This window comes from Streptomyces sp. NBC_00354 (assembly GCF_036106915.1).
GTDB lineage: Bacteria > Actinomycetota > Actinomycetes > Streptomycetales > Streptomycetaceae > Streptomyces.
Genome location: NZ_CP107983.1, coordinates 3780001 through 3835901, shown reverse-complemented (window position 1 = coordinate 3835901; position 55901 = coordinate 3780001). Strand labels below are relative to the sequence as shown.

Sequence of the window (55901 nt, the reverse complement as noted above, 5' to 3'; positions counted from 1 at the left end):
CGGCTCGATGAGCCGGTTGACCATCTTCATCGTGGTGGTCTTGCCGCAGCCGGACGGGCCCACGAGGGTGACCAGCTCGCCCTCCGCCACCTCGAAGGACAGGTCCTCGACCGCCGTCGTCCCGTCGGGGTAGCGCTTGGTCACATGCTCGAATCGGATCACCCGCCCATCCTCCCCCACACCCTGCGCGTTGTTTGTGACGGGAGTATTACCCCGCTGCGAAGGATTCCGGCCATTGTCGGCCCCGGGGGTTAGGGTCGCTCCTGACCGCGCCTTTTCGGACGGGTGTACGCAGCAGCGGCAGGGGGTGAGGGCATGGCCGGGCAGAACTGCCTGGTGGCGAACGACTGGATCTGCTGGGAGTACGTCACCTCCCGCTCCCAGGAGCTCACCGACGCCACGGTCCAACATGTCTGGATCACGGGCGTGTCTGTGCTGATCGGCCTCGCCGTCTCCCTCCCGCTGGCCCTGCTGGCCCGCCGCGGCCGGCGCTGGGCCGCGCCCGTGCTGGGCCTGACCACCCTGCTCTACACGGTCCCCTCGCTCGCCATGTTCTCCCTGCTGTTGCCGCTGTTCGGGCTGTCGGCCTCGCTCGTGGTGACCGGTCTGGTGCTGTATTCGCTGACCATCCTGGTCCGCAATGCGATGGCCGGCCTGGAAGCCGTCCCCGAGGAGGTACGGGAGGCCGCGCGCGGGATGGGCTACGGGCCCGCGCGGCTGCTGTGGCAGGTCGAACTGCCGCTGGCGCTGCCCGCGCTGCTCGCCGGGGTGCGGATCGCCACGGTGTCCACGGTGGCGCTGACCACCGTCGGCTCCATCGTCGGCAAGGGCGGCCTCGGCAACCTGATCGCCCCCGCGGTCAACAGCTCCTTCAAGGCCCAGGTGCTCACCGCCTCCGTGCTGTGCGTGCTGCTCGCGCTGGTGGCGGACCTGCTGCTGCTCGGCGTACAGCGGCTGCTCACGCCGTGGACACGGGCGGCGCGCACGGCGCGGACGCCGCGGGCCGGGCGGGCCGCGCGCATGACGCAGACGGTCAAGGGGGCCTGAGGCGATGGGTGTGATGGGACAGGCCTGGGACTGGCTGGCGAACGGGGCCAACTGGTCCGGGGAGAACGGTGTGTGGCACCGGCTCGGCGAGCACGTCTACGTCAGCGGGATCTCCCTCGCCATCGCCTGCGCGGTGGCCCTCCCGGTCGGCCTGTGGCTCGGCCACATCGGCAAGGGCGGGGCGCTCGCCGTCAACGTGTCCAACGTCGGGCGGGCCGTCCCCGTCTTCGCGGTGCTGGCCCTGTTCATGGTCTCGCCGCTGCGCAGCGCGGGCTATCTGCCCACCATCGCCGCACTCGTGCTCTTCGCCCTGCCGCCGCTGCTGACGAATGCGTACGTCGGCATGCGGGAGGTGGACCGCTCGGTGGTGGAGGCCGCCCGGGGCATGGGCATGTCCGGCAGCCAGCTCTTCTGGCGGGTGGAACTGCCGCTGGCGCGCGAGCTGGTGATGACCGGGCTGCGCTCGGGCGCCGTCCAGGTCATCGCCACGGCCACGATCGCGGCCATGGTCGGCCAGGGCGGCCTCGGCCGGATCATCACCGCCGGCTTCAACACGTACAACACCCCACAGGTCGTCGCGGGGGCCCTGCTGGTGGCGGCGCTCGCCCTGCTGGTCGAGGGCGCCCTGGTGGCGGCGGACCGGCTGTTCCCGCGTCCGGCGGCGCGCTGACCCGTCCGGCCGGCCCGTGGGCCTTCCCTTTTGTCGTTTGTCGTTCCCATTCCCTTGGAGGAGCAAAGATGAGCAAGTCCACGCGCGTCCTCGGCGCCGTACTGGGGGCGGCGGCCCTGACCGCCTCGCTCACCGCGTGCGGCGGAGACAGCCTGGAGAAGAGCAAGGACGCCGGTGCAGCCGCGTCCGCGCCCTCGGACGCCGGTTCCGGTTCCGGCAAGGGCAAGGTCGTGATCGGTGCGGCCGGGTTCACCGAGTCCAACGTGCTGGCGGAGCTGTACGCACAGGTCCTCAAGGACGCCGGCTACAGCACCTCGATCACCACGGTGAACAACCGCGAGCTGTACGAGCCCTCGCTGGAAAAGGGCGAGATCGATGTCGTCCCGGAGTACGCGGCCACCCTCGCGGAGTTCCTCAACGCCAAGGTGAACGGGCCGAAGGCGCCGGAGGACAAGCCGGTCGCGTCGAGCGACGTGGCGGCGACGGTGGCGGGGCTGGAGAAGCTGGCGGGCCCCCTCGGCCTGAAGGTGCTGCCGGCGGGCCCGGCGGTCGACCAGAACGCGTTCGCGGTATCGAAGGAATTCGCCCAGAAGAACAACCTGAAGACTCTTTCCGATCTTGGTAAGTCGGGCCTGAAGGTGAAGATCGCGGCGGGCGACGAATGCGCCGTACGGCCCTTCTGCGCGCCCGGGTTGAAGAAGACGTACGGCATCGACGTTTCCGGGATCGACCCGAAGGGCGTCGGCACCCCACAGGGCAAGCAGGCGGTCAAGGACGGCGTGGACCAGCTGGCGCTCACCACGACCACCGACGCCACCCTCGACAGCTTCGGGCTCGTCCTGCTGGAGGACGACAAGAAGCTCCAGAACGCCGACAACGTCCTGCCGGTGGTCAACGCCAAGGACGCAGGATCCCCGGAGATCGCGGCTGCCCTCGACAAGCTGACCAAGGTCCTGACGACCGCCGACCTCGTCGAGCTGAACAAGCAGGTGGACGCGCAGCGCGAGAAGCCGGCGGATGCCGCGAAGGCCTATCTGAAGGCGAAGGGCCTGACGAAGTAGGAGTAGCTACGGGTTTGGTGGAGAAATGACGGGTAACTGCCCGGCCACAGATTGCCGGGCAGTTACCCCACTGGACCCCCACGCCCTGTAAATTTCAGGCCATGCCCCGTGGACGCCACCGCAATCCCGAACCCCTGCACCGGCTGCTCACGCCGACGACCGTGGCCGGAGTCTCCGTCGCCAGTGCGGCCGCGGCCTGGCTGATCGCGGAACCCTTGCCGCTACGCCTGCTCGTGGCCCTCGCGGCGGCCACGGGCGTGGCCGGCGCCGTCGTCATGCGCGCCTGGGACCGCTCGGCCGGGCGCCGCGTCGCGGAACTCGCGCGCGAACGGGTCAAGGACGAGTGGAAGACCGAGGAGCGGATAGCCGAGCTCGAGTCCGACCTCGAAGAGGCCCGCGTGCTGCGCGCCAAGCTCGACGCGAAGCTGCGCGCCAAGCGGGTCGAACTCGCGGGGCTGCGCGGCGAGCACGCGGCGCTGCTGCGGCGGTACGCGACCGCCGAGACCGAGCGGGCCAGCGCCCTGGAGGGCCGCCGGCTGCTCGCCATCGAGGCCTCCGCGGCCCCGGCGGCGGCGCCGAAGGAGCTCCCGCCGGTCTCCGAGGAGCGCGCGTCGAGCGGCGCGCCCACCAGCGTCGGCTACGCCCGGGCCCATGCGGCCATGAAGGCCCTCGCCCGCAAGGCGGAGGTGGACCCGGCCCAGCCGAAGATGCTGGAGGGCAGGGGCGCCGAGCCCAGGGCGCTGGAGGCCGGGTCGCCGGCCGGTGGACCGCATGCCCGTACAGGCGGCGCCGCAGGCACTCCGGCGGCGGCGGTCCCGGCGCGCCGGCCGGCCGCGGCGGTGGCCCCGTACTCGGCCGTACGCCGCTCGGCGTCCCGCGTCGAGGGCGGCTTCGACTTCTTCGGCACCAAGACCGCGGCCCAGGCCCGAGCGGTGATCGAATCGGTCCAGAACGAGGACCTGGCCGACGTGGTCGGCGCGGAGGCCCTCGCGGTCCACAAGGCGGAGTCGGCCCGGCCCGCCGCCGAGCCGCCGGTCAAGGAGCAGGGCTTCAAGCCGGCCACCCCCGAGCAGCGCGCGGTGGGCCAGGTCATCGACCTGACGGCCCACGACGAGACCGAGCCGATCGACGTCGTCCGGCTGCGCACGGCCATCTCCTAGGCCCTGTCGTCAAAGTGGCGCCTGGCCCGCGACGCCCGGCACCGCACCTCGCCGCGTTGTCGGGGCGCCCGAGTACGTCCAGTACGCGGGCGCCCCTCCGCCTTGCGATGCACGGCGCCGGACGCCACGGGCCTGACCGGCGCCACTTTGACGACAGGACCTAGCGGGGCTTCGTCCTGCACACCGCCGCGGACCCGGACACCCCCTAGGGGTAGGCCAGGACCATGAGCACGGCCAGGGCCTCCAGGGCCGACTGGGCCGTGAGGGCGCCCTTCTGGAACCGGCGGGGCGCTGCCTGCACCACGACGAAGGACGCCACGACCCCGGCGAGCAGCGCCAGGAAGACCTCCCCGGGGAACGGCCGGCAGCCGCCCGTCATCACGCAGCGGGTGCCGACCTCCGTGGACAGCAGGAAGACCTTCGCGGCCACCAGCGCGGGCAGGAACAGAAGAGCGGCGATCCCCGCGTTCCTGCGGATGCGCCGGGAGGCGGCGTCGGCCGGCGATTCGGGGGTGAGGAGGGCGAGTTCCGGGTTCCAGGACATGCCGCCATCCTGTCCGCGCCGCCGGTACGGGGGGATCCGCGCGGGTACTCAGATCGGCGGACCGGCGTACTCAGGCCGGGCCGCGCATTCAGAACAGCGGCAGCTGTCCCGGCAGTTCCGACAGGACGAAACCGTCCAAGGCCGGCGCCGACGCCCCGAGCACCACCCGCGCCCGGGATCCGGGGCAGGACACCAGGTCGCCGCGGCCCCGCCCGGCGGGAGGGTCGTGGCGGGCGATCCGGCCGGCGGTCACGGCGCAGTCGCGCCCGCATGCGGGGCAGGCCCGTCTGGGGGAGTGGGACATGCCCCAAGTCTGCACTCCCGCACCGACATCGGTACCTCCGCCAGCACCGACATCGGCACCGCCGTCAGCTCCCGGACCCCGCCGCCTCGGCGCCCGCGCCCGCCTCCGCCCGGTCGGCCAGCCACTTCTCGTGGGCCGCGCACACCCGGTCCCACAGCGTCGCCCGGTCCGCCGGCGTCAGATCGTCGAGCTGCCGCTCGAAGAGCCCGCCCACCACCGCCCAGAACTCCCCGGGCGTGTCCAGGACCCGCTCGCTCGTCCCCTTACCGGGATCGATCCGGCTCAGCACCCGCCCCCGCAGCGTGTCGACCCCGTGCGCGTCGCGCCGCAGCAGCGCGAGGGTCCGTACGAAGCCGGAGTCCGGCGCGGTCGACAGCCGTACGTGCGTGGCCTCGAAATCGGCCGTCGCCGCCGGTGCCGAGAGGATGTTGACCGCCGGGCAGGGGCTCGCCTCGTTGACGTACCTCCAGCCGGGCGCGTCCCCCTCCAGCGGGCCCAGCCCGTACGTGAAGTTCCCCTGCCGGTGCATGCCGGCGCGCAGCGGCAGCGGCTCGTACGGGCCGTCGCCGAGCCCGGCGTCGACGAAGTACTCCTCCCCGCCGACCCGGACGGTCAGCGCGAGGTGGTCGCCGCTGACGTCGCGGCGCTCGCGCTCCGACGACCCGAGGACACCCGCGAGGTGCCGGGTCACGTCGAAGCCGAGGGCCTCCAGGAGCAGCGCGAAGGCGCCGTTGAGGTGGAAGCAGTACCCGCCGCGCCCGGCCGCGAAGCGGCGTGCGGACAGCTCGGGGTCGATGCCGGGCGGCCGGCCGAGCTGGATGTCGAGGTTCTCGTACGGGATGCGCTCGAGGTGGGCGCGCTGGAGCGCGAAGAGCGCCTCCACAGTGGGCCCGGGCGGCCGCGGGAAGCCGAGCCGCCGCAGGTAGCCGTCGTATACGCCAGGGGTCATCCCCGCACCCTAAGCAGAAAACTCTCGCGCCATCGCGGGAGTTTCCCCGACTTGTCACTTGTCGATATCGCCCACGACGAAGAACAGCGAGCCCAGGATCGCCACCATGTCCGCGACCAGCTGGCCGGGCAGCAGCACCGCCAGGGCCTGGATGTTGTTGTACGAGGCGGAGCGCAGCTTCAGCCGGTACGGCGTCTTCTCGCCCTTGGAGACGAGGTAGTAGCCGTTGATGCCGAGGGGGTTCTCGGTCCAGGCGTACGTGGCCCCTTCGGGCGCCTTCAGCACCTTCGGGAGGCGCTGGTTGATCGGCCCGGGCGGCAGCTCGGCCATCCGGTCCAGGCAGGCGACCGCGAGGTCGAGCGCGTTGTGGGTCTGGTCCAGCAGGCACTCGAAGCGGGCCAGGCAGTCGCCCTCGGTGCGGGTGACCACCTTCAGGACGTCCTGCAGCTCCCCGTACGCCAGGTACGGCTCGTCGCGCCGCAGGTCGAAGTCGACGCCGGAGGCGCGGGCGATGGGCCCGGAAACGCCGTACGCGTGCACCGCCTCGGGGGACAGCACGCCCACCCCGCGCGTACGGCCGCGGAAGATCTCGTTGCCGTGGACGAGCTTGTCGTACACGTCCATGCGGGTGCGGACGTCGGCGATCGCCGCGCGTGCCCGGCCGAGCCAGCCGGCCGGGAGGTCCTCCTTGAGGCCGCCGACGCGGTTGAACATGTAGTGCATGCGGCCGCCGGAGATCTCCTCCATGACGGCCTGGAGCTCCTCGCGCTCGCGGAACGCGTGGAAGATCGGGGTGATTCCGCCGAGTTCGAGCGGGTACGACCCGAGGAACATCAGGTGGTTCAGCACCCGGTTCAGCTCGGCGAGCAGGGTCCGCATCCACACGGCCCGCTCGGGGACCTCCATGCCGAGCATCCGCTCGACCGCCATGACCACGCCGAGCTCGTTGGAGAACGCGGACAGCCAGTCGTGGCGGTTCGCGAGCATCACGATCTGCCGGTAGTCGCGCGCCTCGAAGAGCTTCTCGGCGCCGCGGTGCATATAGCCGACGACCGGCTCGGCGCTGACGATCCGCTCGCCGTCGAGGACGAGGCGCAGGCGCAGCACGCCGTGCGTGGAAGGGTGCTGGGGTCCGATGTTGAGCACCATGTCGGTGCTCTCCGCCGCGCCGCCGATGCCGACCGTGGTCTCCGTCATGGCAGCATTCTTGCAGCCGCAGGGGGTGGCGCGTCGGCCGCGCTGCGAGCCCTGCCTGGCCGCCGCGCCACCCCCCTACGCTGAACGCATGGAAACGGGGACCAGGGGTGGGACGAGCAGGCCCGAGTGGGTGGGGCTGCCGGGCGGGCTGCTCACGCTGCGGCGGCTGCTGCTGGTGATCTGGACGGTGCCGCTCGCGGCCGGTACGGCCCTGCTGCTGGGGCTGACGGCCGGCCCGCTCTGGGCGGCCGCGGGGGCGCTCTGGCTCGGGGGCCTGGCCTGGGGCTGGGTGCTGCTCGGCCGCAACTGGCGGTCCTGGCGGTACGCCGAGCGCGCCGACGACCTGCTGATCAGCCGAGGGGTGCTGTGGCGGGCGCAGACCGTGGTCCCGTACGGGCGGATGCAGCTGGTCGAGGTGACCTCGGGGCCGCTGGAGCGGCGCTTCGGGCTGGCCTCCGTACAGCTGCACACGGCGGCCGCGGCCACGGACGCCAAGATCCCGGGCCTGGTCCCGGCCGAGGCGGAACGGCTGCGGGACCGGCTGACGGAGCTCGGCGAGGCAAGGTCGGCGGGCCTGTGACCGCCGAATCCGCGGCCGAGTCCGGAGCCGAGTCCGGAGCCGGAGCCGAGTCCGGAGCCGGAGCCGCGGCCGAGTCCGCGGCCGAAGGCGCAGGCGCGCCCGCCGGGGAGCGGCGGCTGCACGTGCTCACGCCGCTGCGCCGGGCGTGGGTGCCGATCGCCGCGACCGCCGGCGTCGTCGTCCAGCAGGGCGAGCAGGTCGAGCGGTGGGTGCGCGGGCTGCCATCCGGCCTGCGGGCCCTGACCGTGGCCGGCCTGGTCGTGGTGTTCGGCCTGTACGGGTTCCTGAGCTGGTGGTTCACCCACTACGCGGTGACCGGCACCGAGCTGCGCATCCGCAGCGGGCTCTTGTTCCGGCGCACCGCGCACATCCGGCTCGACCGGATCCAGGCGGTGGACGTGACCCGGCCGCTGCTGGCCCGGGTCGCCGGGGTCGCCAAGCTGCGGCTCGACGTGATCGGCACCGAGGACAAGGACGAGCTGGCCTTCCTCGACGAGCGGGAGGCCGTGGCGCTGCGCGCCGAGCTGCTGGCCCGGGCCGCCGGCTTCGCCCCCGCGGAGGCCGTCGCGCTCGGCGAGGCCCCGCAGCGCGAGCTGTTGCGCGTCCGCCCCGCGGACCTGGCGGTGTCGCTGCTGCTCACCCTCTCGGCGTGGGCGGCGCTGGCCGCCGGGCTGATCGCCCCCGTCGCCGTGTGGTGGTTCAGCGGGAACCGCTGGGCGACGATCGCCACCCTGCTGCCCATGCTGGGCGGGCTCTGGTCGGGTACGGCCGGGCGCTTCCTCGCCGAGTTCGACTGGCGGGTCGCCGAGTCCCCGGACGGGCTGCGCCTCGACCACGGGCTGCTGGACCGGGCCCACGAGACCGTGCCGCCGGGGCGGGTGCAGACCGTACGGATCGTGGAGCCGCTGCTGTGGCGGCGCCGGGACTGGGTGCGGGTGGAGCTGGCGGTGGCCGGGTCGAAGAACGAGGTCCTGGTCCCGGTGGCCTCGCGGGCCGCCGCCCAGGCGGTCGTCGCCCGGGTGCTGCCGGGCGTGGACCTCGAGGCCCTCGCCTTCGGCCGGTCTCCCAGGACCGGGTCGCGGTGGGTGGTGCCGGTGTGGTGGAAGGGCTACGCCCTGGCCGTCTCGGCGGACGTGTTCGCTGCCCGCAAGGGGCTGCTGTGCCGCCGTACGGAGATCGTCCCGCATGCCAAGGTGCAGAGCGTCCGGCTCACGCAGGGCCCGTGGGAGCGCGCCCGGGGCGTGGCCGACGTGCATGTGGACACGGGCGCGGGCGGCACGGTCACGGCCCGCCTGCGGCCGGCCGCCGAGGCCGCCGACCTGCTGGACGCCCAGGCGGCGCGCTCCCGCACCTCCCGTGCGGACGCCCGCCCGGACCGCTGGATGACCTGACCGGCGGCCCGGGGGGACAAGCCGTTACGCGCCGCCGGCGCGGACCAGGCCCGTCTCGTACGCGAGCACCACGACCTGTACGCGGTCGCGCAGGCTCAGCTTGGTGAGGATGCGGCCCACGTGCGTCTTCACCGTGGCCTCGGAGAGGACCAGGCGGGCGGCGATCTCGCCGTTCGACAGGCCCTGGGCCACCAGCAGCATGACCTCGCGCTCGCGCTCCGTCAGCCGCTCGATCTCCTTGTTCTTCGGCTCCTGCGTGGTGGTCGGGAGCATCGGCGCGAAGCGGTCCAGCAGGCGCCGGGTCGTGGACGGGGCCACCACCGCGTCTCCACTGTGCACCGAGCGGATCGCTGCCAGCAGCTCCGCCGGCGGCACGTCCTTCAGCATGAACCCGCTCGCGCCCGCCTTGAGACCCGAGAAGGCGTACTCGTCCAGGTCGAATGTGGTCAGGATGATCACGTCGGGGTGCTCGTCGCGCTCGCAGATCCGGCGCGTGGCCTCGACCCCGTCGAGCTTCGGCATCCGGACGTCCATCAGCACCACGTCCACCTTCGTGGCCCGCAGCACCTCCAGCGCCTCCAGGCCGTCGCCGGCCTCGGCGACGACCTCCATGTCCGGCTGGGCGGCGAGCACCATCCGGAAGCCCGTGCGCAGCAGCACCTGGTCGTCGACCAGCATCACTCGGATGGACATCAGTTACCTCGACCTCGTCATCTCGTCTTGAGCGGGAGCAGTGCGCTGATCCGGAAGCCGCCACCGGGCCGCGGGCCCGCGTCCAGGGTGCCGCCGACCATGCCGATCCGCTCGCGCATGCCGATCAGCCCGTGCCCGGCGCCGTCGGCGCCGCCGTCCTCGTACAGCTCGTGGGCCGCCCCCCGGCCGTCGTCCTCGACCAGCAGGCCGAGCCCGTCGTCGAAGTAGACCAGCCGGACGCTCGCCTTGGCATCCGGGCCGCCGTGCTTGCGGGTGTTCGTCAGCGCCTCCTGCACGATCCGGTACGCGGTGAGCTCGACGCCGCTGGGCAGCCGGCGCGGTGCGCCCTCGACCTCGAAGTCCACCGTGAGCCCGGCCGCCCGTACCTGCTCCACCAGGACCTCGATCTGCTCGACGTCCGGCTGGGGCACGTAGTCCTCGGACTCCTGGGGCTCCCCGGTGCGCAGGACGCCGAGCAGGCGGCGCATCTCGGCCAGGGCCTGGCGGCCCGTGCCGGAGATCGTCTGCAGGGCCTCCTTGGCCTGATCGGGGGCCGCGTCCATGACGTACGCGGCGCCGTCCGCCTGGACCACCATCACCGAGACGTTGTGCGCGACGACGTCGTGCAGCTCACGGGCGATGCGGGCGCGCTCGGCGGCGACGGCCACCTTGGCCTGGGCCTCGCGCTCCTTCTCCAGCCGCTGGTTCCGCTCGACGAGCTGGGCGTAGTACGCCCGGCGGGTGCGCAGGGAGTCGCCGAGCACCCAGGCGAGGGCGAACGGGACGATGGCGAAGAGCGTGAAGAGGAAGTCGGCGCGGGCGTCGCCCTTGTCCACCTGGAAGCGCAGGGCGTAGAGGGGGGAGGCGAGGAATCCGATGGCGAGCGCGGTACGGGACATCCGGCGCGAGATCTCGGAGGAGGCCGCGACCGTGTACAGGATGATCAGCATCGCGAGGTCGGAGTTGATCACCTCGGTGTGGGTGACCAGCTTGTAGACGCCGGTGCCGACGGCGAGCCAGAACATCGGCTGCGTCCACCTGCGGCGCAGGGCCACGACGACGCCCATCGCGAGCACCGAGGGGACGGCGATCAGCCGCGCGGTGGTGCTGCTGAAGCTGTCTTCGGCGACTTGCAGCATCCCGAGCCCGACGAGGAGGACAGCCCAGAAGCTGTCGACGCCCGTCGGGTGTCTGCGGAGGAAGTCGTAGAGGCGCTGCACGTAACCCAGAGTAGGCAAAAGAGATAGGTGCTGGAGTCAACCACAGGTGCGATCCGTGCGACGGAGGTGTACTCCCCAAGGTGGAGGCCGAGCTTAACCTTTCGGGGATGAGCACTCAGGGAGAAGTCGCGGATCTCGTTCCGGTTCCGGTTCCGGTCCGGTGGCGGACGGCGATGGAGGCCGCGCTGTACGGGCCGGACGGGTTCTACGTGCGGCCGGGCGGGCCGGGCCCGGCCGGGCATTTTCGTACCTCCGTGCACGCCTCGCCGCTGTACGCGGGGGCGGTGGCCCGCCTGCTGCAGCGGGTGGACGCCGAGCTGGGGCATCCGCAGGGGCTGGACCTGGTCGACGTCGGGGCCGGGCGGGGGGAACTGCTGACCGGGGTGCTGGCCGCGCTCCCGGCGGAGGTCGCGGCGCGGGTGAGGCCGTACGCGGTGGAGCGGGCGGAGCGGCCGGGCGCGCTCGATCCGCGGATCCGGTGGGTGCCGGAGCCGCCGGAGGGGACACGGGGCCTGCTGTTCGCGAACGAGTGGCTGGACAACGTACCGCTGGAGATCGCGGAGGACGGGCACTACGTCCTGGTCGACCGGGACGGTACGGAGAGCCGCGGGCCGGCGGTGGACGGCGCGGACCTGGCGTGGCTGGAGCGGTGGTGGCCGGGGCCCGGCCGGGTGGAGATCGGGCGGGCGCGGGACGAGGCGTGGGCCGTTGCCGTTGCCACTCTTGACCGGGGGCTGGCGGTGGCGGTGGACTACGCGCACGTTCGGGAGGCCCGGCCTCCGTACGGCACCCTGACGGGCTTCCACGGGGGGCGGGAGGTCGCGCCGGTGCCGGACGGGAGCTGTGACGTGACGGCTCACGTGGCGCTGGACGCGTGCGCGGGGCCGGGGGCGGTGCTGGTTTCGCAGCGCGAGGCCCTGACCGCTCTCGGCGTCTCGGGGGCCCGGCCCCCGCTGGCCCTGGCCACTTCCGACCCGGCGGGTTACGTCCGGGCCCTGGCCTCGGCCGGTGAGGCGGCGGAGCTCACCGCCCGCGGCGGGCTCGGCGACTTCGGCTGGCTGGTCCAGCCGGTGGGCGTCGCCCCCTGGCCGGCCTGACCGGTTCCGCTGCGCGGAGCCGTCTCCCCGCCCCGCCCCTTCCCGAAACGGGGCTCCGGCCCCGGACCCCGTTCGAGGCGCGGGGTCCGGGCCGGAGCCCCGGAAGACCTACTCGGTGGCTTCGTGGTCGTGGCCCGGGCGGAGGCCGCCGCCCGTGCTGCCGCCGGTGGTCGGCGCCCCGGCGACCGGCCTCGACAGCGGGGCCAGGTCGAACGCGTAGTGGCCGACCGCGTTCGCGATCACGTCCACGTTGATGTCCAGCGCCTTCTGGTCGATGTTCGTGATGTCGTCGCCCTTGCCGTGGTAGTTCACGTCGTACGCGACACCCGCCTGCCCGCCGAACTTCGCCGCCTGTGCCGCCGTCTTGATCCCCTCGGCGCCGGTGTCCGTACCGCCGGACGGGATGCCCGCCTCGATGAACGGGCCGTAGTCCGAACGGCCCGTGAAGTCCGAGCCCTCGTGCGGGATCTTCTGCGCGTCGAGGAAGTCGGTGATGCCCTTCTCCAGCTGCGCCGAGCCCTCGGGCCCCGGGCCCGAGCCGACCTTGTCCGAGTCGTCGCCGTCGTAGACGAAGTACGCGGCGTTCGGCGAGGCGATCATGTCGAAGTTCAAGTACAGCCTGATCTGCTTCTTCTGCGCGTCCGTCAGACCGCCGACGTACGCCTCCGAGCCGAGCAGGCCGAACTCCTCCGCCGACCACCAGGCGAACTTGACCTTGTTCTTGATCTTGTTCTGGCTGCTCGCGAGGCGCTGCGCGACCTGAAGGATGCCCGCCGAGCCGGACCCGTTGTCGTTGATGCCGGGGCCCGCCGCGACCGAGTCGAGGTGCGCGCCCAGGAAGACGGTGTTGTTCTCGTCACCGCCCCGCGTCTCCGCGATGACGTTGTACGTCTTGCGGTTCTCCCGGAACTCGCGGATGTCGAGGGTGACCTCGACCGGCCCGGCCGCGGCCTCGGCGGCGAGCCGCTCGCCCTCGGCCTGGGTGACGCCGCCGGTCGGGACCTTGCCCGCGTCCGGCGCGCCCAGGGTGCCGTTGAGGGAGCCCGCGGTGTTGTTGTAGATGACCGTGCCGACCGCGCCGGCCGCCGCCGCGTTGGCCTGCTTGGCCGCGAAGGTGCAGCCGCCGCGCTTGACCAGCGCGATCTTGCCCGTGAAGGCGCCCGCGGCGAAGTCGCCCGGCTCGCAGCCGTTCGTACCGTCCGCGTCCACCGGGGCGACGGCGATCTGCGCCTTCACCCCGCCCTCCGGGCCGCTCGCCGTGTACGTCATCAGCTTGATCGGGACGTCGCGTCCGCCCGTGCCGTCGACCTTCAGCGTCTCGGCGATCGTCTCGACGTACACGAACTCGAACTCGTTCTTCGAGACCTTGTATCCGGCCGCCCGCATCACGGCCTCGACGTACTGGGCGGACTGCACGTGGCCCTTGGAACCGGCCACGCGGGTGCCCTTGTTGTAGTCGGCGATGGCCTGGAAGACCTTCAGGTGGTTGTTGGCGCCTTTGCCGGTCGAGTCCTTGACCAGCTTCCTGGCCAGTGCGTCGCCCCGTGCGGCGTCGCTCTGCGGGCTGCCGGTGGCACCGGCGGGCCCGGCGAGCACCAGCGGGGAGACGAGGGCCGCGGCGGCCAGGGCGGCGGTTGCTGCGGCTATACGGCGTGAGGGCATGAAGGTCCTTCCACGGCGAGTACGAGCAGACAGACGGAAGCGGTGCGCGGTACGTGGGGTGAGCGGTGGACGCACGGTATAGACCAGGTGGCCGATCTGGCCAGAGCTTTCGCTGTTTCCGGTTGATGAATTCCGCATATCGGTGAATCTGCGCCGTTGAAATCCGGCCACCGTCCGCCCTGTTGTGCCGCGGGAGGGCCGTCAGCGCAGGATGCCCTCGATGAACTCCGAGCCGATCCGGGCGACCTTGCCCAGATCCAACTGGTGCTGGACGTACCGTCCTTGGCGCCAGGTGTGCAGCAGGCCGGCCTTCTTCAGCGCCGACAGGTGCCGCGAAACCTCCGGCGCCGTGATCCCGTGCACGGTCGCCAGCTCGCTCGTCGTGTACGGGGCCCGGGCCAGACTCCGGCACAGCATCATCCGCATCGGATGGGCCAGCGCCTCCATCCGCCGCTGGAGCAGCTCCACCGAGCCCGGCTCGGGCAGTTCGGGGGAGCGGAGCGGATAGTGGACCACCGGCATCCAGCCGGGCGCATGCAGCACCAGCAGATGCGGCCAGCCGAAGTTCGTCGGCACGAAGACCAGGCCGGGGCCTATCTCCGGATCGGTCGCGGTCGCGGAGCCGTGGACCATCTTGTCCACGGTGACGGTCGTGGCGGCCTCGTCGACGCTCAGCGCCGGCGACACCTCGTGCAGCGTCGCCGCCAGACCCTTGCGGCGCAGGAGCTCCGTCTTGTGCCGGGCGTCGGCGCTCTGCTGCGGCTCGATCCGCCGCCAGGTCTCCGCGAAGAACGCCTCGTCGCATTCCTCCAGGAGCCGCCGCAGCCACACCCGTACGGACGCCGTGTCGTCCAGCAGCCGCAGCGAGAAGTCCAGCTGGCGCGGGCCGCGCGCGGCGGCCGTCTCCAGCGCCTTGGCCCGGGCCTGCGGGTTCTTCAGCGGGGAGGGCCCGCCGCCCTCGTTGTACAGCGCCAGCCAGCAGTGCTCCAGGGCGGCCATCACGAACCGCTCGTCGTCCATCCGGTCGAGTACGTCGAGCTCCTCGGCCAGGGTCGTCGCGGGCAGGCCGCTGCCGCCGGGGATGCCCGCGAAGGCCATGAAGATGTCGGAGAACGAGCTGCGCCACATGAAGTCGCCCTCCAGCAGCCGGTCCGCGAGGCAGGGCTCGAGCGCGGCCGAGGTGGCGGTGGTCCAGGAGGCGAGGCCGGGGTGGTGGGCGGGCTGCGAGAGCGCGTGCAGCGTCATGCAGAGCTCGGAGAGCGGTGAGGGTGCGAAACGGATGCGCTCCGCGGGGAGCCCGGCGATGTCGATGGTGACGCTCATCGGCCCATTCTGACCTGTCGGACCCCTGTGACCTGGACTGACACGGGTCGATTGACGAGGAGCGTCAATCGTCGTGCGGGGTGGCCCGAGCAGGTTCAGGGTGGAGGCATGACAGCGATCGAGCAGTACCTCATCGACACCTACCGTGCCTCCCAGCACGGGGCCCCGATGCCCCCGCCGCCGGGCCGCGACGACGTCGCCGTCCTGCGGGCGGCCCGGACGTACGCCCAGTTCCAGGCCGTCGTCGACGGACGGGCGGCCCGCCACCCCTGGTGGGCCGCTCTGCGCCGGCTGACCCACGTACACGGGCGCACGTGATGCGGCCCGGTCAGCGGTCCCGGCCCGGTCAGCGGTCCCCGGGATGGAAGTCGATCTCGTACGCGATCTCGGAGCGGCGGTCGGCGACCACGATGTCGGCGGTCTCCACCGCCCGGCCGTCCGTCGCGTAGTACGTCCGCTCGATCTCGGTGATCAGGTCGCCGACGCTGATGCCGAGCAGATTGGCCTGCCGCTGGTTCGCCCGCGCCGGGCGGGGGACCTCCAGCGAAGAGGCGACCAGCACGCCGATCGAGCGCATCCGCTCGATGACCCCGGCGCCCTTGAACGGGCCCGCCTCCGGCAGGACGACCGGAGTGCCGTTCGTGACCGCCATCGGCTCCCAGGACTCGCAGATCTCCACGGGCCGGCCTTCGGACAGGAACTCGTACGTGGTGAGCACGCACGGGTCGCCCGGCGGGACGGCGAGGCGCTCCGCGATCCGCTCCGGCGCCGGCGTACGGGCCGCGGAATGCGACTCCCAGGTCACGCCCGCGCCGCCGAGCCCGGCCAGCCGGCGCCGCCGGGAGCGGACTATGCGCAGCCGCTCGCGCGGCTCGCACCGGTACGTGCCCGAGCCGGCGCGGCCTTCCAGGAGCCCCTCGATGATCAGCAGCTCCAGCGCGCGCTGCGTGACGCTCTGCCCGACCGCGTACTCCACGGCGAACCGGGACCGCGACGGCAGCTTGGCGCCGACGGGCCACTCCTCGGCCCGGATCCGCGCGCGCAGCGCGTCGGCCACCTTCAAGTACGCCGTGTCCCGGGCCATTTGAGCCGTCCTGTGCCTGTCGACGAGTTGGGCCCAAGCTAATTCATCAGGTCCAACCCGAGTCTTCAGAACGGCGATGAGTGATAGGGAGCCGCGGCGCCACCCGCCGGGAAGGCCGGGCGGGCGGCGCGCAGCAGCCTCAGTCGAAGTTCGGCGCGTTGCGCTCGTAGACCAGGCGCAGCCCGATCAGCGTCAGCCACGGCTCGTGGTCGTCGATGACCGAGGACTCGCCGAGGACCATCGGCGCCAGGCCGCCCGTGGCGATCACGCGGACGTCGCTCGGGTCGCCGTGCGGGCCGGCCAGCTCCTTGGCCATCCGCGTGACGACCCCGTCGACCTGACCCGCGAAGCCGTAGACCACGCCCGACTGCATCGCCTCGACCGTGGACTTGCCGATGACGTTGCGCGGCCGCGCCAGCTCGATCTTGCGCAGCTGGGCGCCCCGTACGCCGAGGGCCTCCATCGAGATCTCGATGCCCGGGGAGATCACCCCGCCCACGTACTCGCCCTTCGCGGACACCGCGTCGAACGTGGTCGCCGTACCGAAGTCGACCACGATCGCCGGGCCGCCGTAGAGCTCGACGGCGGCGACCGCGTTGATGATGCGGTCCGCGCCGACCTCCTTGGGGTTGTCCATCAGGATCGGCACGCCCGTCTTGATGCCGGGCTCGACCAGCACCGCGGGGACGTCGCCGTAGTAGCGGCGGGTCACCTCGCGGAGCTCGTGCAGCACCGACGGGACGGTCGAGCAGATCGCGATGCCGTGGATGCCGTCGCCCAGCTCGCTGCCGAGCATCGGGTGCATGCCCATCAGGCCCTGCATCAGGACGGCCATCTCGTCGGCCGTGCGGCGCGGGTCGGTGGAGATGCGCCAGTGTTCGACGATCTCGTCGCCGTCGAACAGGCCGAGCACGGTGTGGGTGTTGCCGACGTCGATGGTCAGCAGCATTACCGCTCCTCGCGCAGGTCCAGGCCGATGTCCAGGATCGGGGACGAGTGCGTGAGCCCGCCGACCGCGAGGTAGTCGACGCCCGTCTCCGCGTACGTACGGGCGTTGGCCATGGTCAGGCGGCCCGAGGACTCCAGCACCGCGCGGCCGTGGACCAGCGCGACGGCCTCCTCGGTCTCGATCGGCGTGAAGTTGTCGAGCAGGATCAGGTCCGCGCCCGCGTCCAGGGCCTCGCGCACCTGCTGGAGGGTGTCCACCTCGACCTCGATCGGCAGGTCGGGGAACTGCTCGCGGACGGCCTTGAACGCCTCCGACACACCGCCCGCCGCGATCACGTGGTTGTCCTTGACCAGCGCCGCGTCCGACAGCGACATCCGGTGGTTGACGCCGCCGCCGCAGCGCACCGCGTACTTCTCCAGGGAGCGCAGGCCCGGCGTGGTCTTGCGGGTGTCGCGGACCTTCGCCTTGGTGCCCTCCAGCTCGTCGGCCCACTTGCGCGTCGCCGTCGCGATGCCCGACATCAGGCACAGCAGGTTCAGTGCGCTGCGCTCGCCGGTGAGCAGGTCCCGGGTGCGGGCCTTGACCGTCAGCAGCACCTGGCCGGGCTGCACGCTGTCGCCGTCCTCGACGTGCCGCTCGACCTCGAACTCGTCCTCGCAGACCACCGAGAGGACGGCCTCGGCGACGCGCAGGCCGGCGACCGTGCCCGCCTCGCGGGCGGTGAAGTCGGCGTGCGCGACGGCGTCCTCGGGGACGGTGGCCACGGTGGTCACGTCGACCCCGCCGTCCAGGTCCTCGGAGATCGCCATGTGGGCGATGTCCTCGACCTCGATCGGGTCCAGGCCGGCGTCGGCCAGCAGCTGGGCCAGCGCCGGGTCCAGGCCGCTCTCCTCGCCGTCGCCGCAGCCGCAGTCGTCGCCGCAGCCGCCCGCGGACTCGTCGAGGAGCGGCAGCTCCGCGTGCTCGTGCTCGTGGTCGTGCTGTTCGGGGGTGCTCACGATGACTGCTCCTGGCTCAAAGGGTGCTGTACGGACGGAAAGCCCGCGGAGTCGGTGGGGGTGACGACCAGCGCCCGCTTCTCGGCGGCGGACAGCCGGACGACGAGGTGGCGGCGCCAGGCGGCGTCGTCCCGGTCGGGGTGGTCCTCGCGCCAGTGGCAGCCGCGGGTCTCCTCGCGGCGCAGGGCGGCGGCGACCAGTACCCGGGCCACGCACAGCAGGTTCGTGGCCTCCCAGGTCTCGGTGCCGGGCACGGCGGTCTTGCCGTCGTGCTCCAGCGCCGTCAGGGCCGTCGCGTAGAGGTCCTCGAGGGCGGCGGCCGCCGTGCGCAGGGACTCGGCGGAGCGGAGCACGCCCGCGCCCTGCGTCATGATGCGCTGGACCTCGTACCGCGCCTCGGCGGGCTGCAGCGGGCCGGTCGCGGGGACCGGGATGCCCGGGCCGTTGCCGGCGGGCGCGCCCGCGACGATGTCGTCGGCGATGCGCTCGGCGAAGACCAGCCCCTCCAGCAGGGAGTTGGACGCGAGCCGGTTCGCGCCGTGCACGCCGGTGCACGCCACCTCGCCGCACGCGTACAGGCCGGGGACGGTGCTGCGGCCGTGCAGGTCGGTCCGTACGCCGCCGGAGGCGTAGTGCGCGGCGGGCGCGACCGGGATGGGCTCGGTCACCGGGTCGATGCCGTGCGCGCGGCAGGCGGCGAGGATGGTCGGGAAGCGCTGCTCCCACATCTGCGCGCCGAAGTGCCGGGCGTCCAGGTACATGTGCTGCGCGCCCTGCTCCTGCATGCGGCGCGTGATGCCCTTGGCGACGATGTCGCGCGGGGCCAGCTCGGCCAGCTCGTGCTGTCCGACCATGAAGCGGACGCCGTCCCCGTCGACCAGGTACGCGCCCTCGCCGCGGACCGCCTCCGACACCAGGGGCTGCTGGCCCTCGGCGTCCGGGCCCAGGAAGAGCACGGTCGGGTGGAACTGGACGAACTCCAGGTCGGAGACCTCGGCCCCGGCCCGCAGGGCGAGCGCCACCCCGTCGCCGGTGGACACCGACGGGTTGGTGGTGGCCGAGAAGACCTGGCCCATGCCGCCGGTCGCCAGGATCACGGCGGGCGCGTGGACGGCGCCGACGCCGTCGTGCTGGCCTTCGCCCATGACGTGCAGGGTGGCACCGGCCGTACGGCCCTGTGCGTCCTGCAGCAGGTCCAGTACGAGGGCGTTCTCGACGGTCTCGATGCCGGCCGCCTGGACGGCCTCGACCAGCGCCCGGGAGATCTCGGCGCCGGTGGCGTCGCCGCCCGCGTGCGCGATCCGGCGGCGATGGTGGCCGCCCTCGCGGGTCAGCTCTATCTCGCCGGTCTCCGCGGAGGTGTCGAAGACCGCGCCGGTGGCCATGAGCCGGCGCACGGCGTCCGGGCCCTCGGTGACGAGGAGCCGTACGGCGGCCTCGTCGCACAGCCCGGCGCCCGCGACCAGCGTGTCGTCCAGGTGCTGCTCGGGGGTGTCGCCGTCGCCGAGCGCCGCGGCGATCCCGCCCTGCGCCCAGCGGGTGGAGCCGTCGTCGAGCCGGGCCTTGGTGACCACGACCGTACGGCGGCCCCCGGCGGCGCAGCGCAGTGCGGCGGTCAGGCCGGCGACGCCGGAGCCGACGACCACGACGTCGGCGTCGACGGCCCAGCCGGGGGCGGGGGCGTGCAGCCGTATGCCGGTACCGGCGGTGCCTGTGCCTGGGGTGCTCACGTGTGTGCTCCGAACTCCAATGGGATGTTGTCGATCAGCCGGGTCGTCCCCACCTTCGCGGCGACGGCCAGCACGGCCTGCCCGGTGAAGTCGGGGCCGACATCGGTGAAGTCCTGCGGATCCACCAGTGCCAGATAGTCCAGCAGCAGCGGCGGGTCGTGCCGGCCCGCCTCCTCCAGGACGTGCCGGGCGGCGGCCCGTACGGCCCCCGGCAGGCCGGTGCCCGCGGCGGACGCCGCGGACACGGCGTGGGCGTCGGCGGAGGCCCGGATCTCGCCGAGCCGGGCCAGGGCGGTGGCCCGCTCGTCGCTGGCCGGGGAGGCCTCGGCGCGGGCGCGCAGCGCGGCCTGCGCGGCGAGCCGGTCCTGCCCGGCGAACAGGGCGCGGGACAGGGCCAGGGCGGTACGGCGCTCCTGGGCGGAGAGGTACCGGTTGCGGGACGACAGCGCGAGCCCGTCCCCCTCGCGGACGGTCGGTACGCCGACCACCTCGACGGGGAAGTTCAGGTCGGTGACCATCCGCCGGATCAGGGCGAGTTGCTGCGCGTCCTTCTGGCCGAAGAGGGCCAGGTCGGGGCGGGTGAGGTGGAGCAGCTTGGCGACGACGGTGAGCATGCCGTCGAAGTGGCCGGGCCGGGTGGCCCCTTCGAGGCACTCGCCCATCGGGCCGGCGCTGACCCGCACCTGGGGGTCGCCGCCGGGGTAGACCTCGTCGACGGCCGGGGCGAAGACCGCGTCGGCGCCGGCCTCCCGGGCGATCTCCAGGTCGGCGTCGAGGGTGCGGGGGTAGCGGTCGAGGTCCTCGTTCGCCCCGAACTGCAGCGGGTTCACGAAGACGGTGACCACGACCTGGCCCTGGGGCCCGGCCTGTTCGCGGGCGGTGCGGATCAGGGTGGCGTGGCCCTCGTGGAGGGCGCCCATGGTCATCACGACGGCGCGGCGACCTTCTGCGGTGCGCGGGAGCTTGTGCAGCTCCTCGGCGGTGTGCAGCAGCAGCTCGGTCACTGGTCCCCACCCTCGGGATCGGCGAGCACGCCGAGCAGGTCCTCGGCGAGTTCGGGCTTGAGGAGGCCGTGCGCGAGGGCCCGGTCGGCGGTGGTGCGGGCCATCGCCAGGTACCCGGCGACCGCGGCCGGGGCGTGCCTGCGCAGCTCCGAGACGTGCGCGGCGACCGTGCCGGCGTCGCCGCGGGCCACCGGGCCGGTCAGCGCCGCGTCACCCGAGCGCAGGGCGTTGTCGAGGGCCGCGCCGAGGAGCGGGCCGAGCATCCGGTCGGGGTGCTCGACCCCGGCCTTGTGCAGCAGCTCCATGGCCTGGGCGACCAGGGTGACCAGGTGGTTCGCGCCGAGGGCGAGGGCCGCGTGGTAGAGCGGACGGTTCTCCTCCGCGATCCACTCGGGCTCTCCGCCCATCTCGATCACCAGGGCCTCGGCCGCGAGCCGCAGCTCCTCGGGGGCCGTGACGCCGAACGAGCAGCCGGCGAGCCGCTGGACGTCGACCTCGGTGCCCGTGAAGGTCATCGCGGGGTGCAGGGCCAGCGGGAGCGCGCCCGCGCGGCGGGCCGGGTCCAGCACGGCGGTCCCGTACCGCCCGGAGGTGTGCACGAGGAGCTGGCCGGGCCGGACCGCGCCGGTCTCGGCGAGCCCCTCGACGAGCGACGGCAGCGCGTCGTCGGGCACGGTCAGCAGCACCAGGTCGGCGAGCTCCAGCACCTGCGCGGGCGGTACGAGCGGCACGTCGGGCAGCATCCGCTCGGCGCGGCGGCGGGAGGCGTCGGAGACGCCGGACACGGCGACCGGCCGGTGCCCGGCCTGCTGGAGCGCGCGGGCCAGCGCGGGGCCGACCCGGCCGGCGCCGACGACGCCGACGGTGAGCCGGGCGGGGCGCGGTTGCTGGGATGAGTTCACGCGGGGAGGGCCTTCCGTTCCAGTCCGCGGGGGGTACCGGACGATACGCCGCCATGCTAGCCCCTGGGCGTGTTGGCCGGTCGGCGATGATCGGGGGCATGACTGGTGACGATGATCTGACGAAGCGGCTGGTGGCGGCGGGACGCGGGGCCGAGCGGATGCTCTCCCGCAGCCTGCGCGAGGCGACGGTCGGTGAGCTGCTGTCCGGTCTGGCGGCGCCGGATCCCGACGAGCCGGCCGACCTGTACGGGGACGGCGTGGTGACCCGGCTCGAGCGGCGGGTCGCGGAGCTGCTGGGCACCGAGGACGCGGCGTTCTTCCCGTCGGGGACGATGGCCCAGCAGATCGCGCTGCGCTGCTGGGCGGGGCGGACCGGGAACCCGGTGGTCGCGCTGCACCCGATGAGCCATCCGGAGCTGTGGGAGGGCGGTGCGCTGTCGCTGGTCTCCGGCCTGCGGACGGTGCACCCGACGAAGGACCCGCGCCAGCCCACGGCCGAGGAGGTCGCGGAGCTGCCCGAGCCCTTCGGCACGCTGATGCTGGAGCTCCCGCTGCGCGACGCGGGCTTCCTGCTCCCCACCTGGGAGGAGCTGGAGGCGCTGGTCGACGCGGCCCGCGAGCGGGACGCGGTGGTGCACTTCGACGGGGCCCGGCTGTGGGAGTCGACGGTGCACTTCGGGCGGCCGCTGCCGGAGATCGCGGGGCTCGCGGACTCGGTGTACGTGTCCTTCTACAAGTCCCTGGGCGGCCTGAGCGGCGCGGCCCTGGCGGGCTCCTCCTCGCTGGTCGCGGAGGCGAAGGTCTGGCGCCACCGGTACGGGGGCCAGATCTTCCGCCAGTTCCCGCAGGCGCTGTCGGCGCTGGCCGGCCTGGACCGGGAGCTCCCGCGCCTCCCGTCGTACGTGACCCAGGCGCGCGTGGTGGCGGCGGCACTGGGGTCCGCGCTGGAGTCGTCCGGGGTCCCCTGGTTCCGGATCAACCCGCAGACCCCGCACACGCACCAGTTCCAGGTGTGGCTGCCGTACGAGGCGGACCGCCTGACGGAGGCGGGGATCCGCCTGGCGGAGGAGACGGGCACGGTCCTCTTCCGCAGGTGGTCTGCGACGGTGGTCCCGGGCGTCTCGGCGACGGAGCTGGAGATCACCTCCCCGGGCCTCACCTGGACCCCGCAGGACGTGACCGAGGCGGTCGAGGCCTTCACGGCCCGCCTGCACCCGTAACCGGCGCTGCCAAGGAGGTCCCCTGCGGGGCGGGGAGAGGGGACCCGGGGGTGGCCAATGCAACGACGATGTACCGAAATCCGCCGAACTCGTCGGTGCCGGGCCCCTTCGGAGTTACCGTCCCTCCACGGGAAGCAAGGAGCCGTCCCCCGGAGGAGACACACCATGACCGCTCACCCCGCCTGGCAGAAGTCCACGTACTGCGGCGAAGGAGACGCCTGCGTCTACGTCTCCGCGGCCCCCGGCCACCTCGTCCGCGTGGCCGACCGCGCCGACCCGGCGCATCTGATTCTGGCCACGACCCAGTCCGCCTGGGCCGACTTCCTTGACGCCGTCAAAGCGGACGGTTAGGCGTCGGCGCGCCCGGAATCGTGCCGCTCAGGGGATTTTGTCCGATTAGCGCGTATCTTCGGCCCATGCCCACGCCCTACGGATCCCGCGGCGGCATGGCGTTCAGCGCCGCCGAGCTGCACGTGCTCAGGCGAACGCTCGCCCACGCCCTCCAGTCCTCCACGGCCCCCCTGACGACCTCCGAGGTCCAGGACTGCCTGCGCCTCGCGCAGTCGGTGGACGACGCGGTCCAGGAGGCGGGGCGGCTCAGAGAGTTCCTCCTCGCCGACCTCGTCCGCTACCGCGGCGCCCTGCCCGGCAGCCTCTCCGGGTACCTGGAGCTGCTCCAGGACGCCCTGGCCGCGGGGTACGAGCCCGCACCGGACGACCTCGCAGCCCTGCGCGCCCTGCGGGCCAACCCGGTCGCGGCGGCGCTGCTGACCCGCTGCCAGGACGTCGCCGAGCGCTCCGTGCGGCGGCGGCTCTCGATCACGCCGGCGCCCCGGACCCGGCTGCTCGCCCTGGCCGGCGGCAAGGACGCCAAGGGCGCTGTCGCGGCCGAGGACGGCAAGGACGGCAAAGAGGGGCCCGCCCGGCCCGCACCGGCCCCCAAGGAGCCGCCGCGCCCCGAACGTCCGTCCGAACGGCCCATCCCGACCCCCGGCGAGGTGTTCCCGCCGCGCCGCAAGCCCACCCCGCCCCCGGCGGACGGGCTCGCCGTCGGGTAGCTACGCTGGGGGCATGGACTACGTTTCCGCGCTCGTGCCCCCCGTAGTGATGGCCGGCTTCTTCATCGCCCTCGTGGTGACGATCGTGAAGAGCCAGGGCGGCGCCAACAAGGCCAAGGAAGACGCGGCGGTCGACGCCGTGATCGCCCGCGCCGAGGCCGCCCGGCAGTCCCAGCCCGGGAAGTAGCGCCACGGCCGGCGAGGCGGCCGGACAGACTCAGGCAGACCGGCAGGGCGTACGGCTTCGAGAGCCGTACGCCCGATTTTGTTGAGCGTTGCGTTCCGAATGGCCGGGCAATTCCGCACATTCCGCACTATCGTGCTGTTGTGCCTCGCCCCCTGGGAGAACTCGAAGACGCGGTCATGACGCGGGTGTGGCAGTGGAACCGCCCGGTCACTGTTCGTGAAGTCCTGGAAGACCTCCAGCAGGAACGGTCCATCGCGTACACCACCGTCATGACGGTTATGGACAATCTCCATCAGAAGGGCTGGGTCCGCCGGGAAGCCGAAGGCCGCGCCTATCGATATACCGCGGTCTCCACCCGCGCCGCCTACTCGGCCGCACTGATGAACGAAGCCTGGTCGACGAGCGACAACCCCGCGGCCGCTCTCGTGGCCTTCTTCGGCATGATGTCCGCGGAACAGCGCGACGCCCTCCGGGACGCCTTCCGCATCGTGGGGTACGACGACGAGTCGGCCGCCGAACCGGCTGCGGAGCCGGCGGCCGGGGCGACCCCCGGGCCTGCGGCGGAGCCCCCCGCCGGAGCCCCTGCCGCGGCACCGCCCGAAGTCCCTCCCGCCGAAGGGGACTCCGCCGGGCGCGGGACCGAGTCGGGGCGATAGCGTCCGGGCATGGGTGAGTTTTCCGCTGCACAGGCAAAAACAGTGACGATCCGCCGTGCCCGCACCGGCGATGTTCCCGCGCTGCGGCGCCTGCTCGACCAGTACGTGCAGCAGCGGATCCTCCTCGACAAAGCCCCGGTCGTCCTTTACGAGGACATCCAGGAGTTCTGGGTCGCGGAACACGACTCCGACGGCCAGGTGGTGGGCTGCGGCGCTCTCCACGTCATGTGGGAAGACCTCGCCGAAGTACGCACTCTTGCGGTCGACCGCGAGTTGAAGGGGGCCGGAGTCGGCCATCAGCTGCTCGGGCAGTTGTTGGACACCGCCCGCGCGCTGGGCGTCCGGAAGGTTTTCTGCCTGACCTTCGAAGTGGACTTCTTCGCGAAGCACGGCTTCGTCGAGATCGGCGAGACCCCGGTCGAGACGGATGTCTACATGGAGCTCCTGCGTTCCTATGACGAGGGCGTCGCCGAGTTCCTCGGTCTCGAACGAGTGAAGCCGAACACCTTGGGCAACAGTCGGATGCTTCTGCACCTCTGAACGATCACGGCGGCTTTTCCCGTGCTCCGCGCACCTGTGGCCTATGTCCGAATCGCGCACGTTTCCCGCCGCGTTGCGGTCTCGAACCTCTCCCCGGGGGTTTGTGTTTTCCAGGGAAAAGCGGTTTCCTTTCCGCGTACTGCTTTTCGATGAAAGGAAATCCCGGTGGCACAGAAGGTTCAGGTCCTTCTTGTCGACGACCTCGACGGTGGCGAGGCGGACGAGACCGTGACGTTCGCTCTGGATGGCAAGACCTACGAGATCGACCTCACCACCGCCAACGCGGAGAAGCTGCGCTCCTCGCTTGCCGACTACGTCAAGGGCGCCCGCCGCACCGGTGGCCGCGCTTCCGGCGGCCGCGCCAAGGCGCGGACGGCCGCGACGTCCGGCAACCCGGACACCGCTGAGATCCGCGCGTGGGCCAAGGCCCAGGGCATGAGCGTCAACGACCGCGGGCGCGTCCCGCAGGAGATCCGCGAGGCCTACGAGAACCGGGCCTGACCCGTCAGGGTCTGACCCGGCCGGCCCGTGCAGGGTCCGGCCGCGGCGCTCCTCAGGGGCGTACGCCGCCACAGGTGCGCCCGGTGGCATTCCGTCGCCGCCGCGGCGACCAGGCGTACGAGATCGGGCCCGGCACCACCGTGCCGGGGACCGGCACCCTGCCCCGGACCGGGCAGGGACGGCAGCAATGCCTCACACCCCTGCTCGGGGGGTCGCAGCCACACGGCGGCCCCCCGGGGACTTCCCTCCGGACGTCCCGGGGGAACCGGAGCCGTGATCCGGCCGCCGGCACCCAGGGCGGTGAGATCGAGGGCGACCCCGCCCCACTCCAGCCAGTCGAGCAGACCCTCCAGCTCGTCCGCGCTCCCCGCGGCCACCAGGAACCGCATCCTGCGCCCTGTGAGCGCCACCGGACCCGTGGCGACCGGCCTGCGCAGCAGCTCCGCCCCCGCATCGGCCGGCAGCTCCAGCACATCGAACCGGGCCCCGGTGACCAGCTGGGCGGGCGGCCCGCCCGCGACGGGCCAGCCGAGCACCTCCTCGTACCAGGACGCGTACGCGTCCCCAAGCGAATCCGCGGGTGAATCCTCGGGCGCGACGCGGGGCGGCGGAACGGTGACGGCCATGCCCGGAGCAACTCCGAAGGTGCTCCGGAGTTACGCAGCGCGCCGGTATCAATGCGGAACGTAAACATCCGGCAGGGTGGAGTCCCACATTCGGGACGCAATCGTGTTCGCCCGTAGCGGAGGGAACCGGTGCCACCGGCATGGAGTGTCGGTCCTTACGGGTAAGACATTCCTAGTGGATCGGGGCGACACGCTGTTTCGGGCAGCTTCCGTTCGCCATCGGCGTACACGTGTGACGGGTATCTGCCTGGCCTGCGGGAACATCGTCTCGCACCATCGGGTTGGAGCAGTTGTCGGCAGTTGAAGCCGGTTTTCCCCACGGACGTGGGGGTGAGCCGCGGACGGATGTCGGCAGTTGGAATGAGCTGTCCCGCCCCGCGGGACTAGCATGCGGAAGGACAGGGCGGGGACCGACCCCGAACTGCCCGACCGCTCTGAGGAGCGATAAACGATGTTCGAGAGGTTCACCGACCGCGCGCGGCGGGTTGTCGTCCTGGCTCAGGAAGAAGCCCGGATGCTCAACCACAACTACATCGGCACCGAGCACATCCTCCTGGGCTTGATCCACGAGGGTGAGGGTGTCGCCGCTAAGGCCTTGGAGAGCCTCGGGATTTCGCTCGAGGCTGTTCGCCAGCAGGTTGAGGAGATCATCGGTCAGGGGCAGCAGGCCCCGTCCGGCCACATCCCCTTCACTCCGCGGGCGAAGAAGGTCCTGGAGCTTTCGCTCCGAGAGGCCCTCCAGCTCGGCCACAACTACATCGGCACCGAGCACATCCTGCTCGGCCTCATTCGCGAGGGCGAGGGCGTCGCCGCCCAGGTCCTGGTGAAGCTGGGCGCCGATCTCAACCGAGTCCGGCAGCAGGTCATCCAGCTGCTTTCCGGCTACTCCGGCGGAGGCAAGGAGTCGGCCACGGCCGGCGGCCCGGCCGAGGGCACCCCCTCGACCTCCCTCGTCCTGGACCAGTTCGGCCGCAATCTCACGCAGGCCGCCCGCGAATCCAAGCTCGACCCGGTCATCGGGCGCGAGAAGGAGATCGAGCGGGTCATGCAGGTCCTGTCCCGCCGTACCAAGAACAACCCGGTCCTCATCGGCGAGCCCGGCGTCGGCAAGACCGCCGTCGTCGAGGGCCTGGCCCAGGCGATCGTCAAGGGCGAGGTCCCCGAGACCCTCAAGGACAAGCACCTCTACACGCTTGACCTGGGTGCCCTGGTCGCCGGTTCCCGCTACCGCGGTGACTTCGAGGAGCGCCTGAAGAAGGTGCTCAAGGAGATCCGCACCCGCGGCGACATCATCCTGTTCATCGACGAGCTCCACACCCTCGTGGGTGCGGGTGCCGCCGAGGGCGCGATCGACGCCGCCAGCATCCTCAAGCCCATGCTGGCCCGTGGTGAGCTCCAGACCATCGGTGCCACGACGCTGGACGAGTACCGCAAGCACCTCGAGAAGGACGCGGCCCTCGAGCGCCGCTTCCAGCCGATCCAGGTGGCGGAGCCTTCCCTCCCCCACACGATCGAGATCCTCAAGGGCCTGCGCGACCGCTACGAGGCCCACCACCGCGTCTCCATCACGGACGAGGCTCTCGTCCAGGCGGCGACGCTGGCCGACCGGTACATCTCGGACCGCTTCCTGCCGGACAAGGCGATCGACCTGATCGACGAGGCCGGCTCCCGGATGCGCATCCGCCGGATGACCGCGCCGCCGGACCTCCGCGAGTTCGACGAGAAGATCGCGGGCGTGCGCCGCGACAAGGAGTCGGCCATCGACTCCCAGGACTTCGAGAAGGCGGCTTCTCTCCGTGACAAGGAGAAGCAGCTGCTGGCGGCGAAGTCCAAGCGCGAGAAGGAATGGAAGGCCGGCGACATGGACGTCGTCGCCGAGGTCGACGGCGAGCTCATCGCCGAGGTCCTCGCGACCGCGACCGGCATTCCCGTCTTCAAGCTCACCGAGGAGGAGTCCTCGCGACTGCTCCGCATGGAAGACGAGCTCCACCGTCGGGTCATCGGCCAGAAGGACGCCATCAAGGCGCTCTCCCAGGCGATCCGCCGTACCCGTGCGGGTCTGAAGGACCCGAAGCGCCCGGGTGGCTCGTTCATCTTCGCCGGCCCGTCCGGTGTCGGTAAGACCGAGCTCTCCAAGACGCTCGCCGAATTCCTCTTCGGCGACGAGGACGCGCTGATCTCCCTCGACATGTCGGAGTTCAGCGAGAAGCACACGGTTTCCCGCCTCTTCGGTTCGCCCCCCGGCTACGTGGGCTACGAAGAGGGCGGCCAGCTCACCGAGAAGGTGCGCCGCAAGCCGTTCTCCGTCGTCCTCTTCGACGAGGTCGAGAAGGCCCACCCGGATATCTTCAATTCCCTTCTCCAGATCCTGGAGGACGGTCGCCTGACCGACTCCCAGGGCCGGGTCGTGGACTTCAAGAACACGGTCATCATCATGACGACCAACCTGGGTACCCGGGACATCTCGAAGGGCTTCAACCTCGGCTTCGCCGCCGTGGGCGACACCAAGACCGGTTACGACCGTATGAAGGCGAAGGTCAACGAAGAGCTCAAGCAGCACTTCCGGCCCGAGTTCCTCAACCGCGTCGATGACACGGTCGTCTTCCACCAGCTCACCGAGGAAGACATCATCCAGATCGTCGACCTGATGATCGCCAAGGTGGACGAGCGCCTGAAGGACCGCGACATGGGCATCGAGCTGAGCGGCGACGCGAAGCTCCTGCTCGCCAAGCGCGGCTACGACCCGATCCTGGGTGCCCGGCCGCTGCGCCGGACCATCCAGCGCGAGATCGAGGACATCCTGTCGGAGAAGATCCTCTTCGGCGAGCTGCGTCCCGGTCACATCGTGGTCGTGGGCAAGGAGGGCGACGGCGAAGAAGCCAAGTTCACCTTCCGCGGCGAGGAGAAGTCGGCCCTGCCGGACCTCCCCCCGATCGAGGCCACGGGCTCCGGCCCGGACCTGAGCAAGGGCGCGTAACCGCCGCCCGCGGGTAGAGCGACAAAGGGGCGGCCCCGGAACCGTAGAGGTTCCGGGGCCGCCCCTTTGGCTTGCGTGCGCGGTGACAAGCCGCACAGGGCAAATCGGACCTACTAGGGCGACTCGTAGATCGAGTGTCCGTTTTGCCCCGTCTGGGTCATGCCCTCGGTCCAGCAGGGACGCGGTCAACCGGCTGCGTCACACCTCCAAGGCCTACGAGCCCCGGTAGTAATCGGGACGTTTGGGGATGCGGGGGGACACGGGTTACCAAGGATGGGCAAGCCCGGCATCCGCTTCCCAGCGTGCCGGGTGACTTCATGCCCGCACCGTCCTTGTCCCCGGCCCGGAGGTCTCCTTACATGTTCGCGAAGCGCGTCAGCACCCGTCGTACCCGTCTCGCCATCGGCACCACCGCTCTCGGTGCGGTCCTGGCTCTCGGGGCCGGGACGACCGCCGCCTTCGCCGACACGGCCCAGAAGACCGCCGCCAAGGCCTCCGTGGCTGCCGCGAAGACCGTCGCCTGGCAGAAGCCGGTCGCCAGCTACACGCTCTCCGCGACCTTCGGCAAGGGCGGCAGCATGTGGTCCCACAAGCACTCGGGCCAGGACTTCGCCTGCGCCGTCGGCACCCCGGTCAAGGCGGCCTCCGCCGGCGTCGTCGTCAAGGCCGGCCCGAACGGCGGCGGCGACGGCCCGGCGTACGGCAACGCCATCGTGATCAAGCACGCGAACAACACGTACTCGCAGTACGCGCACCTCTCGAAGATCCAGGTCCGCATCGGCCAGAAGGTCGCCAAGGGCACGCAGGTCGCGCTGTCCGGCAACACCGGCAACTCGAGCGGCCCGCACCTCCACTTCGAGATCCGGACCACCCCGAACTACGGCTCGGCCGTGAACCCGGTCGCGTTCCTGCGCAACGCCGGCGTCACCGTCTGAGCCTTCTGACCACGGTCAGTACAGGAGCCAGGAGCCCGTCGGCTTCGTCGCCGCGTCGACCCTGCCCGGCTTGAGGGTGTCGATCTGGGCGGGCGAGAGCACCACGTCGTAGGTCTGCACGGTCTCCATGGCCCCGCTCCACGGCGCGGTCCACTTGTCCTCGTGGCGCGAGCGCGCCAGCTGCAGCGGGCCCTGAGCCTGGAAGACGCCGGGGACGGGGGCCTCGCCGGTCTTCTTGCCGTTGACGTAGAGGGCGATCTGCTTGCGCTCGGCGTCGTAGGTCCCGGTCAGGGTGGAGAAGGTCTTCTCCATCTTGGGGCTCTCGCCGGTCACGGTCACCGCGGTCGCCTCGGCGCCCTGGTCGCCCGTCTGGACGCGGAAGACCCAGGTCGGCTTGCCGTTCACCTGGTCCAGCCCCAGCTCGAACGAGAAGGACTTCTCGTTGCCCTGGCTGACGGCGATCTGGCGGCCCTTCGGGGCGCGGTTCCAGACGTGCGCCGAGACGGTGAAGCTCTTGGACGTGTCCACGACGCCCTTCGCGGACTCGGCGTACGAGTTCTCGTTGCCCTTCGTCCGGATCTCGAAGCGCTTCTCGATCGGGAAGACCCCGGCGTCCGGGCCCATCTTCAGCGGGGCCTTTCCGCTGCGGTCCCGGATCTGCGTCGGGTCGTCCTTGACGGTCGGGGTGTTGTCGACCGGGGTCTTGCTCTTCGACCCGCTGGGGGAGGGCGTGGCCGGCGCGGTCGGGGACGGCGTGTCGTCCTTCGCCTCGTTCTTGCCCTTGTCGTCGCCGCCCAGCAGCAGGAACGTTCCACCGCCGGCGAGCAGCGCCAGTACGGTCACCGCGGCGCCGATCACCCACAGCCGCTTCTTGCGCTTCTCGGCCGCCGAGCGGTCGGCCATGGCCTCCCAGTCCGGCTGGTCCGGCTGCGGCGCGAACGGCCCGGGAAGCCCGGGGCCCGGAGCGCCGGGCGCAGCCGGCCCGGCCATGTTCGGAAGCCCCTGGGCCCACTGCTGGGGCGCGGCATCCGGGGCAGGGGCCTGCTGGTGCTGGTACGGGCCGGGCTGTGCGCCGGGCTGAGCACCCGCCTGCGGGTAGCCGTAGCCGCCGCCGTCCGCGGGCGCGCCCGGCGGCGGGCCGAAGCTGCCGCCGCCACCCGGCGCCGGGGTGCCGGGCGGGTAGCCGTAGCCGGCCGCGGAGGCCGGCGGGACCGGCGGGAACCCGTAGCCCCCGTTCCCGGGGGCGGGCTCGGGCTGCGGGTTGCTGGGGGGATTCGTACCGTCGGTCATGCCACGGATGCTAAAACACCGGTCCGCACAGCTGTACGGCCCGGTCCCGATCCGCGCGCGATCAGCTCTGCACCTTGATGATCGGGAAGCTTCCCGTCGCCGTCGGCGCGTGCTCCGGCAGCCACAGCACCGCCACCGCTCCGGCCGCCGCTCCCTCGCGGTCCACGCCGCCCGGTGCCGCCACGTTGCGGAACGTCAGCCGGGCGCCCAGCACCCGCGCCTGCCCCTCCGCGATGGTCAGCCCGAGGCCGTGCCCCACCCCGGCGCGGTCCGTCGACCCGGTCCGGAACCGGCTCGGCCCCTCGCGCAGCAGCGCCTCCGGGAAGCCCGGCCCGTGGTCCCGGACCCGGACGACCCGCCCCTCGATGTCCACCTGGACCGGTGCCTGCCCGTACCGCGCGGCATTGGCCAGCAGGTTCCCCAGGATCCGCTCCAGCCGCCGCGGGTCGGTGCTGACGATCTCGTCCGCGACCACCCGTACCGAAGCCTCCGGCATCAGCGCGGTCACCCGCCGGCTCACGAACTCGCCCAGCGCCACGTCCTGGAGCTCCGCCCGCTCGGACGCGCTGTCCAGCCGGGCCACCTCCAATACGTCCTCGACCAGCACCCGCATCGCCTGCGCCCGGTCCCGCACCAGCTCGGTCGGCCGCCCCGGGGGCAGCAGTTCCGCCGCCGTGAGCAGGCCCGTCACCGGGGTCCGCAGCTCGTGCGCGATGTCCGCGGTCACCCGCCGCTCGGCCTCCAGCCGCTGCTGGAGCGCGTCCGCCATGGCGTCCACGGCCCGCGCGAGGTCGTCGGTCTCGTCGCGTACGACGCCCCCGACCGCGTCCCGTACCCGTACGTCGGGATCCCCGTGCGCCACCCGCTGCGCGGCGGCCGCGGCCTTGCGGAGCCGGCGCGAGATCTGCCCGCCGATGAGCACACCGAGCGCGGCGCCCGCGACGACGACGGAGATCGACCCGACGACCAGGGCCCGGTCCAGGTCGCGCACCATGTTGGCGCTCTCCTTGAACTCGCTGTGCAGCGACAGCACCTGCCCGTTCCCGAGCGGGACCGCGGCCCACACCACCGGCACGCCCTTGCGCGACTCCTGGATGTACGTGCCGCGCCGCCCCGACTTCGCCTTCTCGCGCAGCGCGGCGGGCAGCTCGGGGTCGTTGACCTTGGCCCCCAAGGCCGGCTTGCGCCCGGCCTCGACGAAGCGGGCGATGACGTTCACGTTGGCCAGCTGTGCCTCGCGGGCGCTCTCCAGCATCGACACGCGGGCAGCACTGTGCACGACCAGGCTCAGTGCGACCGCGACGAGGGCGCCGACGGCGGCGATGGCGAGCGTGATCTTCCAGCGGATCCCCGTACGGAGGGTGAAGCGCCTCATCCTTTGAGCTTGTATCCGAATCCTCGGACCGTTTCGATGCGGTCCTGTCCGATCTTCGTGCGCAGCCGCTGTACGTGGACGTCCACGACGCGGGTGTCGCCGCCCCAGTCGTAGTCCCAGACCCTCTCCAGCAGGCGGTCGCGCGAGAGAACGGTGCCGGGCGCGGAGGAGAATTCCAGGAGCAGCCGCATCTCGGTCGGCGTCAGCGCCACCGGGGCGCCGGCCCTGCGGACCTCCATGCCCTCGGTGTCGACCTCCAGGTCGCCGAAGACCAGCACCCCGCGCTCCTCGGAGCCGTCCTCGCCGTTCGCCCCCGGCCGGCCGTTCTGCGGGCCGCCGGCGTGGCCGAAGCGGCGCAGCACGGCGCGGATCCGGGCGACGAGGACCGAGCCGTCGAAGGGCTTGGTGACGTAGTCGTCGGCGCCCGCCTCCAGGCCCAGGACGACGTCGATCGAGTCGGCGCGCGCCGACAGCATGATCACGGGGACGGTGGACTCGTCGCGGATCCGGCGGCACAGGCTCACGCCGTCCATGCCGGGCACCATCACGTCCAGCAGCGCGATGTCCGGCTGGTCGGCCCGGAAGGACTCCAGGCCGGACAGGCCGTCGGGCATGGCGGTGACCACGAACCCGTCGCGTTCCAGCGCCAGGGTCGTGGCCTCACGGATGACGTCGTCGTCCTCCACGAACAGGACATGGGTCTCGGCCATGCGGAAGCCTCGCCTCGGTTCTTCGCTACTTCGGTACGTCGGTTCTTCTGGACTTCGGGTCTTCGGGTCGTCAGTTCTTCTGGGTGACCGCGGGCGCCGGCTGGACCGCGCCGTCGATGTTGCTGTAGTCGGTGTGCACCCGGTCCTGCTCGGTGAACTTCTCCCCGTTCCAGCGGTAGGTGATCACGTCCTCGCCCGACGGATAGGCGAGGGCGTCGCTCTTCCCGTAGACGGGCTTGGTGACCACCAGGTCGCCCCGGTCGATCTCCGCGTAGACGGGCGGCTGCTCGTCCGAGAACACATTCTCGTACGTCCCGCCCTCCGCCCGGTACACGTACGAGCCCCGCCCCAATGCGTCGGCGCAGGACAGCACGTTGACGACGATGTCGACGGCGGAGCCCCCGGTGACCTTCCCGTAGCTCACGTCGATCGGGTAATCCTTGCCCGTGCAGGGCTTGAGGTCCCGCTTGACGGCGGCGCTGACCTTGGGGTCCGCCTGGAGCAGTGCGACGGGGTCGACCCGCTTGGCGGGCTTGCCCGAGGCCCCGGTCGTGGCCGGGACGTGGTCGGGCGGGGTGGCCGTCGGCGAGCCGCTCTTGGCCACGGCCTCGGTGTGGGCGGGGCCGCCGTCGCGCAGGCCGGTGCCGCCGGTGGCGCATCCGGCCGCGAACAGCACTGTGCCGACGAGGACGACCGTCCCCGCCGACATCAGCACCAGCGGACTTCTGCCGCTCAAGCTTTGGCCGTTCAGGCCGCGCACCGCTCACGCCCCTCGTACCGGATGGTGTGGTCACCGCGGTGGTCACCGCGCTCCAGCGCACGCATGTCCAGATCCCGGCTCTCCAACTCCTGCCGGAGCCGGGCCAGCGCGCGGTGCAGGGTGCTCTTCACAGTACCCGCCGACATTCCGAGCGCCGCGGCGGTCTCCTCGGTGCTCATCTGCTCCCAGTGTCGCAGCACGACCACGCTGCGCTGCTTGGGCGCGAGAACCTTGAGGATGTCCATCAGCAGGGCGCGGTCGGCGCGCTGGTCGGAGCCGTCCTCGACGGAGGCGTCCGGGAGCTGCTCGGTGGGGACCTCTTCCAGCTTGCGGGCGCGCCACCACTCGGTCCGGGTGTTGATCATGACGCGGCGCAGGTAGGCGTCGGCCAGGGACTTGTCGGCGATGCCGTCCCAGCGGCCGTACGTGCGCACCAGCGCGGTCTGCAGGAGGTCCTGCGCGTCCGTGGGGTCCGGGACCAGGCGTCGGGCACTGCGCAGGAGCGCGTCCTGCCGAGTGCGTACGTACTCCTCGAATCCGAGTACCTCGCCGTGCGCCATCTCAGACCGCCTCCGTCCCGTGCAACCGCTCATCCCCGTGTCCTACGCATTCGAAGGTACGGAGGGGTTGTCACGGGCCTGTGCGGGCCAGCCTTCGGTGGACGCACGGACACCCATAGGTTGTGTAACAGTGCCGTGAGCTGGGGTTTGGCCGGAAGAAGCGGAATCCCCCGCTCAGTTAGCTCAGCCCGTCGCGGGGCTCTGGGCCAGGTCCGTCGCGGGGCCCTGCGGCAGCCGGTACATCCCCCCGGCGAGCGGTTCGACCAGCCCGTCGGAGACCAGCCCGTCCAGCGCCCGGGCCCGCTGCACGGGCTCGTCCCAGACCGTGTCCAGCACCGCCTGCGGAACCGGCCCGACCGCATCCCGCAGCACCGCGAGGAGCTTGCCGCGCACCTGCCGGTCCGTCCCCGCGTACGTCTGCCCGCGCCGCGGCGGCCCCTCGTGGGCCGGCTTCCCGGCCAGCCGCCACGCGCACAGCCCGGCCACCGGGCAGCGCGTGCAGTCCGGGGACTTGGCCGTGCACACCAGGGCGCCGAGCTCCATCGAGGCCGCCGCCCAGCGGGCCGCGGTCTCCTCGTCCTCCGGCAGCAGGGCCCGGGCCAGGCGCCGCTCGGCGGCCGTGGTGGCGTTCGGCGGGTACTCGACCCCGGTCGTGGTGCGGGCGAGGACCCGGCGCACGTTGGTGTCGAGCACGGCGTGCCGCTGCCCGTACGCGAACGAGGCCACGGCGGCCGCCGTGTACTCGCCGATCCCGGGCAGCGCGAGCAGCTGCGCGTGCTCCCGCGGTACGTCGCCCGCGTGCCGCTCCGTTATCGCGACGGCCGCGCCGTGCAGGCGCAGGGCCCGGCGGGGGTAGCCGAGCCGCCCCCAGGCCCGTACGGCCTCGCCCGGGGCCTCGGCGGCCAGGTCGGCGGGGCGGGGCCACCGGGCGAGCCACCGCTCGTACACCGGCAGGACCCGGCTGACCGGGGTCTGCTGGAGCATGAACTCGCTGACCATGACCCCCCAGGGGCCGGCCTCGGGGCGGCGCCAGGGCAGGTCGCGGGCGTGCTCCTCGAACCAGGCGATGACCGGGGAGTGCAGCGCGTGGGACGCGTCGGGGGACGTCTCGGGGGAAGGGCTGGAGGATGCAGTCATGGCAACGGCATCCTGGCACGTTCAGGGATGCCGCGCGGGGGCCGGGCCGGTGAACCGGACAGCGGCGCGCCCCCCGCTCGCCCGCATGGCGGCGGTGATCGTACTGATCGGACCGGTGAGGGCGAGGACGAAGAGGGCGGCGAGCGAACCGCCGAGCAGCAGGCCCACGCCCACGTCGTGGGGGTAGTGGACGCCGACGAAGACCCGGGAGAAGGCCATCAGCAGGGCCAGCGGCACGGTCAGCAGTGCGAGGCGGCGTACGGCCAGGGCCAGCGCGACGGCCCGCGGGCCGTCCTGGGTGCGCGCACGCCACCACACGGCTATGAAGAGCAGGCCGAAAAGCACCAGCCCGTACTCCGTCCAGGCCTCGAACGCCGACCGCATCCAGCCGGGTGCGGAGCGGGCGGAATCGGTGATGTCGCGGTAGAGGCCGGAGGTGTCCACGGTCACCGAACGTACTCAAACCCGATCGCGCCTGACGTGGGACTCTTGGCCGATTCTCACCGGTCGGACGTCCGCCTGCAGGATGATCATCGGCAGAACAAGCCGCTTGCGCGGCATGTGGGGCGCAGATCGGGCCGCGGACTCTCGTAAAGTTCCGTCCGTGGGATCTATGCGCAATCCGGTCGGGCCGCTCCCCTCCTCCATCTACTGGCGACGGAGGGCTGTGCTGGCGTCCGTTGTCGCGCTGCTCGCGCTCCTCGCCGTATGGACCGTCAGTTCCGGTGGGGGGAAGTCGAGTACGAACGGCAAGGGCGGCGACAAGGGGCCCGACCCGGTCGCCTCGATCACCCCCGGGCCCGCGGGGACGGGGCCGGCGATCAGTCAGGCGCCGGGCGGGCGTGCGGAGTCGGGCGGCGGCGCGGGCAAGAACGGCGAGCCGGGCGGCACTCCGGGCACGGCGGCGGGCGCGGGTTCGGGCTCCGCCGGCAGCGTCGGGGGCAGCGGCAGTGGCGGTACGGGCGGCTCCACGTCCCAGGTCCCGGCGGACTCCCCGCTTCCCACGTGCGCCCCGAGCGGGCTGCAGTGGGAGGTCAAGAGCGTGAAGAACGAGTACGAGACGAGCGAGAAGCCCCGCCTCGAACTGGTCGCCCGCAATGTCTCCGGCACGACCTGCAAGGTCGACCTCGGCCCGAAGCAGGCGGTCCTGACCATCCTCCAGGCGAGCACCAGCAAGGCCGTCTGGTCCTCGTCGGACTGCCCGTCGGGCGCGGGCAACGCGTTCTTCCGGGTGCCGGCGCAGGGGGAGACGAAGCAGTCGCTGGAGTGGGACAGGAAGTTCAGCGCGGCGGACCAGTGCCAGGCGCCTCCGGCGGGGAGCGCGGCTCCGGACACGTACGTGGTGGAGGTCAAGTCCCCGGGCATGCCGGTCGCCCGAACGTCGTTCGTCCTCAAGCAGGACTAGTGCCTTGGGGCGGAGCCCGGGTGGGGTCCCGCCGGACGCAGTCCGGCGCAGCGGGCCGAAGCCCGGGAGGCGCCCAGGCGCCGGGCGGCGCGAGGTCCGCGCAAAGGATCAGACGTAGCGCTCGAGGATCGAGGACTCCGCCAGGCGGGACAGGCCCTCGCGGACGCTCCGCGCACGGGCTTCCCCGACCCCGTCGACCGTCTGCAGATCGTCCACCGACGCGGCCAGCAACTTCTGCAGGCCCCCGAAGTGCTCCACCAGCCGCTCGATGATGGCCCCCGGCAGCCGCGGAACCTTCGCCAGCAGCCGGTACCCCCGCGGGGACACCGCCGAGTCGAGCGTCTCCGGCGAGCCCGTGTACCCCAGCGCGCGCGCCACGATGCCGAGCTCCAGCAGCTCCGGATGCGTCAGGGCGTCCAGCGCCGGCAGCGCCTCGTCCACCGTGCGGGAGCGCTTCGCCGTCGGCTCCGGCACGTAGTCCCGGATCACCAGCTCCCGCTCCTGCTCGATGCCGACCGTCAGCTCGTCCAGCTGGAGCGACAGCAGTCGCCCGTCCGTACCCAGCTCGACCACGTATTCAGCGATTTCCGTGGCAATGCGGCGAACCATTTCCAGCCGCTGCGCGACCGCCGTCACGTCGCGCACCGTGACCAGGTCCTCGATCTCCAGCGCCGACAGCGTCCCCGCGACCTCGTCGAGCCGCAGCTTGTACCGCTCCAGCGTGGCCAGCGCCTGGTTCGCCCGCGACAGGATCGCCCCGGACTCCTCCAGGACCCGGCGCTCCCCGTCCACGTACAGCGCGATCAGCCGCATCGACTGCGACACCGACACCACGGGGAAGCCGCACTGCTTCGAGACGCGGTCCGCGGTGCGGTGACGGGTGCCCGTCTCCTCCGTCGGGATCGACGCGTCAGGCACCAGCTGGACGCCGGCCCGCAGGATCTTGGTGATGTCCTTGTCCAGGATCAGCGCGCCGTCGAGCTTGCACAGCTCGCGCAGCCGGGTCGCGGTGAACTCCACGTCCAGGACGAAACCGCCCGTGCACATCGCCTCGACGGACTTGTCCATCCCGAGGACGATGAGGCCGCCGGTGTTGCCGCGGACGATCCGTTCCAGACCGTCACGCAGGGGCTGACCAGGTGCGACCGCGCTCAGCGAGGCGCGCATCATGGCCTCCTGCTTGGAGCTCGCGCCCGACTTCCCGGATGCTGCTGCCCCGTCCTTGGCTGCCACTGCACTCCTCCGGTCGCGGGTTGCGCCGCCTGCGTACGGCCGGGCGGACCATCCAGAAGTCTACCGGCGCGCGCTGCGCGCCCGCCGTGGCTTGGCCAGGTGCGCCCCCGAGGGACCCCGTACGGGTCCCCTCACCAGGCACTCCTGCGCCAACTCCACCGCTCCTGCACGGCTCCTGCACGCTCACTCCGCCACACCTTCGCGGGCGCCGACGCCGTGACCGCCCGCTCCACGGGCCCCTGCGCCGCGGCCGCCTACTCCTTGGCCGCCGCCCGCGACCGCCCGCGCGGCAGGACGCGCAGGGCGTCGCCCATGTCCGCGACCTCGGTGACCTTCATGCCGGCCGGCACCTTCCCGGGGTCGCCGGGCACCAGGGCGTGCGTGAAGCCGAGCCGGTGCGCCTCCGCGAGCCGCCGCTGCACCCCGGTCACGCGCCGCACCTCGCCCGCGAGGCCGACCTCCCCGATCGCGACGAGGTTCTTCGGCAGCGGCACGTCGCTCGCCGCCGAGGCCAGCGCGAGCGCGATCGCCAGGTCGGCGGCCGGCTCCGTCAGCTTCACCCCGCCCACGGTGGCGCTGTAGATGTCGCGCTTGCCGAGTGCGGTGATCCGGCCGCGCTGCTCCAGCACCGCCAGCATCATCGAGACGCGGGAGGTCTCCAGGCCCGAGGTGGTCCGCCGCGGCGAGGGGATCTGCGAGTCCACGGTCAGCGCCTGCACCTCGGCGACCAGCGGGCGCTTGCCCTCCAGCGTCACCGTCAGGCAGGTCCCGGGGACGGCCTCCGCGCGCCGGGTCAGGAACAGTCCGCTCGGGTCGGCGAGCCCGGTGATCCCCTCGTCGTGGAGCTCGAAGCAGCCGACCTCGTCGGTGGCCCCGTACCGGTTCTTGACGCCGCGTACGAGGCGCAGGCGTGCGTGCCGGTCGCCCTCGAAGCTGAGGACCACGTCCACCAGGTGCTCCAGCAGCCGGGGGCCGGCGATCGCCCCGTCCTTGGTGACGTGCCCGACCAGCAGGGTGGCCATGCCGCGCTCCTTGGAGGCGCGGATCAGCGCCCCGGCCACCTCGCGGACCTGGGCCATGCCGCCGGGTGCGCCGTCGATCTCGGGCGAGGCCACGGTCTGTACGGAGTCCAGGACCAGCAGCGAGGGCTGCACGGCGTCGAGGTGGCCCAGCACGGCGGACAGGTCGGTCTCGGCGGCGAGGAAGAGGTGGTCGCTCAGCGCTTTGATCCGGTCGGCCCGCAGCCGCACCTGGCTCGCCGACTCCTCGCCCGTCACGTAGAGCGTGCGGTGCGCCTCGCTGGCCGCCTTCGCCGCCACGTCCAGCAGCAGCGTCGACTTCCCGACGCCGGGCTCGCCGGCCAGCAGGACGACGGCGCCGGGCACGAGCCCGCCGCCGAGGACCCGGTCCAGCTCGTCCACACCGGTGCTGCGGGCGGTCGCCGTCCGGCCGTCGACCTGCGCGATCGGGAGCGCGGGCGCCGAGACCCGGCCGGCGGCGGTGGTCCGTACGGCGGGCGCGCCGCCCATTTCCTCCACGGTGCCCCACGCCTGGCATTCGGGGCACCGCCCGAGCCATTTCGCGGTCGTGTACCCGCACTCGGAGCAGCGGTAGGACGGCCGGTCCTTGGCGGATGAACGAGATGTACGGGCAGCCATGCGGCCCACGGTATCCGGCCCCTGTGACAGCGCCCGCGCCACGGGCCGGGGTCCGGGCCGGGGTCCGGGCCGGGCCCGGCTCCGCGCCGGGTCCGCGCCCCTGCCCGCGCGCCCGGCGTCAGGGCCGCTGTCAGCACGGGTTCGATCTGTTCACCCGTAAGGGCTAAAACAGCTGAAGGCTTCACGGCCGTCACCGGCGTGCGGCCTACCTTCGCCAGGGTGAACAGCAGCAGCCAGGAGAGCCCCGCCCAGCGCACCGGCGCACACCGGGCGCACGGGCGCACGCCCCCCGAGGGCCCCGAAGGCCGAGAAGGCCCCGAAGGAGAACGGCAGCCGCCCCCCTTCCGGCACGAGCCGTACCTCGACGGCCTGTTCACGTACTGCCTGTCGGTCCTCTGCGACCACGACACCGCCACCGAGGTGCTCGCCGACGTCCTCGCCGTCGCCGAGCGGCACCCGGGCCGATGTCCCGACGAGGGCGGCCGGCGGGCCTGGCTGTACGCCCTCGCCCGCTGGGGCTGTCTGCAGCGGCTGGCCGAGCACCGGCGGACCCGGCAGGGAGCGCATTCCGCCCGGCGCACGCCGGAGCACACGGATTCCGAGCACGCGCCGGAGGCGCACCGCTCCCTGGACGTGAATGCCTACCGGCGCACCGAGCTGGCCCGCCTCGCCTGGCCCGAGGCCGCCGGGACCACGCCCGCGCAGCGCGAGGCCCTCGAGCTCGCCGTCCGCCACCGCCTCGGCGTCCCCGAACTCGCCGCCGTCCTCGGCACGCCCCCCGCCACCGCCCGGGAGCTGCTGGCCGGCGCCGCCTGCGAGGTGGAGCGGACCCGCGCCGCCCTCGCCGTCGTCGAGACCGGCAGCTGCCCCTCCGTCTCGCGGCTCACCGGCGACGGCCAGGTGCTCCTGTCCACCACCCTGCGCGCCGAGCTGGTCCGCCACGTCGACGACTGCCCGCGCTGCCGCCGCGTCGCCGAGCGCGTCGACGCCGCCTCGCCCTGGCCCGGCACCGGCGGCATCCACGCGGCCCTCCCGCTGGTCCCCGCCCCGCGCACTGCCGTCCGCGCGGCCATGCTGCGCTCCGGCGGCGGTGGCCGGCGCCGCCGCAGGCCCGGCCCCCGCTTCGACCGCACCGGCTTCCCGATGGACCCCCGGGACCGTGCGGCCCGCCGCGACCGGCTGCGGGCCCGGGCCTTGACCACCACCGTCGTCGCCACCGTCGTCGCGGCCCCGGTCCTCGCGCTCTGGGCCGCGTACCGCGGCGCCCCGGAGACCGGCGAGCCCGTCGGCGTGGAAGCCACCCGGATCTCCGCGAGCGAGTCCGAGATCCCCCTCCCGCACCAGGACGGCCGCCGCCCCCACGCCGACGCCCACACCGACCCCGAGCGCCTCAGGAGGAACGGTTTCCCCGCCCGCGGACCCGAGCGGGCCGGCGGCGGGCTAGGCGGGGTCGGTCGGGCCGGGTCGGTCGGGCCGGGTCGGACTAAGCCGGGTCCGCGGGGTGCGGCGCCATCGGCAGCAGCGAGGACAGCCGTGCCTCGCACAGCTTCACGAGGGCCTCGTACCCCTCCTTGCCCATCAGCTCGGTCAGCTCCGCGCGGTACGACACGTACACCGGCTCGCCGGCGCCGTGCGCGGACGTCGCCGACGTGCACCACCAGTGCAGGTCGTGCCCGCCCGGACCCCAGCCGCGCCGGTCGTACTCGCCGATCGACACCTGCAGCACCCGCGTGTCGTCCGGCCGGTCGATCCAGTCGTACGTCCGGCGGATCGGCAGCTGCCAGCACACGTCGGGCTTGGTCTCCAGCGGCTCCTGGCCGCTCTTCAGCGCCAGGATGTGCAGCGAGCACCCGGCGCCGGCGGGGAACCCCGGCCGGTTCAGGAAGATGCACGCGCCGTCCCAGCGGCGGGTCTGCTTCTCCCCGTCGTCGTCGTGCTGCGTCCAGCCGGTCTCGCTGCCGACGTCGTGGAACTGCCACAGCTCGGGCGTCAGTCGTGCCACGTGCTCGGCGACCCGCTTCTCGTCGTCCTCGTCCGAGAAGTGCGCGCCGAGGGTGCAGCAGCCGTCATCGGCCCGGCCGGCCTGGATGCCCTGGCAGCCGCTGCCGAAGATGCACGTCCAGCGGGAGGTCAGCCAGGTCAGGTCGCAGCGGAAGACCTGCTCGGCATCGGCGGGGTCGGGAAACTCCACCCAGGCCCGCGGGAAGTCGAGCCCCTTCTCGTCGTCACGCGCGACCGAGGCTTTGGCCTGGGGATTCGCCTTCTTGGCCTTGTCGGCCTTCTTGACCTTTTCGGTCTTCTCAGGCTTCTCGGCGGGCTTGGACTTGTTGGCCTTCTTCGTATTTGGCACAAACCCAAGCCTAAGCGCCCCTTACGCCACCCATACTCCAGCCGCACAGTAGCGTTTCCTCGTATGAGACTCGGTGTCCTTGATGTGGGTTCGAACACGATCCATCTGCTGGTGGTGGACGCGCACCCCGGCGCGCGCCCGCAGCCGGCGCACTCGCACAAGGTGGAACTGCGGCTGGCGGAGCTGCTCGATGAGGCCGGAGCGGTCACCCCGGCGGGCATAGAGCGCCTCGTATCGGTGATCGGCGAGGCCGCGCAGGCCGCCGAGGACAAGGGCTGCGAGGACGTGCTGCCCTTCGCGACCAGCGCCGTACGGGAAGCCACCAACGCGGACGAGGTCCTGGCCCGGGTGAAGCTCGAGACCGGCATCGACCTCCCCATCCTCAGCGGTGAGGACGAGGCGCGGCTGACGTTCCTCGCCGCCCGCCGCTGGTTCGGCTGGTCCGCGGGCAAGCTGCTGGTCCTCGACATCGGCGGCGGCTCGCTGGAGATCGCGTACGGCATCGACGAGGACCCCGACGCGGCGGTCTCGCTGCCGCTGGGCGCGGGCCGCCTCACCACGGGCTGGCTCCCGGGCGACCCGCCGGACGGGGCGGACGTACGGGCGCTGCGCCGGCACGCGCGGGCCCAGATCGCGCGCACGGTCGGCGAGTTCAGCCGCTTCGGGGCGCCGGACCACGTGGTGGCGACGTCGAAGACCTTCCGGCAGCTGGCCCGCATCGCGGGCGCGGCACGCTCGGCGGACGGGCTGTACGTACAGCGGGACCTGACTCGGAAGTCCCTGGAGGAGTGGGTCCCGAGGCTCGCGGCGATGACGACCGCGCAGCGGGCCGCCCTCCCGGGCGTCTCGGAGGGCCGCGCGTCCCAGCTGCTGGCGGGGGCGCTGGTCGCGGAGGGCGCGATGGACCTCTTCGGCGTCGACGAACTCGAGATCTGCCCCTGGGCCCTCCGCGAGGGCGTCATCCTGCGCCGCCTGGACCACTTGCCGTCCTGAGGCGCGTACGGGGCTTGCGGCGCGGGCGGGGGGTACGGGGCTTGCGGCGCGGGCGGGGTCTTCGCCCCCTCGCTCCGCCGCCCCGGCACGGTGGTTGCCCACCCGCCGCCCTCGGCAGCGAGGCCCGGGCCCGGCAGCCCCCGAGCGGGGTCGACGTCGGCAGTATTTCGTTCAGGCAGGCGCTGCCTGGCAGGCCGGGGACCCGGGGCGGCATGCCTGCGGGGCCCGATCGGGGATGGTTCGGGGGTTTCCCGCCAGTCCCATCGTCTCTCCGTGTCGGGCCGGGCCCTCAAGGGCGCTTCGCGTCGCTTCGCGACGGCCTTCGGCCGCCCTTGACCGCCCGTCCCGCCCCGGAAAGACAAGGACTGCCGGGAAGCCCCCAAAAGGACGGTCACCTGGACACAAGCCTTGAGCAGGGCGGCATCAGCGATCTCGCGGCTTGGTTCCGGGGGTCCGGATGCCCAGCCGGGGCCCATGAGCAGGCCCGTCCCGGGTCGGGGCCGCCGGCCCAGCCGGAGCCGGACAGCGACCAGAACACCATCGGGGTCGGACAGGCGGCCGATGCGCGTCAGATCGCTACGCGTTCCTCACATCTCAGCGTCTGCCGGGTTGCCCATCGTTCAAAGGGCTCGTCCATGGTCCTACCTCCGCCCAAGGGCTCGTCCATGGTCCTACCTCCGTCCAGGAGGGCCGCACCTCAGCGGCCCGGAAATGCGAATCCCCGGCGTCCCGTTCCCGGGATCGGGGCCGGCGTGGCGGCCGTCACGGTCCTCGGCGGCTGCGCCCCGTACCCTGTCCCCGTGGCAAAACCAGTCCGGATCCCGACCGCGAAAGTCGCCCTCTCCACCGCCTCCGTGTACCCGGAGTCGACGGCGACCGCCTTCGAGATCGCCGCGCGCCTCGGGTACGACGGCGTCGAGGTGATGGTCTGGACGGATCCGGTCAGCCAGGACATCGATGCGCTGCGGCGGCTGTCCGAGCATCATCAGGTGCCGATCCTGGCCGTGCACGCCCCTTGTCTGCTCATCACCCAGAGGGTGTGGTCCACCGATCCCTGGACCAAGCTCCAGCGGGCGCAGGCCGCGGCCGAGCGGCTGGGGGCCTCGACCGTCGTCGTGCACCCGCCCTTCCGGTGGCAGCGGCAGTACGCGCGGGACTTCGTCAGCGGCATCTGGCGGATGGCCGACGAGACCGACGTCCGGTTCGCCGTCGAGAACATGTACCCGTGGCGGTACCGGGACCGCGAGATGCTGGCCTATGCCCCCGAGTGGGATGTCACCAAAGACGATTACCGGCATTTCACTGTCGATCTTTCGCATACCGCGACCGCCCGTACGGATGCGGCCGCGATGATCGACCGCATGGGGGACCGCCTCGCGCACGTGCACCTCGCCGACGGCAACGGCTCGGCCAAGGACGAGCACCTCGTCCCCGGCCGCGGCACCCAGCCCTGTGCCGAGCTGCTGGAACGTCTCGCCACCAGTTCCTTCGCCGGGCACGTCGTCATCGAGGTGAACACCCGCCGCGCGATGTCCTCCGCGGAGCGCGAGGCCGACCTCGCCGAGGCCCTGGCCTTCACCCGGCTCCACCTCGCGGCCAGTGCCGGTGCCACCCCGGTTCGGACCCCCCGGCCATGACGGAACCCGCCAAGCCGCGCCGCGGGCCCGGCCGGCCCCGTCAGGACGAGGCCGACGACGGCCCCGGCACCCAGGAGCGGATCCGGCTCGCGGCCCGCGAGGTGTTCGCGGAGCGCGGGTACGACAAGACGTCCGTACGCGGCATCGCGAAGGTCGCCGGCGTGGACCCGGCACTGGTCCACCACTACTTCGGCAGCAAGGACGACCTCTTCGCCGCCGCCATCGAGGTCACGATGGAGCCCGCCCTCGTCGTCCCCGCGATCGTCGGGGAGGGCCCCGAGGGCATCGGCGAACGCCTGGCGCGCTACTTCCTGGGCATCTGGGAGAACCCGGTCTCCCGCGCCCCCCTCCTCGCCGTCATCCGCTCCGCCCTCACCCACGAGGCCGCGGCGGCGGTCCTGCGCCGGCTGATCCTGCGCCGGGTCCTGGAACGGGTCGCGGCCGACCTCAACGTCCCCGACCCCACCTTCCGCGCCGAGCTCGCCGCCTCCCACATGATCGGCATCGCGCTCCTGCGGTACGTGGTCCAGATCGAGCCCCTCGCGTCCGCCGACCCGGAGGCCATCGTCGCCCTCGTGGCCCCGACCCTCCAGCGCTACCTGACCGAGGAATGAGCCCTGACCGAGGAATGAGCCGCTCGTCCCGGGATGCGGACAACCTGTCCGCATCCCGGGCCAGGGGCGTAGCCTCGTAACCGAGCCATATCCACAGTCGTAAAGTCGCGGCCGGCGCCTTGCGCCACCGCACTCATGGGGAGTGAACCCGATGCCCGAGCTGAGGTCCCGCACCGTCACCCACGGCCGCAACATGGCGGGCGCACGCGCCCTTATGCGTGCGTCGGGCGTAGCGAGCGAGGACATCGGGAAGCCGATCATCGCGGTCGCCAACTCGTTCACCGAGTTCGTCCCCGGGCACACGCACCTGGCCCCGGTCGGCCGGATCGTCTCCGACGCCATCCGCGCCGCGGGCGCCATCCCGCGCGAGTTCAACACCATCGCGGTCGACGACGGCATCGCCATGGGCCACGGAGGCATGCTGTACTCCCTGCCCTCCCGCGACCTGATCGCGGACAGCGTGGAGTACATGGTCGAGGCGCACTGCGCCGACGCGCTCATCTGCATCTCCAACTGCGACAAGATCACGCCCGGCATGCTGATGGCCGCCATGCGCCTCAACATCCCCGTCGTGTTCGTGTCGGGCGGCCCGATGGAGGCCGGCCAGGCCATCCTCGTCGACGGCACCGTCCGCAAGCTCGACCTGATCGACGCCATGGTCGACGCCTCCAACGAGAACGTCTCGGACGAGGACGTGCTGCGGATCGAGGAGAACGCCTGTCCGACCTGCGGGTCGTGTTCGGGCATGTTCACCGCCAACTCGATGAACTGCCTCGCCGAGGCCATCGGCCTGGCCCTCCCCGGCAACGGCTCCGTCCTCGCGACGCACACCGCCCGCCGCGCCCTGTACGAGGACGCCGGCCGTACGGTCGTCGAGATCACCAAGCGGTACTACGAGCAGGACGACCACTCGGTCCTGCCGCGCTCCATCGCGACCCGCCAGGCCTTCGAGAACGCCATGGCCCTCGACATCGCGATGGGCGGCTCCACGAACACGATCCTGCACCTGCTGGCCGCCGCCCAGGAGGCGGGCCTGGAGTACGACCTCACCGACATCGACGAGGTCTCGCGCCGGGTTCCGTGCCTGGCCAAGGTCGCCCCGAACGTGGCGCCCGGCGGCACGTACTACATGGAGGACATCCACCGGGCCGGCGGCATCCCCGCCATCCTCGGCGAGCTGCACCGCGGTGGCCTCCTGAACAAGGACGTCACCACGGTCCACTCCGAGAACCTGGAGGACTGGCTCGGGAAGTGGGACGCCCGCAGCGGCACCGCCTCGGAGGTGGCCATGGAGCTGTGGCACGCGGCCCCCGGCTGCGTGCGCTCCGCCACCGCCTTCTCCCAGTCCGAGCGCTGGGACACCCTCGACCTCGACGCCGAGGGCGGCTGCATCCGCTCCGTCCAGCACGCGTACTCCAAGGACGGCGGGCTGGCCGTCCTGCGCGGCAACATCGCGGTCGACGGCTGTGTCGTGAAGACGGCCGGCGTCGACGAGTCGATCTGGACCTTCGAGGGCCCGGCGGTCGTCTGCGAATCGCAGGACGAGGCGGTCGACAAGATCCTCCGTAAGGAGATCAAGGCGGGCGACGTCGTCGTCATCCGGTACGAGGGCCCGCGCGGCGGCCCCGGCATGCAGGAGATGCTCTACCCGACGTCGTTCCTGAAGGGCCGCGGCCTCGGCAAGGTCTGCGCGCTGGTGACGGACGGCCGCTTCTCCGGCGGCACCTCGGGCCTGTCCATCGGCCACGCCTCCCCGGAGGCGGCCTCGGGCGGCAACATCGCCGTCGTCGAGGACGGCGACCGCATCCGGATCGACATCCCGAACCGCTCGATCGAGCTCCTGGTCGACGAGGCCACCCTGGCGGCCCGCCACGCGGCCCTCGGCGGCGTCTACGCCCCGAAGAACCGCGAACGCAAGGTCTCGGCGGCCCTGCGCGCGTACGCGGCGATGGCCACCAGCGCCGACAAGGGCGCAGTCCGCGACGTGAGCCTGCTGGGCGGCTGACCCGTCCCCGCGCACGCGGCTCCGCCGCATTCCGTCCGCCCGGACCCTGCGGGGGCCGGCCCCGCCGTTGGCGGGGGCCGGCCCCGCCGGCGTTCGCCCGGACGGGCCGGGGCCGTCACCACCCGGCGGGATCGGCCCCGTCCACGGCGAACACCGACCCGTCGGGCGCCGTTCCGTACACCCGCCCGTCGGCAGACACCGGCGCCGGCAGCGCCGCCGTGAACCCGTCCCGCCCGTCGCCCATCCGCGGCTTCGTCTGCCCCATCAGCCGCCCGCTCCCGGCATCGACCGCCAACAGCCGTCCATCCGGCGCCGCCAGGTGGATCCGGCCGTCGGCCGCCACCGGCCGGGAGGTCACGGCCAGGCCGGTCTCCAGCCGCCACTGCTCCTTCTCGGCGCCCACGGCGACCAGCCCGCCCGAGGCCCCCACCACGTACACGACGCCGTCCGGGCCCACCGCCGCCTCAGCGTCGAACAGCGGCGCCGACAGCCGGACCCGCCGTACGGCGTGACTCGTCACGTCCACCCGAACCACCGCACCGGTCTTCGCCTCCGCGTCGCTGTCCAGCAGGTACAGCCCGCCGTGCGCGCCTCCGACCGGCCGCAGCCGCCCCGCGGTCCGGAGCTGCCAGCGCAGCGTTCCGCCCGCCGGGTCCACCGCCGCGAGCTGCGTCGTACCGCCGCCCCCGTCGGGCGTCGCCACGTACATCACCGGTGCTCCGCCGGAATCCGGGCCGCCGCCCCACCACACGGAGCCCACCCCGCCGAGCTGCTTCGTCCACCGCACGGCCCCGCTCGCCGCGTCGAGCGCGGTCACACTCCCGTTCGGCGGCACGAGCAGCACCTGCCCGCCCGCGGCCACCACCCGCGCGCCGTCCGGCAGTTTCCGCTTCCAGCGCTCGGCGCCCGTCCCCGGATCCAGCGCCTGGAGGATCCCGCTGCCCGGGGCGACCGCGAGGACCAGCCCGCCCGCGTGCAGCGGCGCGCTGTCCGTCGCCGTCCCGGCGGCCGGGGCCGCGGCCGCCTTCACCGACCACATCACCGAGCCGTCCGCAGGGTCGAGCCGGGCCGCGGTCAGACCCGGCCCCGCGCAGTACAGGGCCGCCTCCCAGGAACAGGAGCCGGGGCCGGTCCGGTTGCCGGCTCCCGGCGCGCCCAGCGCAACCGCCCACGGGACGAAGGGCTTCGAGGGCACGGGACCGGCTTTCGCGGCGGTGGTCTTCCCCGGCGGTCCTGCGCCCGCCCCGAAGTGCAGGTACCCGCCCACGGCCCCGCCCGTCAGCAGCAGCCCCACGGCCACCGCCGCGGCCACCCGCGCCCTGCGCCGCCCTCGACCGGGACGTGCGGAATCGACGCTCAGCAGCCCCCTGCGGTGCGTGGCCTCTTCAGCCGCCCCCGTCTCGACCGGCGGCAGCGGCCGCGGCCGCGGGACGAACGTCTGCGTGTCCTCGGAGGTCGGGTACGCCACCGCCCGCATCTCCGCGATCAGCTCCTCCGCGGTGGGCCGGTCCGCCGGCTCCTTCGCCAGGCACCGCGCCACGAGCGGTACGAGCTGCTCCGGCAGCCCGCTCAGGTCGGGCTCGGCGTGCACGACCTGGTACGCCACGAGGTAGTGGCTGTCGGAGTCGAACGGCCCGTGCCCCGTCGCCGCGTGGACGAGCACCGCGCCCAGGGCGAAGACGTCCGCGGCCGTCCCCACCTCCCGCGGCCGCTGGAACTGCTCTGGCGCCATGTAGGGCGGCGTCCCGATCAGCTTCCCCGTCTCGGTCCGCAGATCGCTGTCCGCCGGCCGCGAGATGCCGAAGTCGATGACCCGGACCCCGTCCGGGGCCATCAGTACGTTGCTGGGCTTCAGGTCCCGGTGGACGACCCCCGCCCGGTGGATGTCCCGCAGCGCCTCTGCCAGCCCGGCGGCGAGCCTGGCCAGTTCGACGGGGTCCAGCACCCGCTCCCGTACGCGCTCGGCGAGCGTCGGGGCGTCGATGAACAGGGTGGCCATCCACGGCCGTTCGGCATCCGGATCGGCATCCACGACGGGCGCGGTGAAGGCTCCGCTCACCCGCCGGGCGGCGGTGACCTCTTGCCGGAACCGGGCCCGGAACTCCGGATCGACCGCATGCTCGGCATGCACGATCTTGACGGCGAGTTTCAGCCCCGAGCCGGAGGTGGCCAGGTGGACGACGCCCATCCCGCCGGAACCGAGCACCGATTCGAGCCGGTACTGCCCGGCGTACTCCGGAAAGCCCACGTAGTCCGCGCGCAGCGAATGCACCGCTCAACCACCCCCGCCGGAGCCTAGTCGATGACCCGTACGAATCTCCAAGGGTCCTGCTACCCTGCGCGAGTTGCGCACGGCAACACCCGTGGGGGGAGATTTCGCATGTCGACAGAGAATAATTCCAGCCAAGTCCAGAGCCTCGCAGCCGACTCCGGATTCCAGACGTTTCCGGTCGCTCCGGGGTACCGCGTGAACGTCCGCAGCGGCCCGGGCACCAACTACTCGGTCATCGACGTCCTGCCCTACGGGGCGTCCGTCGCGATCCGCTGCCAGTGCGACGGCACGACCGTCTCGGGCCCGTACGGCACGACGGACATCTGGGACTGCGTCGGCAACGGCCGGTTCGTCTCCGACGCCTACGTGAAGACGGGCAGCGACGGCTACGTCGCCACCCACTGCGCTTAGCGGCCCCCGTCTGCCACGTGAGACGACCCCGGCCGGGTCGGCGGGGCGGTGGATAATCGCTGGTGTGAGCGACGACGACCAGCGAGACCAGACCCCCGCCGAGCCGGCCGCGCAGGCGCCTGCGGTCCCCGCCCGCGCCGACGGGCCCGAGCCCGAGCCGATCCGGTTCTTCGGCACCACCTGGGTGAACCACGACGGCGGCTACGCGCTGCTCCGCGTCGGCCTCGCCGCCGGCTCGCTCATCACCGCCGTGGCCGCGGCCGTCCTGCTCCGCCTCGCCTACGAGGGCCTGGAGATCGGCAACGTCGGCCCGTTCCTGAGCATCTCCGTCGTCGTCCTCTTCGCGATCGCGAGCTCCATCGCCTTCGTCAAGACCTGGGACTCCTTCAAGCGGCGTCCCGCCCCGTCCTCCGACGAGGCAGCCCTCAAGGGCCTGAAGACGATCGGTTTCATCGGCTCCCTCATCGCGTACTTCCTGCGCTGCCTCGCCGAGGCCCCCGGCGAGAAGCTGCGCCGCGCCGAGTACGAGCGCGCCACCGCCGAATTCGCCCGCCGCCGCAGCACCCGTACGGGCAACCCGGCCGCGCGCCGCCCCAAGCGGAAGAAGTAGCGGCCCAGCCCCTTCGGCCGACCCCCTCCTGTTGACGCCCCGGCACCGCCAGGAGCATTATTCATCACATGATGAATAACCGAGAGCGAGAGGCCGTCACGGCCACGGCGGAGGTCTCGCCGCACGCCACGGCGGAAGCCACCGCCGAGTGCACGGCCACCGCCGTGCACGCCCGCGGCCTCACCGTCCGCCGCGGCACCGGCCGCGCCCCCCGCACCGTCATCGACGACATCGCCTTCGACGTCCCCCGCGGCCGCATCACCGGCCTCCTCGGCCCCTCCGGCTGCGGCAAATCCACCCTCATGCGCTCCATCGTCGGCACCCAGGCCCACGTCACCGGCACCCTCGACGTCCTCGGCCGCCCCGCCGGCCACCCCGAGCTCCGCTCCCGCATCGGCTACGTCACCCAGGCCCCCTCCGTCTACGACGACCTCACCGTCCGTCAGAACCTCGACTACTTCGCCGCCGTCCTCGACCCTTCCCCTCGCTTCGCCGGGGAGACCCCTCGCCGCGCCGCCGCCGACCGTCGCCGCGCCACCGTCACCCGCGCCATCGCCGACGTCGACCTCACCACCCACGCCACCGCCCTCGCCAGCAACCTCTCCGGCGGCCAGCGCAGCCGCGTCTCCCTCGCCGTCGCACTCCTCGGCACCCCCGAGCTGCTCGTCCTCGACGAACCCACCGTGGGCCTCGACCCCGTCCTGCGCCGCGACCTGTGGAACCTCTTCCACGACATCGCCGCCACCCGCGGCGCCACGATCCTCGTCTCCTCCCACGTCATGGACGAGGCCGAGCGCTGCCACGACCTGCTCCTCATGCGCGAGGGCCGCATCCTCGCCCAGGACACCCCCGACGCACTGCGCACCCGTACGCACTCCGCCACCGTCGAGGAGGGCTTCCTCCGCCTCGTCGACGAGGCCAACACCCTCGCCGCCCAGGAGCCGACCCCGTGAACAGCGCCCGCACCGCCGCCACCGCCGCCCGCGTCCTGCGCCAGCTGCGCCACGACCCGCGGTCCATCGCACTGATGCTCCTGGTCCCCGTACTGATGCTGACGCTGCTGCGCTTCGTCTTCGACGGGAACCCGCGCACGTTCGACAGCACCGGCGCGTCCCTCCTCGGGATCTTCCCCCTCATCACCATGTTCCTGGTGACCTCGATCGCGACCCTGCGCGAACGCACCTCCGGCACCCTCGAACGCCTCCTCGCCATGCCGCTCGGCAAGGGCGACCTGATCGCCGGCTATGCGCTCGCCTTCGGCGCCGTCGCCGTCGTCCAGTCCCTCCTCGCCACCGGCCTCGCCCTCTGGTTCCTCGGCCTCGACGTCGTCGGCTCCCCCTGGCTGGTCCTGCTCGTCGCCCTCCTCGACGCAATCCTCGGCACCGCGCTCGGCCTGTTCGTCTCCGCCTTCGCCGCCAGCGAGTTCCAGGCCGTCCAGTTCATGCCGGCCGTGATCTTTCCCCAGCTCCTGCTCTGCGGGCTCTTCGCCGCGCGCAACACCATGCAGCCCGTCCTCGAGGGCCTCTCGAACGTGCTGCCCATGTCCTACGCCGTCGACGGCATGACCCAGGTCCTCACCCACACCGACATGACCGCCGACTTCGTCCGCGACGCCGTGATCGTCGCCGCCTGCGCGCTGCTCGTCCTCGTCCTCGGCGCGGCCACCCTCCGCCGCCGTACGCCCTGACCGCACTGCGGACACCGCCTCGCCGCCGCGGGCACGGGTGCAAGGATGAGGACGGAGAGCAAGCACACGTGCAACACAGTTCGGCGAGGTGAATCGGGCATGACCCAGACAGTCGCAGTCCTCGGTACCGGCAAGATCGGCGAGGCCCTGCTCAGCGGAATGATCCGCGGCGGCTGGCCCGCCTCCAAACTCCTCGTCACCGCCCGCCGCCCCGAACGCGCCGAAGAGCTCCGCGCCCGCTACGGCGTCGAGGCCGTCAGCAACGCCGAGGCCGCCAAGCGCGCCGACACCCTCATCCTCACCGTCAAGCCGCAGGACATGGGCAAGCTCCTCGAGGAGCTCGCCCCGCACGTCCCCGCCGACCGCCTGGTCATCAGCGGCGCCGCCGGCATCCCCACCTCCTTCTTCGAGGAGCGGCTCGCCTCCGGCACCCCCGTCGTCCGCGTCATGACGAACACCCCCGCCCTCGTCGACGAGGCCATGTCCGTCATCTCGGCCGGCAGCCACGCCACCGCCGAACACCTCGCCCACACCGAGGAGATCTTCGGCGGCGTCGGCAAGACCCTGCGCGTTCCCGAGTCCCAGCAGGACGCCGCCACCGCCCTGTCCGGCTCCGGACCCGCCTACTTCTACTTCCTCGTCGAGGCGATGACCGACGCCGGCATCCTCCTCGGCCTGCCCCGCGCCCAGGCCCACGACCTCATCGTCCAGGCCGCCATCGGCGCCGCCGTGATGCTCCGCGACAGCGGCGAGCACCCGGTCAAGCTCCGCGAGGCCGTCACCTCCCCGGCCGGCACCACCATCAACGCGATCGTCGAACTCGAACGGCACGGCGTACGGGCCGCCCTGATCGCAGCCCTCGAAGCAGCCCGCGACCGCAGCCGCGAACTCGCCTCCGGAAACAGCTGACACAGCCGGCACAGAGGTACGGGCCCCGCGTGAGCGGGGCCCGTACCTCTGTCTCCGTCAGGGCTCCAGCAGCCCGATCGCCCGGTACGCCCGGTCCACGATCGGCCGCGCCAGCCCCCGCGCCCGCTCGGCCCCGTCCCGCAGCACCTTCTCCACCGCCGCCGGATCGGCCGCCAGCTCGGCATGCCGCTCCTGCACCGGCCGCAGCACCTCCACCACCGCGTCGGCGACATCCCGCTTGAGCGCCCCGTACCCGCTGTACTCCTCGGCGAGCGCGGCCGGATCGCCGCCGGTGCAGGCGGCCAGCACGTCCAGCAGGTTCGCGACCCCCGGCCGCGCCGCCCGGTCGTAGACGACCCCGCCGTCCCCGCTGTCGGTCACGGCCCGCATGACCTTCTTCCGGATCACCCCGGGCTCGTCCAGCATGAACACCACCCCGGGCCCCGCCCCGCCGGACTTCCCCATCTTCGACGTCGGCTCCTGCAGGTCCATGACCCGTGCGGCCACCTCCGGCAGCGTCACCTTCGGAACCGTGAACGTGTGCCCGTACCGCTGGTTGAAGCGCACCGCCAGATCCCGGGCCAGCTCCACGTGCTGCCGCTGGTCCTCACCCACCGGGACCTCCTCGGTCCCGTACGCCAGGATGTCGGCGGCCATCAGTACGGGATACGTCAGCAGCGACAGCCGTACGCCCTGCCCGGACGTCTGCGCCTGCGCGGACTTCTCCTTGTACTGGACCATCCGCCGCATCTCCCCGTCGGTGGCGGTGCACTCCAGCAGGTACGAGAGCCGGGTGTGCTCGTCGACGTGGCTCTGCAGGAACAGGGTGCATTTCTCCGGGTCCAGCCCGGAGGCGAGGAACAGCGTCGCCGCCTGCCGGCTGAGCCGGCGCACCCGCGCGGGATCGTGCTCGACGGTCAGTGCGTGGAGGTCGACGACGCAGAACAGCGCCTCGTCCGGCGCCTGGTCGGCGGCGACCCACTGCCGGACGGCCCCCAGGTAGTTCCCCAGCGTCAGATGTCCGGACGGCTTGATGCCGCTGAAGATCCTCGTCATGTCCTGTCTCCCTGTTCGTGGCTGGTGTCGGGACCGCCGCGTCGGGCGACCGAGCCACTCCCGGGAGGGGAGAAACAGAAACGGCCGCCGTAAGCGGCGGCCGTGAGCGCATGCGTGCTCGCGTGGAAGGTCGGCCGCCGTCAGGCGGCCCACCAGCGAAGGCTGAGCGTGAGCGCATGCGTAGTCATGGGCCTCAGGCTAGCGCTGCCGGGTGGCCTCTGTCCCGGAGTTGACACACGAGTCCGAGATCCGTAAGGTCCTTCGAGTTGTCCGACGTGAGCGCCGACTCCGGTCGGTCCCCGGACAGCCATCCCGCACTACACATTCGAACGAACGACGCACTGTGTCGTCTCGTTTTCATGCGTATTTGCGAATGAGGAATCCGTGTCCGAGGACGCAGCCGCCGATTAGGTTCGGGGGCAAGGAATCCGCTACTGTCTCACTCGCCGCAAGGGCCCAACAGCCCAAGTGGCGCAACCCGCTGACTGGGAGTCAGGCCCGAAAGGATCTGATAGAGTCGGAATCGCCGGAAAGGGAAAACGCGAAAGCGAAGGACCTGGAAAGCAAGCGAGACTGACTCTGATAGAGTCGGAAACGCAAGAACGAAAGCCCGGAGGAAAGCCCGAGAGGGTGAGTACAAAGGAAGCGTCCGTTCCTTGAGAACTCAACAGCGTGCCAAAAATCAACGCCAGAAGTTGATACCCCGTCCACTTCGGTGGATGAGGTTCCTTTGAAAAAGACCTGTGAGGTCGCGGTTCGCCGCGATGCTTGCAGGCAATTACACAGCGAGGACGCAGTGGTCAGTCGGTCATATTCCGACCATGACTGGCCCGCTCAACGTGTGTGTGCACCGGATTACCGGTAAACATTCATGGAGAGTTTGATCCTGGCTCAGGACGAACGCTGGCGGCGTGCTTAACACATGCAAGTCGAACGATGAAGCCCTTCGGGGTGGATTAGTGGC

At 72.3% G+C, this 55901-nt stretch carries 55 protein-coding genes, 1 rRNA gene and 1 pseudogene (2 of these 57 only partly in view); 29 read left to right on the top strand and 28 right to left on the bottom strand.

The genetic code is table 11. The features are described 5' to 3' along the window. On the bottom strand, window positions 1-162 hold the start of the coding sequence (locus tag OHT74_RS17215) for an ABC transporter ATP-binding protein (protein ID WP_328620657.1). It extends 801 nt beyond the left edge of the window; only the first 162 of its 963 coding nucleotides appear in the window; the start codon lies at window positions 160-162; its stop codon lies off the left edge, out of view. 153 nt (window positions 163-315) lie between these two features. On the opposite strand from OHT74_RS17215, the gene OHT74_RS17210 reads away from it, so the two are divergent. From OHT74_RS17210 to OHT74_RS17195, 4 genes are all read left to right on the top strand, one after another. After that, a complete protein-coding gene (locus OHT74_RS17210) occupies window positions 316-1047 on the top strand; it encodes an ABC transporter permease (protein ID WP_328620656.1) in 732 nt (243 codons plus the stop codon). Window positions 1048-1051: 4 nt separating this feature from the next. After that, window positions 1052-1717 (top strand): ABC transporter permease, encoded by a 666-nt coding sequence (locus tag OHT74_RS17205; protein ID WP_266996303.1) that lies wholly within the window; start codon window positions 1052-1054, stop codon window positions 1715-1717. 68 nt (window positions 1718-1785) lie between these two features. Further along, window positions 1786-2778: an ABC transporter substrate-binding protein gene (locus OHT74_RS17200; protein ID WP_328620655.1), complete on the top strand. Its 993-nt coding sequence runs from the start codon at window positions 1786-1788 to the stop codon at window positions 2776-2778. Between the two features lie 101 nt (window positions 2779-2879). Continuing rightward, entirely contained in the window at window positions 2880-3938 is a 1059-nt protein-coding gene (locus OHT74_RS17195; protein ID WP_328620654.1) for a hypothetical protein, read from the top strand. Between the two features lie 205 nt (window positions 3939-4143). Here the strand turns inward: OHT74_RS17195 and OHT74_RS17190 are convergent, their stop codons facing one another. From OHT74_RS17190 to OHT74_RS17175, 4 genes are all read right to left on the bottom strand, one after another. Further along, complete coding sequence (locus tag OHT74_RS17190; protein ID WP_328620653.1) at window positions 4144-4482, bottom strand: hypothetical protein; 339 nt, start codon at window positions 4480-4482, stop codon at window positions 4144-4146. Window positions 4483-4570: 88 nt separating this feature from the next. Further along, window positions 4571-4786, bottom strand: coding sequence for a hypothetical protein (locus tag OHT74_RS17185; RefSeq protein WP_266665187.1), 216 nt, complete (start codon window positions 4784-4786; stop codon window positions 4571-4573). A 64-nt stretch (window positions 4787-4850) separates the two neighbouring features. Further along, a complete protein-coding gene (locus OHT74_RS17180; RefSeq protein WP_328620652.1) occupies window positions 4851-5735 on the bottom strand; it encodes an arylamine N-acetyltransferase family protein in 885 nt (294 codons plus the stop codon). A 54-nt stretch (window positions 5736-5789) separates the two neighbouring features. Next, window positions 5790-6932 carry an NADH-quinone oxidoreductase subunit D gene (locus OHT74_RS17175; protein ID WP_266996310.1) on the bottom strand — a complete coding sequence of 381 codons (1143 nt, stop codon included), beginning with the start codon at window positions 6930-6932 and terminating at the stop codon, window positions 5790-5792. Between the two features lie 88 nt (window positions 6933-7020). Between OHT74_RS17175 and OHT74_RS17170 the strand changes: the two genes are divergently transcribed. Beyond that, window positions 7021-7512, top strand: coding sequence for a PH domain-containing protein (locus OHT74_RS17170; RefSeq protein WP_328620651.1), 492 nt, complete (start codon window positions 7021-7023; stop codon window positions 7510-7512). Then, the gene (locus OHT74_RS17165; RefSeq protein WP_443047417.1) at window positions 7509-8903 is read left to right on the top strand and encodes a PH domain-containing protein; all 1395 of its coding nucleotides are present in this window, start codon (window positions 7509-7511) and stop codon (window positions 8901-8903) included. Before OHT74_RS17170 ends, OHT74_RS17165 begins: the two co-directional genes overlap by 4 nt. A 24-nt stretch (window positions 8904-8927) precedes the next feature. Here the strand turns inward: OHT74_RS17165 and OHT74_RS17160 are convergent, their stop codons facing one another. Beyond that, window positions 8928-9596 (bottom strand): response regulator, encoded by a 669-nt coding sequence (locus OHT74_RS17160; RefSeq protein WP_266665172.1) that lies wholly within the window; start codon window positions 9594-9596, stop codon window positions 8928-8930. A gap of 17 nt (window positions 9597-9613) precedes the next feature. Further along, window positions 9614-10816, bottom strand: a complete 1203-nt coding sequence (locus tag OHT74_RS17155) for a sensor histidine kinase (protein ID WP_328620650.1) — start codon at window positions 10814-10816, stop codon at window positions 9614-9616. A 107-nt stretch (window positions 10817-10923) separates the two neighbouring features. Between OHT74_RS17155 and OHT74_RS17150 the strand changes: the two genes are divergently transcribed. After that, window positions 10924-11913 (top strand): SAM-dependent methyltransferase, encoded by a 990-nt coding sequence (locus tag OHT74_RS17150; protein WP_266665168.1) that lies wholly within the window; start codon window positions 10924-10926, stop codon window positions 11911-11913. Window positions 11914-12021: 108 nt separating this feature from the next. Here the strand turns inward: OHT74_RS17150 and OHT74_RS17145 are convergent, their stop codons facing one another. Continuing rightward, a complete protein-coding gene (locus OHT74_RS17145) occupies window positions 12022-13575 on the bottom strand; it encodes a M28 family metallopeptidase (RefSeq protein ID WP_266665166.1) in 1554 nt (517 codons plus the stop codon). Window positions 13576-13776: 201 nt separating this feature from the next. Then, window positions 13777-14898 (bottom strand): DUF5937 family protein, encoded by a 1122-nt coding sequence (locus OHT74_RS17140; RefSeq protein WP_266665164.1) that lies wholly within the window; start codon window positions 14896-14898, stop codon window positions 13777-13779. A 108-nt stretch (window positions 14899-15006) separates the two neighbouring features. Between OHT74_RS17140 and OHT74_RS17135 the strand changes: the two genes are divergently transcribed. Next, a complete protein-coding gene (locus tag OHT74_RS17135; RefSeq protein WP_266665162.1) occupies window positions 15007-15216 on the top strand; it encodes a hypothetical protein in 210 nt (69 codons plus the stop codon). Window positions 15217-15244: 28 nt separating this feature from the next. Here the strand turns inward: OHT74_RS17135 and OHT74_RS17130 are convergent, their stop codons facing one another. From OHT74_RS17130 to OHT74_RS17105, 6 genes are all read right to left on the bottom strand, one after another. Further along, on the bottom strand, window positions 15245-15982 hold the full coding sequence (locus OHT74_RS17130; RefSeq protein WP_266665161.1) for a GntR family transcriptional regulator: 738 nt from the start codon (window positions 15980-15982) through the stop codon (window positions 15245-15247). 139 nt (window positions 15983-16121) lie between these two features. Next, entirely contained in the window at window positions 16122-16931 is an 810-nt protein-coding gene (locus OHT74_RS17125; protein ID WP_229337411.1) for a type III pantothenate kinase, read from the bottom strand. Further along, on the bottom strand, window positions 16931-17929 hold the full coding sequence (nadC, locus tag OHT74_RS17120) for a carboxylating nicotinate-nucleotide diphosphorylase (RefSeq protein ID WP_389592996.1): 999 nt from the start codon (window positions 17927-17929) through the stop codon (window positions 16931-16933). The genes OHT74_RS17125 and nadC overlap by 1 nt, the downstream gene beginning before the upstream one ends. Continuing rightward, complete coding sequence (locus OHT74_RS17115) at window positions 17926-19659, bottom strand: L-aspartate oxidase (protein WP_328620649.1); 1734 nt, start codon at window positions 19657-19659, stop codon at window positions 17926-17928. The genes nadC and OHT74_RS17115 overlap by 4 nt, the downstream gene beginning before the upstream one ends. Continuing rightward, window positions 19656-20663 carry a pantoate--beta-alanine ligase gene (gene panC / locus OHT74_RS17110; protein WP_328620648.1) on the bottom strand — a complete coding sequence of 336 codons (1008 nt, stop codon included), beginning with the start codon at window positions 20661-20663 and terminating at the stop codon, window positions 19656-19658. Before panC ends, OHT74_RS17115 begins: the two co-directional genes overlap by 4 nt. After that, window positions 20660-21565 carry a Rossmann-like and DUF2520 domain-containing protein gene (locus tag OHT74_RS17105; RefSeq protein WP_266665154.1) on the bottom strand — a complete coding sequence of 302 codons (906 nt, stop codon included), beginning with the start codon at window positions 21563-21565 and terminating at the stop codon, window positions 20660-20662. Before OHT74_RS17105 ends, panC begins: the two co-directional genes overlap by 4 nt. A gap of 98 nt (window positions 21566-21663) precedes the next feature. On the opposite strand from OHT74_RS17105, the gene OHT74_RS17100 reads away from it, so the two are divergent. From OHT74_RS17100 to OHT74_RS17070, 7 genes are all read left to right on the top strand, one after another. After that, a complete protein-coding gene (locus tag OHT74_RS17100) occupies window positions 21664-22785 on the top strand; it encodes a threonine aldolase family protein (RefSeq protein ID WP_266665152.1) in 1122 nt (373 codons plus the stop codon). A 165-nt stretch (window positions 22786-22950) separates the two neighbouring features. Then, window positions 22951-23136: a DUF397 domain-containing protein gene (locus tag OHT74_RS17095; RefSeq protein ID WP_266626844.1), complete on the top strand. Its 186-nt coding sequence runs from the start codon at window positions 22951-22953 to the stop codon at window positions 23134-23136. Window positions 23137-23201: 65 nt separating this feature from the next. Further along, entirely contained in the window at window positions 23202-23843 is a 642-nt protein-coding gene (locus OHT74_RS17090; protein WP_266665149.1) for a hypothetical protein, read from the top strand. A gap of 13 nt (window positions 23844-23856) precedes the next feature. Then, complete coding sequence (locus OHT74_RS17085; protein ID WP_030300685.1) at window positions 23857-24030, top strand: hypothetical protein; 174 nt, start codon at window positions 23857-23859, stop codon at window positions 24028-24030. 140 nt (window positions 24031-24170) lie between these two features. Then, window positions 24171-24686, top strand: a complete 516-nt coding sequence (locus OHT74_RS17080; protein WP_266665147.1) for a BlaI/MecI/CopY family transcriptional regulator — start codon at window positions 24171-24173, stop codon at window positions 24684-24686. A 9-nt stretch (window positions 24687-24695) separates the two neighbouring features. After that, window positions 24696-25226 (top strand): amino-acid N-acetyltransferase, encoded by a 531-nt coding sequence (locus OHT74_RS17075; protein WP_266626840.1) that lies wholly within the window; start codon window positions 24696-24698, stop codon window positions 25224-25226. 165 nt (window positions 25227-25391) lie between these two features. Next, window positions 25392-25727 carry a histone-like nucleoid-structuring protein Lsr2 gene (locus OHT74_RS17070; RefSeq protein WP_266665145.1) on the top strand — a complete coding sequence of 112 codons (336 nt, stop codon included), beginning with the start codon at window positions 25392-25394 and terminating at the stop codon, window positions 25725-25727. Here the strand turns inward: OHT74_RS17070 and OHT74_RS17065 are convergent. Beyond that, window positions 25709-26353 (bottom strand): SCO3374 family protein, encoded by a 645-nt coding sequence (locus tag OHT74_RS17065; protein ID WP_328620647.1) that lies wholly within the window; start codon window positions 26351-26353, stop codon window positions 25709-25711. The genes OHT74_RS17070 and OHT74_RS17065 overlap by 19 nt on opposite strands. Before the next feature lie 451 nt (window positions 26354-26804). On the opposite strand from OHT74_RS17065, the gene OHT74_RS17060 reads away from it, so the two are divergent. Then, window positions 26805-29330, top strand: a complete 2526-nt coding sequence (locus OHT74_RS17060) for an ATP-dependent Clp protease ATP-binding subunit (RefSeq protein ID WP_266665141.1) — start codon at window positions 26805-26807, stop codon at window positions 29328-29330. 359 nt (window positions 29331-29689) lie between these two features. Next, window positions 29690-30265, top strand: coding sequence for a M23 family metallopeptidase (locus OHT74_RS17055; RefSeq protein WP_328620646.1), 576 nt, complete (start codon window positions 29690-29692; stop codon window positions 30263-30265). Window positions 30266-30280: 15 nt separating this feature from the next. Here the strand turns inward: OHT74_RS17055 and OHT74_RS17050 are convergent, their stop codons facing one another. The 7 genes from OHT74_RS17050 to OHT74_RS17020 all read right to left on the bottom strand — a co-directional run bounded on the left by OHT74_RS17050 (window position 30281) and on the right by OHT74_RS17020 (window position 36541). Beyond that, complete coding sequence (locus OHT74_RS17050; protein WP_328620645.1) at window positions 30281-31555, bottom strand: LamG domain-containing protein; 1275 nt, start codon at window positions 31553-31555, stop codon at window positions 30281-30283. Window positions 31556-31616: 61 nt separating this feature from the next. Beyond that, window positions 31617-32930, bottom strand: coding sequence for a two-component system sensor histidine kinase CseC (gene cseC, locus OHT74_RS17045; RefSeq protein ID WP_328620644.1), 1314 nt, complete (start codon window positions 32928-32930; stop codon window positions 31617-31619). Then, window positions 32927-33640 carry a two-component system response regulator CseB gene (gene cseB / locus OHT74_RS17040; protein WP_266665133.1) on the bottom strand — a complete coding sequence of 238 codons (714 nt, stop codon included), beginning with the start codon at window positions 33638-33640 and terminating at the stop codon, window positions 32927-32929. The genes cseC and cseB overlap by 4 nt, the downstream gene beginning before the upstream one ends. Before the next feature lie 70 nt (window positions 33641-33710). Next, complete coding sequence (locus OHT74_RS17035) at window positions 33711-34349, bottom strand: hypothetical protein (protein ID WP_266672827.1); 639 nt, start codon at window positions 34347-34349, stop codon at window positions 33711-33713. Between the two features lie 38 nt (window positions 34350-34387). Then, a complete protein-coding gene (locus OHT74_RS17030) occupies window positions 34388-34960 on the bottom strand; it encodes a SigE family RNA polymerase sigma factor (RefSeq protein WP_030158464.1) in 573 nt (190 codons plus the stop codon). Between the two features lie 183 nt (window positions 34961-35143). After that, entirely contained in the window at window positions 35144-36097 is a 954-nt protein-coding gene (locus OHT74_RS17025) for an A/G-specific adenine glycosylase (protein ID WP_266665131.1), read from the bottom strand. A gap of 21 nt (window positions 36098-36118) precedes the next feature. After that, window positions 36119-36541 (bottom strand): phosphatase PAP2 family protein, encoded by a 423-nt coding sequence (locus OHT74_RS17020; protein WP_328620643.1) that lies wholly within the window; start codon window positions 36539-36541, stop codon window positions 36119-36121. Between the two features lie 223 nt (window positions 36542-36764). On the opposite strand from OHT74_RS17020, the gene OHT74_RS17015 reads away from it, so the two are divergent. Further along, window positions 36765-37502, top strand: a complete 738-nt coding sequence (locus OHT74_RS17015; RefSeq protein WP_328620642.1) for a hypothetical protein — start codon at window positions 36765-36767, stop codon at window positions 37500-37502. 108 nt (window positions 37503-37610) lie between these two features. On the opposite strand, the gene disA is transcribed toward OHT74_RS17015, so the two are convergent. Continuing rightward, a complete protein-coding gene (disA, locus tag OHT74_RS17010; protein WP_266665127.1) occupies window positions 37611-38735 on the bottom strand; it encodes a DNA integrity scanning diadenylate cyclase DisA in 1125 nt (374 codons plus the stop codon). 254 nt (window positions 38736-38989) lie between these two features. Next, window positions 38990-40393, bottom strand: coding sequence for a DNA repair protein RadA (gene radA, locus OHT74_RS17005; protein WP_328620641.1), 1404 nt, complete (start codon window positions 40391-40393; stop codon window positions 38990-38992). 219 nt (window positions 40394-40612) lie between these two features. Between radA and OHT74_RS17000 the strand changes: the two are divergent. Next, window positions 40613-41722: pseudogene (locus tag OHT74_RS17000) on the top strand (RNA polymerase sigma factor); the annotation flags it as partial. A 154-nt stretch (window positions 41723-41876) separates the two neighbouring features. On the opposite strand, the gene OHT74_RS16995 reads toward OHT74_RS17000, so the two are convergent. Then, the gene (locus OHT74_RS16995; protein ID WP_266996351.1) at window positions 41877-42743 is read right to left on the bottom strand and encodes a hypothetical protein; all 867 of its coding nucleotides are present in this window, start codon (window positions 42741-42743) and stop codon (window positions 41877-41879) included. Window positions 42744-42806: 63 nt separating this feature from the next. On the opposite strand from OHT74_RS16995, the gene OHT74_RS16990 reads away from it, so the two are divergent. The 4 genes from OHT74_RS16990 (at window position 42807) to ilvD (ending at window position 47992) form a co-directional block, all read left to right on the top strand. Further along, window positions 42807-43736 (top strand): Ppx/GppA phosphatase family protein, encoded by a 930-nt coding sequence (locus OHT74_RS16990; RefSeq protein ID WP_266665119.1) that lies wholly within the window; start codon window positions 42807-42809, stop codon window positions 43734-43736. An 800-nt stretch (window positions 43737-44536) separates the two neighbouring features. Beyond that, on the top strand, window positions 44537-45373 hold the full coding sequence (locus OHT74_RS16985; RefSeq protein ID WP_266665117.1) for a sugar phosphate isomerase/epimerase family protein: 837 nt from the start codon (window positions 44537-44539) through the stop codon (window positions 45371-45373). Continuing rightward, the gene (locus OHT74_RS16980) at window positions 45370-45987 is read left to right on the top strand and encodes a TetR/AcrR family transcriptional regulator (protein WP_266996358.1); all 618 of its coding nucleotides are present in this window, start codon (window positions 45370-45372) and stop codon (window positions 45985-45987) included. The genes OHT74_RS16985 and OHT74_RS16980 overlap by 4 nt, the downstream gene beginning before the upstream one ends. 151 nt (window positions 45988-46138) lie before the next feature. Next, complete coding sequence (gene ilvD, locus OHT74_RS16975; protein WP_266665113.1) at window positions 46139-47992, top strand: dihydroxy-acid dehydratase; 1854 nt, start codon at window positions 46139-46141, stop codon at window positions 47990-47992. Between the two features lie 115 nt (window positions 47993-48107). On the opposite strand, the gene OHT74_RS16970 is transcribed toward ilvD, so the two are convergent. After that, complete coding sequence (locus OHT74_RS16970) at window positions 48108-50264, bottom strand: serine/threonine-protein kinase (protein ID WP_328620640.1); 2157 nt, start codon at window positions 50262-50264, stop codon at window positions 48108-48110. Between the two features lie 108 nt (window positions 50265-50372). Between OHT74_RS16970 and OHT74_RS16965 the strand changes: the two genes are divergently transcribed. The 5 genes from OHT74_RS16965 (at window position 50373) to proC (ending at window position 53881) form a co-directional block, all read left to right on the top strand. Beyond that, window positions 50373-50675, top strand: coding sequence for an SH3 domain-containing protein (locus tag OHT74_RS16965; protein ID WP_328620639.1), 303 nt, complete (start codon window positions 50373-50375; stop codon window positions 50673-50675). Between the two features lie 64 nt (window positions 50676-50739). Further along, a complete protein-coding gene (locus OHT74_RS16960) occupies window positions 50740-51285 on the top strand; it encodes a hypothetical protein (protein ID WP_399247795.1) in 546 nt (181 codons plus the stop codon). A gap of 68 nt (window positions 51286-51353) precedes the next feature. Next, window positions 51354-52238: an ABC transporter ATP-binding protein gene (locus OHT74_RS16955; protein WP_443047415.1), complete on the top strand. Its 885-nt coding sequence runs from the start codon at window positions 51354-51356 to the stop codon at window positions 52236-52238. Then, window positions 52235-52972 carry an ABC transporter permease gene (locus OHT74_RS16950; protein ID WP_266665107.1) on the top strand — a complete coding sequence of 246 codons (738 nt, stop codon included), beginning with the start codon at window positions 52235-52237 and terminating at the stop codon, window positions 52970-52972. Before OHT74_RS16955 ends, OHT74_RS16950 begins: the two co-directional genes overlap by 4 nt. A gap of 99 nt (window positions 52973-53071) precedes the next feature. Beyond that, on the top strand, window positions 53072-53881 hold the full coding sequence (proC, locus tag OHT74_RS16945; protein ID WP_030300629.1) for a pyrroline-5-carboxylate reductase: 810 nt from the start codon (window positions 53072-53074) through the stop codon (window positions 53879-53881). Between the two features lie 57 nt (window positions 53882-53938). Here proC and trpS read toward each other — a convergent pair whose 3' ends face one another. Then, window positions 53939-54937, bottom strand: a complete 999-nt coding sequence (gene trpS / locus OHT74_RS16940) for a tryptophan--tRNA ligase (RefSeq protein WP_266665105.1) — start codon at window positions 54935-54937, stop codon at window positions 53939-53941. An 868-nt stretch (window positions 54938-55805) separates the two neighbouring features. Here trpS and OHT74_RS16935 point away from each other — a divergent pair. Then, window positions 55806-55901: ribosomal RNA gene (locus tag OHT74_RS16935) — 16S ribosomal RNA — on the top strand; it runs 1429 nt beyond the window's last position.

Excerpts from the sequence above, each read along its gene's own strand:
- OHT74_RS17210 (WP_328620656.1), top strand. The coding sequence starts at position 316 with ATGGCCGGGCAGAACTGCCTGGTGGCGAACGACTGGATCTGCTGGGAG.
- OHT74_RS17205 (WP_266996303.1), top strand. The coding sequence starts at position 1,052 with ATGGGTGTGATGGGACAGGCCTGGGACTGGCTGGCGAACGGGGCCAAC.
- OHT74_RS17200 (WP_328620655.1), top strand. The coding sequence starts at position 1,786 with ATGAGCAAGTCCACGCGCGTCCTCGGCGCCGTACTGGGGGCGGCGGCC.
- OHT74_RS17195 (WP_328620654.1), top strand. The coding sequence starts at position 2,880 with ATGCCCCGTGGACGCCACCGCAATCCCGAACCCCTGCACCGGCTGCTC.
- OHT74_RS17190 (WP_328620653.1), bottom strand. The coding sequence starts at position 4,482 with ATGTCCTGGAACCCGGAACTCGCCCTCCTCACCCCCGAATCGCCGGCC.
- OHT74_RS17185 (WP_266665187.1), bottom strand. The coding sequence starts at position 4,786 with ATGTCCCACTCCCCCAGACGGGCCTGCCCCGCATGCGGGCGCGACTGC.
- OHT74_RS17180 (WP_328620652.1), bottom strand. The coding sequence starts at position 5,735 with ATGACCCCTGGCGTATACGACGGCTACCTGCGGCGGCTCGGCTTCCCG.
- OHT74_RS17175 (WP_266996310.1), bottom strand. The coding sequence starts at position 6,932 with ATGACGGAGACCACGGTCGGCATCGGCGGCGCGGCGGAGAGCACCGAC.
- OHT74_RS17170 (WP_328620651.1), top strand. The coding sequence starts at position 7,021 with ATGGAAACGGGGACCAGGGGTGGGACGAGCAGGCCCGAGTGGGTGGGG.
- OHT74_RS17160 (WP_266665172.1), bottom strand. The coding sequence starts at position 9,596 with ATGTCCATCCGAGTGATGCTGGTCGACGACCAGGTGCTGCTGCGCACG.
- OHT74_RS17150 (WP_266665168.1), top strand. The coding sequence starts at position 10,924 with ATGAGCACTCAGGGAGAAGTCGCGGATCTCGTTCCGGTTCCGGTTCCG.
- OHT74_RS17145 (WP_266665166.1), bottom strand. The coding sequence starts at position 13,575 with ATGCCCTCACGCCGTATAGCCGCAGCAACCGCCGCCCTGGCCGCCGCG.
- OHT74_RS17140 (WP_266665164.1), bottom strand. The coding sequence starts at position 14,898 with ATGAGCGTCACCATCGACATCGCCGGGCTCCCCGCGGAGCGCATCCGT.
- OHT74_RS17135 (WP_266665162.1), top strand. The coding sequence starts at position 15,007 with ATGACAGCGATCGAGCAGTACCTCATCGACACCTACCGTGCCTCCCAG.
- OHT74_RS17130 (WP_266665161.1), bottom strand. The coding sequence starts at position 15,982 with ATGGCCCGGGACACGGCGTACTTGAAGGTGGCCGACGCGCTGCGCGCG.
- OHT74_RS17125 (WP_229337411.1), bottom strand. The coding sequence starts at position 16,931 with ATGCTGCTGACCATCGACGTCGGCAACACCCACACCGTGCTCGGCCTG.
- OHT74_RS17100 (WP_266665152.1), top strand. The coding sequence starts at position 21,664 with ATGACTGGTGACGATGATCTGACGAAGCGGCTGGTGGCGGCGGGACGC.
- OHT74_RS17095 (WP_266626844.1), top strand. The coding sequence starts at position 22,951 with ATGACCGCTCACCCCGCCTGGCAGAAGTCCACGTACTGCGGCGAAGGA.
- OHT74_RS17090 (WP_266665149.1), top strand. The coding sequence starts at position 23,202 with ATGCCCACGCCCTACGGATCCCGCGGCGGCATGGCGTTCAGCGCCGCC.
- OHT74_RS17085 (WP_030300685.1), top strand. The coding sequence starts at position 23,857 with ATGGACTACGTTTCCGCGCTCGTGCCCCCCGTAGTGATGGCCGGCTTC.
- OHT74_RS17075 (WP_266626840.1), top strand. The coding sequence starts at position 24,696 with ATGGGTGAGTTTTCCGCTGCACAGGCAAAAACAGTGACGATCCGCCGT.
- OHT74_RS17065 (WP_328620647.1), bottom strand. The coding sequence starts at position 26,353 with ATGGCCGTCACCGTTCCGCCGCCCCGCGTCGCGCCCGAGGATTCACCC.
- OHT74_RS17060 (WP_266665141.1), top strand. The coding sequence starts at position 26,805 with ATGTTCGAGAGGTTCACCGACCGCGCGCGGCGGGTTGTCGTCCTGGCT.
- OHT74_RS17055 (WP_328620646.1), top strand. The coding sequence starts at position 29,690 with ATGTTCGCGAAGCGCGTCAGCACCCGTCGTACCCGTCTCGCCATCGGC.
- OHT74_RS17050 (WP_328620645.1), bottom strand. The coding sequence starts at position 31,555 with ATGACCGACGGTACGAATCCCCCCAGCAACCCGCAGCCCGAGCCCGCC.
- cseC (WP_328620644.1), bottom strand. The coding sequence starts at position 32,930 with ATGAGGCGCTTCACCCTCCGTACGGGGATCCGCTGGAAGATCACGCTC.
- cseB (WP_266665133.1), bottom strand. The coding sequence starts at position 33,640 with ATGGCCGAGACCCATGTCCTGTTCGTGGAGGACGACGACGTCATCCGT.
- OHT74_RS17035 (WP_266672827.1), bottom strand. The coding sequence starts at position 34,349 with ATGTCGGCGGGGACGGTCGTCCTCGTCGGCACAGTGCTGTTCGCGGCC.
- OHT74_RS17030 (WP_030158464.1), bottom strand. The coding sequence starts at position 34,960 with ATGGCGCACGGCGAGGTACTCGGATTCGAGGAGTACGTACGCACTCGG.
- OHT74_RS17025 (WP_266665131.1), bottom strand. The coding sequence starts at position 36,097 with ATGACTGCATCCTCCAGCCCTTCCCCCGAGACGTCCCCCGACGCGTCC.
- radA (WP_328620641.1), bottom strand. The coding sequence starts at position 40,393 with ATGGCTGCCCGTACATCTCGTTCATCCGCCAAGGACCGGCCGTCCTAC.
- OHT74_RS16990 (WP_266665119.1), top strand. The coding sequence starts at position 42,807 with ATGAGACTCGGTGTCCTTGATGTGGGTTCGAACACGATCCATCTGCTG.
- OHT74_RS16980 (WP_266996358.1), top strand. The coding sequence starts at position 45,370 with ATGACGGAACCCGCCAAGCCGCGCCGCGGGCCCGGCCGGCCCCGTCAG.
- ilvD (WP_266665113.1), top strand. The coding sequence starts at position 46,139 with ATGCCCGAGCTGAGGTCCCGCACCGTCACCCACGGCCGCAACATGGCG.
- OHT74_RS16965 (WP_328620639.1), top strand. The coding sequence starts at position 50,373 with ATGTCGACAGAGAATAATTCCAGCCAAGTCCAGAGCCTCGCAGCCGAC.
- OHT74_RS16955 (WP_443047415.1), top strand. The coding sequence starts at position 51,354 with ATGATGAATAACCGAGAGCGAGAGGCCGTCACGGCCACGGCGGAGGTC.
- proC (WP_030300629.1), top strand. The coding sequence starts at position 53,072 with ATGACCCAGACAGTCGCAGTCCTCGGTACCGGCAAGATCGGCGAGGCC.
- trpS (WP_266665105.1), bottom strand. The coding sequence starts at position 54,937 with ATGACGAGGATCTTCAGCGGCATCAAGCCGTCCGGACATCTGACGCTG.